71 protein-coding genes and 1 tRNA gene (1 of these 72 only partly in view) are annotated in these 54,192 nt (G+C 70.2%); 30 read left to right on the forward strand and 42 right to left on the reverse strand.

Features of this window, described 5'->3' with window-relative positions:
• The 8 genes from H0487_RS03620 to H0487_RS03655 all read left to right on the forward strand — a co-directional run.
• The coding region (locus H0487_RS03620) for a type II secretion system F family protein (protein WP_183092868.1) at positions 1-569 on the forward strand (569 nt) is incomplete at its 5' end.
• Position 570: 1 nt separating this feature from the next.
• Complete coding sequence (locus tag H0487_RS03625; protein WP_183092869.1) at positions 571-1,290, forward strand: type II secretion system F family protein; 720 nt, start codon at positions 571-573, stop codon at positions 1,288-1,290.
• Positions 1,291-1,378: 88 nt separating this feature from the next.
• Positions 1,379-1,516, forward strand: coding sequence for a hypothetical protein (locus H0487_RS03630; protein ID WP_183092870.1), 138 nt, complete (start codon positions 1,379-1,381; stop codon positions 1,514-1,516).
• Positions 1,517-1,673: 157 nt separating this feature from the next.
• Positions 1,674-1,868, forward strand: a complete 195-nt coding sequence (locus tag H0487_RS03635; protein WP_183092871.1) for a DUF4244 domain-containing protein — start codon at positions 1,674-1,676, stop codon at positions 1,866-1,868.
• A gap of 65 nt (positions 1,869-1,933) precedes the next feature.
• A complete protein-coding gene (locus H0487_RS23165) occupies positions 1,934-2,266 on the forward strand; it encodes a TadE family type IV pilus minor pilin (protein WP_312855809.1) in 333 nt (110 codons plus the stop codon).
• Positions 2,263-2,616: an Rv3654c family TadE-like protein gene (locus H0487_RS23170; protein ID WP_183092873.1), complete on the forward strand. Its 354-nt coding sequence runs from the start codon at positions 2,263-2,265 to the stop codon at positions 2,614-2,616. Before H0487_RS23165 ends, H0487_RS23170 begins: the two co-directional genes overlap by 4 nt.
• A 59-nt stretch (positions 2,617-2,675) precedes the next feature.
• A complete protein-coding gene (locus H0487_RS03650) occupies positions 2,676-3,209 on the forward strand; it encodes a hypothetical protein (protein ID WP_183092874.1) in 534 nt (177 codons plus the stop codon).
• A gap of 114 nt (positions 3,210-3,323) precedes the next feature.
• Positions 3,324-3,596: a hypothetical protein gene (locus H0487_RS03655; protein WP_183092875.1), complete on the forward strand. Its 273-nt coding sequence runs from the start codon at positions 3,324-3,326 to the stop codon at positions 3,594-3,596.
• Positions 3,597-3,602: 6 nt separating this feature from the next.
• Here the strand turns inward: H0487_RS03655 and H0487_RS03660 are convergent, their stop codons facing one another.
• Entirely contained in the window at positions 3,603-3,932 is a 330-nt protein-coding gene (locus tag H0487_RS03660) for a hypothetical protein (protein WP_183092876.1), read from the reverse strand.
• Positions 3,933-3,957: 25 nt separating this feature from the next.
• Entirely contained in the window at positions 3,958-6,300 is a 2,343-nt protein-coding gene (locus H0487_RS03665; RefSeq protein WP_183092877.1) for a DNA 3'-5' helicase SftH, read from the reverse strand.
• A gap of 111 nt (positions 6,301-6,411) precedes the next feature.
• Between H0487_RS03665 and H0487_RS03670 the strand changes: the two genes are divergently transcribed.
• The 13 genes from H0487_RS03670 to H0487_RS03730 all read left to right on the forward strand — a co-directional run bounded on the left by H0487_RS03670 (position 6,412) and on the right by H0487_RS03730 (position 21,114).
• A complete protein-coding gene (locus H0487_RS03670; RefSeq protein ID WP_220793055.1) occupies positions 6,412-6,753 on the forward strand; it encodes an STAS domain-containing protein in 342 nt (113 codons plus the stop codon).
• A 217-nt stretch (positions 6,754-6,970) separates the two neighbouring features.
• Entirely contained in the window at positions 6,971-9,256 is a 2,286-nt protein-coding gene (locus H0487_RS03675) for a sodium-translocating pyrophosphatase (RefSeq protein ID WP_183092879.1), read from the forward strand.
• A 138-nt stretch (positions 9,257-9,394) separates the two neighbouring features.
• Positions 9,395-10,690: a hypothetical protein gene (locus tag H0487_RS03680; protein ID WP_183092880.1), complete on the forward strand. Its 1,296-nt coding sequence runs from the start codon at positions 9,395-9,397 to the stop codon at positions 10,688-10,690.
• Between the two features lie 35 nt (positions 10,691-10,725).
• A complete protein-coding gene (locus H0487_RS03685) occupies positions 10,726-12,180 on the forward strand; it encodes a DUF7059 domain-containing protein (RefSeq protein ID WP_312855811.1) in 1,455 nt (484 codons plus the stop codon).
• A gap of 29 nt (positions 12,181-12,209) precedes the next feature.
• Complete coding sequence (locus H0487_RS03690; RefSeq protein WP_183092881.1) at positions 12,210-13,331, forward strand: DUF2510 domain-containing protein; 1,122 nt, start codon at positions 12,210-12,212, stop codon at positions 13,329-13,331.
• 120 nt (positions 13,332-13,451) lie between these two features.
• A complete protein-coding gene (gene topA / locus H0487_RS03695; RefSeq protein WP_183092882.1) occupies positions 13,452-16,163 on the forward strand; it encodes a type I DNA topoisomerase in 2,712 nt (903 codons plus the stop codon).
• Positions 16,164-16,170: 7 nt separating this feature from the next.
• Positions 16,171-16,917 carry an MBL fold metallo-hydrolase gene (locus H0487_RS03700; protein WP_183092883.1) on the forward strand — a complete coding sequence of 249 codons (747 nt, stop codon included), beginning with the start codon at positions 16,171-16,173 and terminating at the stop codon, positions 16,915-16,917.
• A 9-nt stretch (positions 16,918-16,926) separates the two neighbouring features.
• A complete protein-coding gene (gene tmk, locus H0487_RS03705; RefSeq protein ID WP_183092884.1) occupies positions 16,927-17,583 on the forward strand; it encodes a dTMP kinase in 657 nt (218 codons plus the stop codon).
• A complete protein-coding gene (locus H0487_RS03710; RefSeq protein ID WP_183092885.1) occupies positions 17,580-18,731 on the forward strand; it encodes a DNA polymerase III subunit delta' in 1,152 nt (383 codons plus the stop codon). Before tmk ends, H0487_RS03710 begins: the two co-directional genes overlap by 4 nt.
• 41 nt (positions 18,732-18,772) lie before the next feature.
• Positions 18,773-20,362, forward strand: a complete 1,590-nt coding sequence (locus H0487_RS03715; RefSeq protein WP_183092886.1) for an alpha/beta hydrolase — start codon at positions 18,773-18,775, stop codon at positions 20,360-20,362.
• 127 nt (positions 20,363-20,489) lie between these two features.
• Positions 20,490-20,562: transfer RNA gene (locus H0487_RS03720), tRNA-Thr, on the forward strand.
• 100 nt (positions 20,563-20,662) lie between these two features.
• Entirely contained in the window at positions 20,663-20,905 is a 243-nt protein-coding gene (locus H0487_RS03725) for a DUF3263 domain-containing protein (protein ID WP_183092887.1), read from the forward strand.
• Positions 20,902-21,114 (forward strand): hypothetical protein, encoded by a 213-nt coding sequence (locus tag H0487_RS03730; protein ID WP_183092888.1) that lies wholly within the window; start codon positions 20,902-20,904, stop codon positions 21,112-21,114. Before H0487_RS03725 ends, H0487_RS03730 begins: the two co-directional genes overlap by 4 nt.
• Before the next feature lie 199 nt (positions 21,115-21,313).
• On the opposite strand, the gene H0487_RS03735 is transcribed toward H0487_RS03730, so the two are convergent.
• On the reverse strand, positions 21,314-22,654 hold the full coding sequence (locus H0487_RS03735) for a recombinase family protein (protein WP_220793056.1): 1,341 nt from the start codon (positions 22,652-22,654) through the stop codon (positions 21,314-21,316).
• Positions 22,655-22,694: 40 nt separating this feature from the next.
• On the opposite strand from H0487_RS03735, the gene H0487_RS03740 reads away from it, so the two are divergent.
• The 3 genes from H0487_RS03740 (at position 22,695) to H0487_RS03750 (ending at position 23,791) form a co-directional block, all read left to right on the forward strand.
• Entirely contained in the window at positions 22,695-23,261 is a 567-nt protein-coding gene (locus H0487_RS03740) for a hypothetical protein (protein ID WP_183092890.1), read from the forward strand.
• A gap of 64 nt (positions 23,262-23,325) precedes the next feature.
• Positions 23,326-23,559 (forward strand): hypothetical protein, encoded by a 234-nt coding sequence (locus H0487_RS03745; RefSeq protein WP_183092891.1) that lies wholly within the window; start codon positions 23,326-23,328, stop codon positions 23,557-23,559.
• 4 nt (positions 23,560-23,563) lie between these two features.
• A complete protein-coding gene (locus tag H0487_RS03750; protein ID WP_183092892.1) occupies positions 23,564-23,791 on the forward strand; it encodes a hypothetical protein in 228 nt (75 codons plus the stop codon).
• Positions 23,792-23,873: 82 nt separating this feature from the next.
• On the opposite strand, the gene H0487_RS03755 is transcribed toward H0487_RS03750, so the two are convergent.
• Both H0487_RS03755 and H0487_RS03760 read right to left on the reverse strand, forming a co-directional pair.
• Positions 23,874-24,056 (reverse strand): hypothetical protein, encoded by a 183-nt coding sequence (locus H0487_RS03755; protein WP_183092893.1) that lies wholly within the window; start codon positions 24,054-24,056, stop codon positions 23,874-23,876.
• A gap of 89 nt (positions 24,057-24,145) precedes the next feature.
• Positions 24,146-24,430 carry a hypothetical protein gene (locus H0487_RS03760; RefSeq protein WP_183092894.1) on the reverse strand — a complete coding sequence of 95 codons (285 nt, stop codon included), beginning with the start codon at positions 24,428-24,430 and terminating at the stop codon, positions 24,146-24,148.
• Positions 24,431-24,477: 47 nt separating this feature from the next.
• Here H0487_RS03760 and H0487_RS03765 point away from each other — a divergent pair, with 47 nt between their 5' ends.
• On the forward strand, positions 24,478-24,624 hold the full coding sequence (locus H0487_RS03765; protein WP_183092895.1) for a hypothetical protein: 147 nt from the start codon (positions 24,478-24,480) through the stop codon (positions 24,622-24,624).
• On the opposite strand, the gene H0487_RS03770 is transcribed toward H0487_RS03765, so the two are convergent.
• The 25 genes from H0487_RS03770 to H0487_RS03890 form a co-directional block, all read right to left on the reverse strand.
• On the reverse strand, positions 24,621-25,295 hold the full coding sequence (locus H0487_RS03770; protein WP_183092896.1) for an endonuclease/exonuclease/phosphatase family protein: 675 nt from the start codon (positions 25,293-25,295) through the stop codon (positions 24,621-24,623). The two genes, H0487_RS03765 and H0487_RS03770, sit on opposite strands and share 4 nt — an antisense overlap.
• Positions 25,292-25,942 carry a hypothetical protein gene (locus H0487_RS03775; RefSeq protein ID WP_183092897.1) on the reverse strand — a complete coding sequence of 217 codons (651 nt, stop codon included), beginning with the start codon at positions 25,940-25,942 and terminating at the stop codon, positions 25,292-25,294. The genes H0487_RS03770 and H0487_RS03775 overlap by 4 nt, the downstream gene beginning before the upstream one ends.
• Positions 25,943-26,088: 146 nt before the next feature.
• On the reverse strand, positions 26,089-26,412 hold the full coding sequence (locus tag H0487_RS03780) for a hypothetical protein (protein WP_183092898.1): 324 nt from the start codon (positions 26,410-26,412) through the stop codon (positions 26,089-26,091).
• Complete coding sequence (locus H0487_RS03785) at positions 26,412-26,879, reverse strand: hypothetical protein (RefSeq protein WP_183092899.1); 468 nt, start codon at positions 26,877-26,879, stop codon at positions 26,412-26,414. Before H0487_RS03785 ends, H0487_RS03780 begins: the two co-directional genes overlap by 1 nt.
• A gap of 14 nt (positions 26,880-26,893) precedes the next feature.
• Positions 26,894-28,921: a hypothetical protein gene (locus tag H0487_RS03790; protein WP_183092900.1), complete on the reverse strand. Its 2,028-nt coding sequence runs from the start codon at positions 28,919-28,921 to the stop codon at positions 26,894-26,896.
• Positions 28,918-30,804 (reverse strand): phage tail protein, encoded by a 1,887-nt coding sequence (locus H0487_RS03795; RefSeq protein ID WP_183092901.1) that lies wholly within the window; start codon positions 30,802-30,804, stop codon positions 28,918-28,920. Before H0487_RS03795 ends, H0487_RS03790 begins: the two co-directional genes overlap by 4 nt.
• Positions 30,797-30,961, reverse strand: a complete 165-nt coding sequence (locus H0487_RS03800) for a hypothetical protein (protein ID WP_183092902.1) — start codon at positions 30,959-30,961, stop codon at positions 30,797-30,799. The genes H0487_RS03795 and H0487_RS03800 overlap by 8 nt, the downstream gene beginning before the upstream one ends.
• Before the next feature lie 5 nt (positions 30,962-30,966).
• Positions 30,967-31,347 (reverse strand): hypothetical protein, encoded by a 381-nt coding sequence (locus H0487_RS03805; protein WP_183092903.1) that lies wholly within the window; start codon positions 31,345-31,347, stop codon positions 30,967-30,969.
• Positions 31,347-31,811, reverse strand: coding sequence for a hypothetical protein (locus H0487_RS03810; RefSeq protein WP_183092904.1), 465 nt, complete (start codon positions 31,809-31,811; stop codon positions 31,347-31,349). Before H0487_RS03810 ends, H0487_RS03805 begins: the two co-directional genes overlap by 1 nt.
• Before the next feature lie 2 nt (positions 31,812-31,813).
• On the reverse strand, positions 31,814-32,857 hold the full coding sequence (locus tag H0487_RS03815; protein WP_183092905.1) for a phage tail tube protein: 1,044 nt from the start codon (positions 32,855-32,857) through the stop codon (positions 31,814-31,816).
• 3 nt (positions 32,858-32,860) lie between these two features.
• Entirely contained in the window at positions 32,861-33,205 is a 345-nt protein-coding gene (locus H0487_RS03820; protein ID WP_183092906.1) for a hypothetical protein, read from the reverse strand.
• A gap of 64 nt (positions 33,206-33,269) precedes the next feature.
• Positions 33,270-33,734 carry a hypothetical protein gene (locus H0487_RS03825; RefSeq protein ID WP_183092907.1) on the reverse strand — a complete coding sequence of 155 codons (465 nt, stop codon included), beginning with the start codon at positions 33,732-33,734 and terminating at the stop codon, positions 33,270-33,272.
• Between the two features lies 1 nt (position 33,735).
• Complete coding sequence (locus H0487_RS03830; protein ID WP_183092908.1) at positions 33,736-34,278, reverse strand: head-tail connector protein; 543 nt, start codon at positions 34,276-34,278, stop codon at positions 33,736-33,738.
• A 3-nt stretch (positions 34,279-34,281) separates the two neighbouring features.
• A complete protein-coding gene (locus tag H0487_RS03835; protein ID WP_183092909.1) occupies positions 34,282-34,647 on the reverse strand; it encodes a hypothetical protein in 366 nt (121 codons plus the stop codon).
• Positions 34,640-35,038, reverse strand: coding sequence for a hypothetical protein (locus H0487_RS03840; RefSeq protein WP_183092910.1), 399 nt, complete (start codon positions 35,036-35,038; stop codon positions 34,640-34,642). The genes H0487_RS03835 and H0487_RS03840 overlap by 8 nt, the downstream gene beginning before the upstream one ends.
• A gap of 83 nt (positions 35,039-35,121) precedes the next feature.
• Positions 35,122-36,345 carry a phage major capsid protein gene (locus H0487_RS03845; protein WP_183092911.1) on the reverse strand — a complete coding sequence of 408 codons (1,224 nt, stop codon included), beginning with the start codon at positions 36,343-36,345 and terminating at the stop codon, positions 35,122-35,124.
• A gap of 3 nt (positions 36,346-36,348) precedes the next feature.
• Positions 36,349-37,101 (reverse strand): HK97 family phage prohead protease, encoded by a 753-nt coding sequence (locus tag H0487_RS03850; protein WP_183092912.1) that lies wholly within the window; start codon positions 37,099-37,101, stop codon positions 36,349-36,351.
• Entirely contained in the window at positions 37,101-38,456 is a 1,356-nt protein-coding gene (locus H0487_RS03855; protein ID WP_183092913.1) for a phage portal protein, read from the reverse strand. Before H0487_RS03855 ends, H0487_RS03850 begins: the two co-directional genes overlap by 1 nt.
• Positions 38,456-38,629 (reverse strand): hypothetical protein, encoded by a 174-nt coding sequence (locus tag H0487_RS03860; RefSeq protein WP_183092914.1) that lies wholly within the window; start codon positions 38,627-38,629, stop codon positions 38,456-38,458. The genes H0487_RS03855 and H0487_RS03860 overlap by 1 nt, the downstream gene beginning before the upstream one ends.
• 26 nt (positions 38,630-38,655) lie before the next feature.
• Complete coding sequence (locus H0487_RS03865; RefSeq protein WP_183092915.1) at positions 38,656-40,203, reverse strand: terminase large subunit domain-containing protein; 1,548 nt, start codon at positions 40,201-40,203, stop codon at positions 38,656-38,658.
• Positions 40,193-40,666: a phage terminase small subunit gene (locus tag H0487_RS03870; protein WP_183092916.1), complete on the reverse strand. Its 474-nt coding sequence runs from the start codon at positions 40,664-40,666 to the stop codon at positions 40,193-40,195. Before H0487_RS03870 ends, H0487_RS03865 begins: the two co-directional genes overlap by 11 nt.
• A 466-nt stretch (positions 40,667-41,132) precedes the next feature.
• Positions 41,133-41,786, reverse strand: coding sequence for a helix-turn-helix domain-containing protein (locus H0487_RS03875; RefSeq protein WP_183092917.1), 654 nt, complete (start codon positions 41,784-41,786; stop codon positions 41,133-41,135).
• Between the two features lie 88 nt (positions 41,787-41,874).
• A complete protein-coding gene (locus H0487_RS03880) occupies positions 41,875-42,069 on the reverse strand; it encodes a hypothetical protein (RefSeq protein ID WP_183092942.1) in 195 nt (64 codons plus the stop codon).
• 81 nt (positions 42,070-42,150) lie between these two features.
• Positions 42,151-43,122, reverse strand: coding sequence for a hypothetical protein (locus H0487_RS03885; RefSeq protein WP_183092918.1), 972 nt, complete (start codon positions 43,120-43,122; stop codon positions 42,151-42,153).
• A gap of 175 nt (positions 43,123-43,297) precedes the next feature.
• Positions 43,298-45,049 carry a hypothetical protein gene (locus H0487_RS03890; protein WP_183092919.1) on the reverse strand — a complete coding sequence of 584 codons (1,752 nt, stop codon included), beginning with the start codon at positions 45,047-45,049 and terminating at the stop codon, positions 43,298-43,300.
• A gap of 17 nt (positions 45,050-45,066) precedes the next feature.
• On the opposite strand from H0487_RS03890, the gene H0487_RS03895 reads away from it, so the two are divergent.
• Complete coding sequence (locus tag H0487_RS03895) at positions 45,067-45,255, forward strand: hypothetical protein (protein ID WP_183092920.1); 189 nt, start codon at positions 45,067-45,069, stop codon at positions 45,253-45,255.
• A gap of 14 nt (positions 45,256-45,269) precedes the next feature.
• On the opposite strand, the gene H0487_RS03900 is transcribed toward H0487_RS03895, so the two are convergent.
• The 12 genes from H0487_RS03900 to H0487_RS03955 form a co-directional block, all read right to left on the reverse strand.
• Positions 45,270-47,090: a DNA cytosine methyltransferase gene (locus H0487_RS03900; RefSeq protein WP_312855810.1), complete on the reverse strand. Its 1,821-nt coding sequence runs from the start codon at positions 47,088-47,090 to the stop codon at positions 45,270-45,272.
• A gap of 8 nt (positions 47,091-47,098) precedes the next feature.
• A complete protein-coding gene (locus H0487_RS03905) occupies positions 47,099-47,482 on the reverse strand; it encodes a hypothetical protein (protein WP_183092922.1) in 384 nt (127 codons plus the stop codon).
• 88 nt (positions 47,483-47,570) lie between these two features.
• Positions 47,571-48,224, reverse strand: coding sequence for a bifunctional DNA primase/polymerase (locus H0487_RS03910; protein ID WP_183092923.1), 654 nt, complete (start codon positions 48,222-48,224; stop codon positions 47,571-47,573).
• Entirely contained in the window at positions 48,221-48,526 is a 306-nt protein-coding gene (locus H0487_RS03915; RefSeq protein WP_183092924.1) for a hypothetical protein, read from the reverse strand. Before H0487_RS03915 ends, H0487_RS03910 begins: the two co-directional genes overlap by 4 nt.
• Positions 48,527-48,635: 109 nt before the next feature.
• A complete protein-coding gene (locus H0487_RS03920) occupies positions 48,636-49,085 on the reverse strand; it encodes a hypothetical protein (RefSeq protein WP_183092925.1) in 450 nt (149 codons plus the stop codon).
• Positions 49,086-49,104: 19 nt separating this feature from the next.
• On the reverse strand, positions 49,105-49,401 hold the full coding sequence (locus tag H0487_RS03925; RefSeq protein ID WP_183092926.1) for a hypothetical protein: 297 nt from the start codon (positions 49,399-49,401) through the stop codon (positions 49,105-49,107).
• Entirely contained in the window at positions 49,398-50,441 is a 1,044-nt protein-coding gene (locus tag H0487_RS03930) for a PD-(D/E)XK nuclease family protein (RefSeq protein ID WP_183092927.1), read from the reverse strand. Before H0487_RS03930 ends, H0487_RS03925 begins: the two co-directional genes overlap by 4 nt.
• Positions 50,438-50,950, reverse strand: a complete 513-nt coding sequence (locus H0487_RS03935; RefSeq protein ID WP_183092928.1) for a hypothetical protein — start codon at positions 50,948-50,950, stop codon at positions 50,438-50,440. The genes H0487_RS03930 and H0487_RS03935 overlap by 4 nt, the downstream gene beginning before the upstream one ends.
• Entirely contained in the window at positions 50,947-51,354 is a 408-nt protein-coding gene (locus H0487_RS03940; RefSeq protein ID WP_183092929.1) for a RusA family crossover junction endodeoxyribonuclease, read from the reverse strand. Before H0487_RS03940 ends, H0487_RS03935 begins: the two co-directional genes overlap by 4 nt.
• An 88-nt stretch (positions 51,355-51,442) precedes the next feature.
• Positions 51,443-51,634 (reverse strand): hypothetical protein, encoded by a 192-nt coding sequence (locus H0487_RS03945; protein WP_183092930.1) that lies wholly within the window; start codon positions 51,632-51,634, stop codon positions 51,443-51,445.
• Between the two features lie 105 nt (positions 51,635-51,739).
• A complete protein-coding gene (locus tag H0487_RS03950; protein ID WP_183092931.1) occupies positions 51,740-51,949 on the reverse strand; it encodes a helix-turn-helix domain-containing protein in 210 nt (69 codons plus the stop codon).
• Positions 51,949-52,170, reverse strand: a complete 222-nt coding sequence (locus H0487_RS03955) for a hypothetical protein (protein ID WP_183092932.1) — start codon at positions 52,168-52,170, stop codon at positions 51,949-51,951. Before H0487_RS03955 ends, H0487_RS03950 begins: the two co-directional genes overlap by 1 nt.
• A gap of 121 nt (positions 52,171-52,291) precedes the next feature.
• On the opposite strand from H0487_RS03955, the gene H0487_RS03960 reads away from it, so the two are divergent.
• From H0487_RS03960 to H0487_RS03975, 4 genes are all read left to right on the forward strand, one after another.
• The gene (locus H0487_RS03960; protein WP_183092933.1) at positions 52,292-52,747 is read left to right on the forward strand and encodes a helix-turn-helix domain-containing protein; all 456 of its coding nucleotides are present in this window, start codon (positions 52,292-52,294) and stop codon (positions 52,745-52,747) included.
• A gap of 140 nt (positions 52,748-52,887) precedes the next feature.
• Positions 52,888-53,325: a sunset domain-containing protein gene (locus tag H0487_RS03965; RefSeq protein ID WP_183092934.1), complete on the forward strand. Its 438-nt coding sequence runs from the start codon at positions 52,888-52,890 to the stop codon at positions 53,323-53,325.
• Between the two features lie 110 nt (positions 53,326-53,435).
• On the forward strand, positions 53,436-53,855 hold the full coding sequence (locus H0487_RS03970) for an ImmA/IrrE family metallo-endopeptidase (protein WP_183092935.1): 420 nt from the start codon (positions 53,436-53,438) through the stop codon (positions 53,853-53,855).
• Positions 53,856-53,899: 44 nt separating this feature from the next.
• Positions 53,900-54,192: the beginning of a hypothetical protein gene (locus H0487_RS03975; RefSeq protein WP_183092936.1), read on the forward strand. 316 nt of this gene lie beyond the right edge of the window; only the first 293 of its 609 coding nucleotides appear in the window; the start codon lies at positions 53,900-53,902; the stop codon falls past the right edge of the window.

Here is a 54,192-nt window from a genome sequence, read left to right on the forward strand (position 1 = left end):
CGCGGATGGTCGCGCGGCACCGGTCCGACCGCGACGCCGCGCGGGCGCGTCGGCGGGTGCTCGAGGTGTGCGACGGGCTGCACGCCGAGCTGACCGCGGGGCAGCCGCCGACGGATGCCCTCGCCCGGATGGCTGTCGAGTGGCCGGTGCTGGCTCCGGTCAGCAGGACGGCGGTCGTGGGTGGCGACGTCCCCGCGGCGTTCCGCGACCTGGCGTCGTCGCCCGGCGCTGGGGACCTGCGGGTCGTCGGTGCCGCGTGGCAGGTCGCCCACCGCACCGGGCACGGGCTGGCCGATGCCCTGGCCCGGGTCGCCGCCGAGCTGCGCGAGTCCGACCAGGTCCGGCGGGTGGTCGCGGGCGAGCTCGCCTCGGCGCGCGCCACGGCCCGGCTGGTCGCCGGCCTGCCTCTGGTGGTGCTGGCGATGGGGAGCGGCGCCGGCGCCGACCCGTGGCGGTTCCTGCTCGGCGGGCCGTTCGGCCTCGCCTGCCTGGGCGGCGGCCTGGCCTGCGGTGTCGCGGGACTCGCGTGGATCGAGGCGCTCGCGCGCGACGTCGAGCGGGGCCGGTGAGGTGGGCGTCCTCGCTGCGCTGCTGGCAGGAGCAGCGCTCGCGCTCGCCGGTCGTCCGCGTGCCGCTGTCGTCGTCGCGTCCCGACGCGCGGACGGTGCCCTCCCGGGCCCCGCCGAGGGCCCGCTCCGACGATGGCGCCTCCTCTGGTCGCTGCTCGCCGGGGCGGGAGCCGCAGCCTTCGTCGGTGGGCCGGGCGCACCGCTCGTCGGCGGGGTGGTCGCGGTGACGGTCGGTGTCGTCGCGGCCCGCAGCGAGCCGCGCTCGGTCCGGCTCCGCCGGGAGGAGGTACGACGCGACCTCCCGCACGTCGTCGCCCTGCTCGGGGCGGCGCTGCGGTCCGGCGCGGCTCCGACCACGGCGCTCGACGTCGTCCGCCGCGCCCTGCCCGGGGCAGCGGCCGACGTGCTGGCTCCGGTCGCGGCGCGGCTCGCCCTCGGCACGGACCCGGCGGAGGTCTGGACCGTCGTCGCCCGCGACCCGGTGCTCGGTCCGCTGGGCGCCGCGCTGGCCCGGGCCCATCGGTCGGGCGCTCCCGTGGTGGACGCCGTCGAGCGGCTCTCGGTGGAGCTCGGGCGAGCGTCGCGGGCCGAGGTCGAGGACCGTGCGCGAGCGGTCGGCGTCCGTGCCGCGGTCCCGCTCGGGATCTGCCTCCTGCCGGCGTTCCTGCTGCTCGGCATCGTCCCGCTGGTGGCGGGTCTCGCCCGCTCCATCGCCGCGTGATTCCGCGTGATCGGCCGAGTGCACGACCAAGGTCGACGGTGACGACCGGCTCAACCCGGTCGGGATCGTCAACGAGCACAGTGGTGTGGTGGGCCTGCCGACGGTCATCGACCTGGTCAGCGTGTCCCCGGGCTCGCACACCGTGACGCTCGCCTGCAGGGAGAGTCCCTCCGACGTGCAGTTCGAGGACCTCCGCATCGGGGTGCTCGAGCTCGCCGGCGACTGACGCCCCCGGTGCCCTGCGGGCCGGCATCCGTCCCGGTCGGCCGCCGCCCGCCATCCTCTCCACAGGTCCGCGCCGGGCCGCCCGGATCGGTCGGTCCGGTCGCCCAGGCTCTCCTCGTCCCGGACCGCACCGGCGGTCCGACCGAGGAGGAGGCGACATGACCCCACCCACCACCCGACCAGCGCTGCGCTGCGTCGACGAGCAGGGCATCACCACGGCGGAGTACGCCGTCGGGACGGCGGCAGGTGCCGGCCTGGCCGGCCTGCTCTACAAGCTGCTGAGCGGAGGGTTCGGCGAAGGGATGCTGCGCCGGCTCTTCGACCACGTCTTCAGCCTGCTCGGCATCGGATGAGGCCGTCGGACCACCAGGCCCGCCGGTCTGGCCGGATCGAGGGCAGGCACGACATGAGGGGCGCGGTGACCGCCGAGCTGGCACTCGGGCTCCCGATCCTGCTCGCGGTCACCTCCGGGATGGTCTGGCTGCTGTCGGTCGGCGCGGCCCAGGTCCGCACCGTCGACGCGGCCCGGGAGGCAGCGCGCGCGGCGGCGCGCGGCGACGAGGTGGCGGTGGCGGGCGCCGTCGGCGAACGGGTCGCTCCCGACGGTGTCCGGGTCGAGGTCGCGCACGAGGCCGGCCGGGTGACGGCGCGGGCCGCCGGACACGTGCCGGGGCCGGGCGGCCTGTTCGACTTCCTGCCCGGTGCCGACGTACGGGCGGAGGCGGTCGCCGTGGTCGAGGAGGACGGGTGAGGGTGGCGGTCGACCGCGGCGCGGCGACGGTCGTGGTCGTCGCCTGCCTCGGCCTGGTGCTGCTCGTCGGCAGCGCGCTGGCGGTCGTCGCTGCGATGGTCACGGCGCACCGCTCCGCCCAGGCGGCCGCCGACCTGGCGGCGCTCGCGGGAGCGACGGCCGCGAGCGACGGCGCGGTGCCCTGCGCGGCCGCTGCCGACGTCGCGAGCGCCAACGGGGCGCGGTTGACCGACTGCGTCGTGGCGGACGGGGTCGTGACGGTGGCTGTCGAGGTGCCGGGTCCGCGGTGGCTCGGCCAGGACCACGACCTGTCGGCCCGGGCGCGGGCCGGTCCGGCCACGGCGATCTGACCAGCGCCGGGTTAGCCTCCCTCTCGCAGGGGGACCACCGCTCGGCACCGGGAGAACCAATGGGACGCGCACTCGGCACGATCGCCGCCACTGCAGCCGTGCTGCTGAGCCTGTCCGCCTGCAGTGGCTCCGACGGGGACGACGACTCGGGGTCCGGTGACGAGCCGTCGGCCGAGATCTCCTCGACCCTGTCGCCGCGGGAGGACAAGGCCGCGATCACCGCCGCCATCGCCGACTACGACAAGGCGCTCGTCGGTTTCAACGACGCGCAGGAGGTCACCGACGACCTCGCCGCCGTCACGACGGAGCAGTGGGCGGGGTCGTTGCTGACGAACTACGAGGACAACCTGTTCTCCAACGACCAGCAGATGATCGGCAGGTGGCGCACGATCGTCGGCGTCATCACCCTCGACGGCAACGAGGCCGAGGCCCGGGTCTGCAACGACGGCAGCAAGGTCTTCGTCGTCGATCGAGGGTCCGACAGCACCCGAGGCGCGCAGCCCCGTGGCCGCGCCCCCGGCACGGTCGCACTGGTCCTCGAGGAGGACGGCTGGAAGGTCGACGGCTACGCCGTCACCGACGGCCTCTGCTGACTCCCGCCGCCTCCCGCCGAAAATTCTTCGCGAAGTGGCGTAAGGAAACCGCGCTCCCATCCGTCTGCTGGGTGGGAGCCCTCGCGGGAGGGCGTGCAGAGGGGCGTGAGTCGGATGGCTGTTCTCGGGGAGCACGGCGGGGCGTGTGCGGAGGAACCGGAGGAGTGGGCGAGGCTCGAGGAGCGGCACCGGCAGGCTCACGGGCCGCTGGAGTCCGCGGCGGTCGTCGGGCTGGCTGAGCAGGGGTTCTGCGGGGCGTGCTCGGTCTGGCTGAGCTGCGCGGAGCGTGCCGAGCGCACGAGACACACCGGGTTGGCCGCCGGCGCGCCGTACGACGCAGGCCGGCGTCAGCCCCGGTTCTGGGTCAGGGCACTCACCCGGGCGTGACGCGCCTCAGGCGTTGTCGGTCTCCTCGCCCTCGTCGCCGCGGCGGCGCTCGGCCTTGTCGAGCTTCTCGGAGAGCTCCTCGAGGCGCTTCTGCTCCTTGCGGGCCTTCCAACCCTGCTTCGCGCCGTACTTGAGGAACCAGAGCCCGACGAACACCAGCGACGTGGCGACGACGGCGACGATGAACAGGGTGCTGGCGGACATCTCGATGCCGAGGAAGGTCGTGTGGACGTCGGTCTTGCCGTCGCTCGTGGTCGCTTCCTCGCCGGCCTTGAAGATGCCGAGCAGGATGCCGAGGGCGCCGATGGCGAGCAGGATGAGCCCGAAGATGACCATGCCCGGAGACTAGACCGCGAGCGCGTCAGCGGGCGAGCAACGCGTCGAGCAGCAGCACCGCACCCTGCTTGTCGAGGGGGTCGTTGCCGTTGCCGCACTTGGGGGACTGGATGCACGACGGGCAGCCGCTCACGCACTCGCAGGCGGCGATGGTCGCGCGGGTCGCGGTGAGCCACTCGCGGGCGACCGCGTAGCCGCGCTCGGCGAAGCCGGCTCCGCCCGGGTGGCCGTCGTGGACGAAGACGGTGAGGACGCCGGTGTCGGGGTGGCGTGCCGTCGAGACCCCGCCGATGTCCCACCGGTCGCAGGTCGCGAACAGCGGGAGCAGCCCGATCGAGCAGTGCTCGGCCGCATGAGCGGCCCCCGGCAGGTCGGTGCGCTCGAGCCCGCTCGCCTCGAGCACGTCGTCGGGCACCGTCCACCACACCGCACTGGTCCGCAGGGTGCGCTCCGGGAGGTCGAGCGGGGTCTCGTCGATCACCTCGCCGGTGCGGCTGCGCCGTCGGAGGTACGACGTCACCTGGTTGCTGACGTCGACGGACCCGAACGACACCCGGCACCGCCCCCACATCTCGTGGGAACGCTCCTCCACGATCGCGATGTCGGCGACGTCGCGAGCGGTCGTCGTCCAGTCGACGTCGGTGCGCCGGATCTCCGCGACGTGGGTCTCCAGGTCGAGGTGCTCGACCAGCCAGGTGTCGCCGCGGTGGACGTAGACCGCACCCGTGTGGGCCGTGGTGTGGGCCCGGCCTCCGTCGACCGTCCCGATCACGCGGCCGGTGTCGGCCTCGACGAGCTGGACCGCGGAGCCGCCGGTGGACCGGATGTCGGCGAGGTCGGCGGCGCGCCGCCGGTCGGTCCAGAACCAGCCCTGCGGCCGGCGCCGCAGGAGCCCGGCCGCGACCAGGTCGTCGAGCAGCCCGCGTGCGGTGGGCCCGAACAGGTCCAGGTCGGCCGGCGTGAGCGGCTGCTCCTGGGCGGCCGCGCACAGGTGCGGGCCGAGGACGTAGGGGTTGTCGGGGTCGAACACGGTGCCCTCGACGGGGCGGCCGAGCAGGGCCTCGGGATGGTGCACCAGGTAGGTGTCGAGCGGGTCGTCGCGCGCGATGAGCAGGCCCAGCGCCCCGCCGCCGGAGCGACCGGCCCGGCCGACCTGTTGCCAGAACGCCGCCCGGGTGCCGGGATAACCGGTGATGAGCACGGCGTCGAGCCCGCTGATGTCGATGCCGAGCTCGAGCGCGTTGGTGGCAGCCATCCCCATCAGACGGCCGCTGCGCAGTGCCTCCTCGAGCTCTCGCCGCTCCTCGGGCAGGTAGCCGCCCCGGTAGGAGTCGACCGTGCTGGCGAGGCCCGGTCCGATCTCGGCGAGCAGGTCGGACGCGCGTCGCGCGACCTGCTCGACCCCGCGCCGGGAGCGGACGAACGCGAGCGTCCGTACTCCCTCGACGACCAGGTCGGCCAACAGGTCGGCGGTCTCGGCTGCGGCGGGACGGCGGACCGGAGCACCCTGCTCCCCGGTGTAGGACGTCAGTGGCGGCTCCCAGAGCCCGAGCGCGACCTCACCCCGCGGCGAGGCGTCGTCGGTCACCGCCTCGACGGCCAGTCCGGTCAGCCGCTGCGCCGCGACCTCCGGCTCGGCCACGGTGGCGGACGCCAGGACGAAGGTCGGCGACGACCCGTGGAGCGCGCACACCCTGCGCAGCCGGCGCAGCACCTGGGCGACGTGGGCGCCGAACACGCCCCGGTAGTGGTGGCACTCGTCGACGACCACGTGGTCGACGGTCGCGAAGAACCGTGACCAGCGCTCGTGTTGGGGGAGCAGCGAGCGGTGGAGCATGTCGGGGTTGGTGAGGACGTACTCACCGTGGTCGCGGGTCCAGTCGCGCTGCTCCTGGCTGCTGTCGCCGTCGTGGGTGGCGACCCGGACGTCGAGCCCCAGGGCGTCGATGGCGGCCCGCTGGTCCTGGGCCAGCGCCTTGGTGGGCGCGAGGTAGAGCGTGCTCGACCCGCGCTGGCCGCGCGGCCCGCGCGCCGCCCGCGTGGCCGTGAGCGCCGGCAGCAGGTAGGCCAGGGACTTGCCGGACGCCGTGCCGGTCGCGAGCACGACGTGCTGCCGTTCGTGGGCGAGATCGGCGGCCCGCACCTGGTGGCGCCACGGGAGCTCGATCCCGCGGGTGGTGAACGCGGCGACGACCTCGGGGTCGGCCCAGGACGGCCAGGGCGCGGTCGCCGCCTGACGGGCAGGGATCCGCTCCAGGTGGGTCAGCCGGTCCTCCCGGGTCGACCCGGCCGCGAGCCGCCCGAGCAGCGCCACCGGGTCGGCGGCACCGGGCCCGAGCGGGGTCCGGGCGGTCACGGCGGCGGTCATGAGGCCATTGTCACCATCAGGTCCGACAAAAGGAGACGGCGGAGCCGACGGCAGTCGTGGTAGGACTGACGTGGTTTGATAACCGCGAGATATCGCGACTCTTTCTCTGGGATGGACATCGTGGACCTGACACTGTCGACGCGCGAGGTCGGTGGCCGCACCGTCGTCGCCGTGGGGGGCGAGATCGACGTCTACACCGCGCCCAAGCTGCGTGACGCGATCACGGAGCTGGTGGCCGCAGGCAGCTATGACCTCGTCATCGACATGGAGAAGGTCGAGTTCCTCGACTCCACCGGTCTCGGCGTGCTCGTCGGGGGCCTGAAGAAGGTCCGTGCCCACGAGGGCTCGCTCCAGCTGGTCTGCAACCAGGACCGGCTGCTGAAGATCTTCCGGATCACGGGTCTGGCCAAGGTGTTCACCATCCACGAGTCCACCGAAGCCGCCCTGGCCTGATCGCACGAGCGTGTCGCGGTCGAGGTCAGCGTGGGTAGCCGCTGTCCGGCGGCTTGAGGGCTCCAGCGGTAGGGACGACCCGTCCACCCCTTGAACTTGGCTGAGTGACCCCGGTCACACCCCTCGTGTGTTCTGCGCCACACCGTGCGTAGACTCCGGCGCGTTCCCCGACGTGCGCCGTCTCTCGGCGCACCCCCGAACCCCTTGGAGGAAACGCATGCCCGGGATTCTTCCCGCTGTCGTGGAGGTCGAAGGCGGTGACTTCGTGCTGGTCGCGGTGGTGGCTGCCATCGCGCTCGGATCACTCGCGATGGCCGTCATCTTCCGCCAGCAGGTGCTCGCCGCCGGCGAGGGCACCGAGAACATGCGCCGCATCGCGCAGGCCGTCCAGGAAGGCGCCAACGCCTACCTGACCCGCCAGTTCCGGACCCTCGCGGTCTTCGCGGCCATCGCCTTCTTCGCGCTCATGGCGCTGCCCGCCGACGACACGACCGTGCGGATCTTCCGCTCGGTGTTCTTCCTGGTCGGAGCCGGCTTCTCCGGCGCGATCGGCTACCTGGGCATGTCGCTGGCGGTGCGCGCCAACCTGCGGGTCGCCGCGGCCGCCAACGAGCAGGGTCGCGACCCGGCCATGAACATCGGCTTCCGCACCGGTGCGTTCGTCGGCATGGCGACCGTCGGGCTCGGCCTGCTCGGCGCCAGCGTCGTCGTGCTCGCGTTCCAGGACGACGCCCCGCACGTGCTCGAGGGCTTCGGCTTCGGTGCCGCGCTGCTCGCCATGTTCATGCGTGTCGGCGGAGGCATCTTCACCAAGGCTGCCGACGTCGGCGCCGACCTGGTCGGCAAGGTCGAGCAGAACATCCCCGAGGACGACCCGCGCAACGCGGCGACCATCGCCGACAACGTGGGCGACAACGTCGGCGACTGCGCCGGTATGGCGGCCGACCTGTTCGAGTCCTACGCCGTCACCCTCGTCGCCGCGCTGATCCTCGGCTCGCAGGCGTTCGGCGACCAGGGCCTGGTGTTCCCGCTCATCGTCCCCGCGATCGGTGCGCTCTCCGCGATCGCCGGTGTCTTCCTCACCAAGCCGCGGGCCGGCGAGCACGGTCTGAAGACGATCAACCGCGCGTTCTACCAGTCGGCCGCCGTCGGCGCCGTCGCCAGCGCGATCGCCGCCTTCGTCTACCTGCCCTCCGAGTGGAGCGAGTTCGGGACGGGTGTCGAGGCCGACCTCAGCCCGCCGGTCTTCGCCGCGGGCGCCGTGGTCATCGGCATCGTGCTCGCCGCTGCGATCCTCGCGCTGACCGGCTACTTCACCGGCACCGACCACCGCCCGGTCAAGGACGTCGCCGAGACGTCGCTCACCGGGCACGCGACCGTGATCCTGTCCGGCCTGTCGGTCGGTCTGGAGTCGGCGGTCTACACCGCGATCGTCATCGGCACGGCCGTGTTCGGCGCAGCGCTCCTCGCGGGCGGCTCGACCGGTCTGGCCCTCTTCGCGGTCGCGCTCGCCGGTTGCGGGCTGCTCACCACCGTCGGCGTCATCGTGGCCATGGACACCTTCGGTCCGGTCTCCGACAACGCCCAGGGCATCGCGGAGATGTCGGGTGACGTCAGCCCCGAGGGCGCGCAGATCCTCACCGAGCTCGACGCCGTCGGCAACACCACCAAGGCGATCACCAAGGGCATCGCGATCGCGACCGCCGTCCTCGCGGCGAGCGCGCTCTTCGCGTCCTACACCCAGAGCGCGTTCGAGGAGATCAGCCTGGCGGACGCAGACGCGCTCAGCGCGAGCTTCCTGGTGTACGACGCCAAGCTCATCGTGGGTGCCCTGCTGGGCGCCGGTGTGGTGTTCCTCTTCTCGGGCCTCGCCATCAACGCGGTCGGCCGTGCGGCCGGCGCCGTGGTGATGGAGGTGCGGCGCCAGTTCCGCGACATCCCCGGGATCATGGAGGGCACCGGTCGTCCGGAGTACGGCAAGGTCGTCGACATCGTCACCCGTGACTCGCTCCGTGAGCTGGCCACGCCCGGCATCCTCGCGATCCTCGCGCCGATCGCCGTCGGCTTCGGTCTCGGCGTCGGTCCGCTGGCGGGCTTCCTCGTCGGCGCGATCGCGTCCGGCACCCTGATGGCGGTGTTCCTCGCCAACGCGGGTGGCGCCTGGGACAACGCGAAGAAGCTGGTCGAGGACGGCCACCACGGTGGCAAGGGGTCCGAGGCGCACGCCGCCACGATCACCGGCGACACCGTCGGTGACCCGTTCAAGGACACCGCCGGCCCGGCGATCAACCCGCTGCTCAAGGTGATGAACCTGGTCTCGCTGCTCATCGTGGGCGCCATCGTCAGCCTCTCCTACGGCAAGGACGAGAACGACCTGGTGCGGATCCTCATCGCGCTCGCGGCTGCCTCCGGCATCGCGGTCGCGGTGTACATCTCCAAGCAGCGCCAGTCGACGATGGGTGACGACATCCCGGCCGCGGAGCCGGCCGCCGACACCGTCTGACCGTCGAGGACAGCAGCACCGGACCGGCCCGGTCTCCCGAAGGGGGGACCGGGCCGGTCCGCGTCCGGGTAACATCCCCGGCGAGGGGCGTTCCGCGCAGACGCGGGGTGCGGGATCGATTCGGGAGTGAATGACGTGATGGGACGCATGGGGGCGATCCGGGCTGTCGGCCTGGGCGCGGTAGCGATGACGGTGACGGGGCTCGGCGTGATCAGCGCGCCGACGGCGCAGGCGGCCGACCCGTCGTTCCCGGCGCCCAACAGCGGGCACTGGTCCGTGGTCTTCCAGACCAAGGAGGGCGTGGCCGGCCCGGCGACCGAGGACCGCGAGGACCTCAACGACGTCACCGCGGCCCACCTCAACCTGGTGCCCGTCGACAGCACGCTCAACCCGACGACCGGCAAGTCGACCAAGCCGGAGACGGCGTTCGTCTACGCCGACTTCGAGCACGTCTACTTCCGCTTCCACGTCGCGGCCCTCCCGGGCAACGCGGCGGGCGGCTACGTCGTCCAGTTCGACTCCGACGGCACGGCCGGCTGGGAGAAGGCGGTGCGGTACGACGACCAGACCGACACGATCACCCTCTGGAGCGGCGCCAACGAGAAGGTCAACGAGGACGGCGCCGTGGTCGCCACCATCCCCGCGACCGCGCTCAACGCGACGACGTACGCCGGTGCCGGTGGCGACGGCTACGTCGCCTGGGCCGTCTCCCGGGCCGACCTGACCACCGCGGGCCTGCCGCTCGCGACCGACCTGCGCACCGTCATGGGCAGCACCTCGTCGACCGGCGCGGGCCTCGACGCCAAGAAGGGCGGCCTGCTCGGCAGCGGCATCCCGACCGACGACGTGCTCGGCGCCGTGCCGTGGTCCGGCGGTCTGCTCGGCGGCGCCCCCGCGTGGGACACGCTGGCGACCAACTCGATCAACCTCGAGGCGACCGACGACGACGACGACGGCATCGTCGACGGCGTCGACAACTGCCCGGGGACGGCGAACCCGACCCAGGTCGACTACGACGACGACAGTCTCGGTGACGAGTGTGACCAGTTCCCGGCCGGGCCCGACCCCGACGGTGACGGCGTCGGCCTCCTCGACGACGACTGCCCGGAGCGACCCGGCCTGCTCGAGAACGGCTGCGTCGCCCGCTCCATCACCACCGCGACCCTGCGCTACAGCGCCCGCAAGAAGGCCTTCACCGGCCTGGTCCGCGCCGACTACGACCAGTGCCTGCCGCGCCGCGGCGTCGCCGTCTACAAGATCGTCTCCGGCCCCGACAAGCTCCAGGGCTCGGGCAAGACCGACGCGACCGGCAAGTTCGTCCTCGCCAAGCGCGGCACCAAGGGCAAGTACTACCTGCGGGTCGACCCGAGGAACATCTACGACAAGGGCGTGGCCTGCTTCGGCGTGAAGTCGCCGAAGATGGAGATTCGCTGACCGAGGTCGCGCTCGCGGGCCCGCTCCGCGACGCGCTGCTCGCCGCCGACTTCACCTACGACGCGATCGCCGACCGGCTCGGGCCGGAGGCGCACGCGGCGCTCTCCCGCAACGAGACGACCCCGGCGCTGCGGCGGACGACGGGCGGCGACCCGCTCGCGACGCTGGTCCGGCTGTTCCTGCTCCAGGGCAGCGTCCCGCTCGCCGACGCCGAGCGGGTCCTGCCGGGTCTCGTCGACCGGCTCTGCGCGTCCGGCGTGCTGGCCCAGTCGGTCGGGGAGGTCGCGGCGCGGCTCGACTGCCGTCCCTACGGGACCGACGACGGGACCGACCTCTGGGTCGTCAGCGACCTGACGCCCGGCCTCGACGGCGCACCCCAGCGGGTGACGTCGGACTACGTGCTCGGCATCAGCCCGGCGTCGACCTCGCTGGCCCAGCTGACCCTGCGGCACGACGTCACCAGCGCCCTCGACCTCGGCACCGGCTGCGGCGTCCAGGCGCTCCACCTGGCCGCCCACGCCGACCGGGTGGTGGCGACCGACGTCAACCGACGTGCGCTCGACCTGGCGCGGTTCAACGCCGAGCTCAACGAGGTGGGCGACCGCATCGAGGTGCGTGACGGCTCGTTCTTCGCACCGGTGGCGGGCGAGCGCTACGACCTGATCGCCACGAACCCCCCGTTCGTCATCTCCCCGGCCACCGGGGAGCGCCTCGTCTACCGCGACTCCGGGCTCCCCGGCGACCGGGTCGTCGAGCACATCGTCCGCTCGGCGCCCGACCACCTCACCGACGGCGGCTGGTGCCAGGTGCTCGCCAACTGGGCGGTGCACGCCGACCAGCCGTGGGACGAGCGGCTGGCGGGCTGGCTGCCCGACGACTGCGACGCGCTCGTGGTCCAGCGCGAGGTCCTCGCCCCGGCGTCGTACGTCGAGCTGTGGCTGAAGGACTCCGGCCACCACCCGTCGACGGGGAGGGGCTCGGCGGAGGAGGCCCGCGAGTACGTGCGCCGCTACGACACCTGGCTGGCGTGGCTGGAGGAGCAGCGGATCACCGGCATCGGCTTCGGCTGGATCAACCTGCACCGCACGGGCGGGTCCGCGCGCGAGCTGGTCGACTGGCCCTACGACGTCGAGCAGCCCATCGCTCCCGCGATCGGCGCGTGGGCCGCGGCGCAGGGCTCCGTCGTCGACCTCGGGTCGCACCTCGCCGTCCGTGCGGACGTCCAGCAGGAGACCGTCGGCGCCGCGGGCGCGGAGGACCCGGCGACGATCCTGCTGCGCCAGCAGCGCGGACTGCGCCGCGCCCGGCAGGTCGACACCGCCCTCGCCGCGGTCACCGGCGCCTGTGACGGCGACCTGCCGGTCGGGGCGATCCTCGACGCCGTCGCCCAGCTCCTCGACCTCGATCCCGAGGCGACCCGCGAGCAGTACCTCCCCGAGCTGACGGCGATGGTGCGCGAGGGCTACCTGGTGGTCGCAGGCGTCGAGTAGGGCGGTCCCCGTGGGGCAGACTGGCCCCCGTGACCCACGCCGGCTGGTACCCCGATCCCTCCGGTCAGCCTCAGACCTACCGCTACTGGGACGGCTCGTCCTGGAGCGAGCAGACGTCGGGCGACCCCTACGCGACCCCGCCGGTCGCGGACGCGCCGCCGGCACCGCCGCCGACCATGCCGACCACGATGGCGCCGACCCCGGCGCCACCCTCGGCTCCGGTTCCGCCGGCACCGCCGACCCCCTACGGGCAGCAGGCGGCGTATGGGCAGGTCCCACCTCCGCCGTCAGCCGGGGGCTACGGCCAGCCCGCGCCCGCGTTCCCGCCCTCGCCCAACGGGGGCAACGTGCGGAACCCGCGCCTCCTCATCGCCCTCGTGGTCGGTGTCCTGACGCTCTTCCTCGTCCTCGCCGCCGCCGGGTTCATCGTCTTCGCGACGACCGGCGACGACACGAAGGACGCCGACGACACGAGCGCGACCGACGGCACCAGCCCGGAGCCGCCCACCCCGCCGACCCCGCCGACGTCGCCGACCGCCCCCGACACCACCGCTCCGACCGACACGACGACGACCGACGGCACGGAGACGACCGCCCAGCAGTGCCTCGGCGGTCGGCCTCGGCCCGCGGTCGACCCGGCCGCGGACGCACAGCAGATCAGCACCAGCGGCCTCACCATCCCGGTGCCCGACGGCTACGCCCCGGAGACGGCGTACGCGCCGGCGTTCACGTTCGCCAACGCGTTCATCCCGCTCCAGATGGCCATCGAGGAGGGCAGCGAGTACGGCTGGGTCTCCATCTACGGCATCGGCGGCGTCGAGAAGGCCAACGGCTTCACCGACCCCGCGCAGGCGGCGGAGGTCGTGATGACCTGCATGGCCGCCTCGCCCGAGCTCTACCGCGGGTTCAGCGGCCGGACCGACCTGAGCTCGGGGCCGGTGACGATCGATGGCACCCCGGGCTTCCAGGTCACCGCCGAGCTGCGCGTCGACGACCCCAACATCACGCTCGAGGGAGACGTCGCGCAGGTGGTCGTCGTGGACACCGGCGACGCCGAGACCTTCGGTCTCTACATCACCGTGGTGCCGATCGGGGACGACGCCCTCATCGCCCAGCAGGCGGCCTTCCTCGACCGGATCACGGTCGACTGAGCTGGCCCTGCCAGGCACCCCCGACGGTCCCATCCGCCGCTCGGAGGGTGGAGGAGTGGACAGCACGCGCTACCGTCATGCGTCGTACGACCCATGTCTGAGCAGTGAAGAAGGTCCCGAGTGGCACACAAGTTGGTGATCGTCGAGTCACCGGCCAAGGCCCGCACGATCGGCGGGTACCTCGGCGACGGTTATGTCGTCGAGTCCTCGATCGGTCACATCCGTGACCTCCCGAACAACGCCGCCGACACCCCCGCGAAGATCAAGGACAAGCCGTGGGGACGGCTGGCGATCGACGTCGAGAACGGCTTCGAGCCGTACTACGTCGTGCCGCGCGACAAGAAGAGCCACATCTCCAAGCTCAAGGGCCTGCTCAAGGACGCCGACGAGCTCTACCTCGCCACCGATGAGGACCGCGAGGGAGAGGCGATCGCCTGGCACCTGCTCGACGAGCTGAAGCCGAAGAACATCCCCGTGAAGCGGATGGTCTTCCACGAGATCACCAAGGCGGCCATCCAGGAGGCGGCCGCCAACCCGCGCGAGCTCGACATGGACCTCGTTCAGGCGCAGGAGACCCGCCGTCTCCTCGACCGCCTCTACGGCTACGAGGTCTCACCGGTCCTGTGGCGCAAGGTCATGTCGGGCCTGTCCGCCGGCCGGGTGCAGTCCGTCGCCACCCGGCTGGTCGTCGACCGCGAGAAGGAGCGGATGGCGTTCCGCGTCGCGTCGTACTGGGACCTCGAGGGGACCTTCGACGCCGGCTCGAAGCACGACCAGCGGATGTTCCCCGCCAAGCTGCACTCGATCGACGGCACCCGGGTCGCCTCAGGCAGCAACTTCGGACCCGACGGACTGCTCAAGGAACGGGCCGACGTCGTCCACGTCGACCGGGCCCGGGCCGAGGCGCTCGTCAGCGCCCTGGCGGACTCCTCGTACGACGTGCGCTCGGTCGAGTCCAAGCCCTACCGCCGCTCGCCGTACCCGCCGTTCCGGACGACCACCCTCCAGCAGGAGGCCAGCCGCAAGCTCGGGATGAGCGCCAGCGTCACCATGTCGGTCGCGCAGCGCCTCTACGAGAACGGCTACATCACCTACATGCGTACCGACTCCACGACGCTGTCGGGGAGCGCCATCGGGGCGGCGCGGTCACAGGTGAGCGAGCTCTACGGCAGCGAGTACCTGCCGGACGCGCCGCGGACCTACACGAGCAAGGTCAAGAACGCCCAGGAGGCGCACGAGGCCATCCGTCCTGCGGGTGAGTCGTTCCGCACCCCGGCGCAGACCGGCCTCACCGGCGACCAGTTCCGCCTCTACGAGCTGATCTGGATGCGGACCGTCGCCTCCCAGATGAAGGACGCCGTCGGCCAGTCGGTCTCGGTGCGGATCGGCGGCGCGTCCTCGGCCGGCGAGGACGTGGTCTTCTCCGCGTCGGGTCGCGTCATCACCTTCCACGGCTTCCTCAAGGCCTACGTCGAGGGCACCGACGAGGGCGGGGCCAAGGACGACCAGGAGACCCGGCTGCCCGCGCTCGTCGAGGGCGACGCGGTGTCGGCGGCCTCGCTCACTGCCAACGGCCACGAGACCAAGCCGCCGTCGCGCTTCACCGAGGCCACGCTGATCAAGGAGCTCGAGGACCGCCAGATCGGCCGGCCGTCGACGTACGCCTCGATCATCGGCACCATCCTCAACCGCGGCTACGTCTACAAGAAGGGCACCGCGCTGGTGCCCGCGTGGATCGCGTTCTCCGTCGTACGCCTCCTCGAGGAGCACTTCACACGGCTCATCGACTACGACTTCACCGCGCTGATGGAGACCGTCCTCGACGACATCGCCAACGGCGAGAAGGACCGGACCACCGAGCTCACCGAGTTCTACTACGGGTCGGACAAGCTGGCCGGCGTCAAGGCGCTGGTCGACGGTCTCGGCGACATCGACGCGAAGGCGCTGGCGACGTTCCCGGTCGGCGACCCGGCGGAGGGCATCGACCTCCGCGTCGGCAAGTACGGCCCCTACCTCGAGGGACCGGGCGACGATGGTGCGCCCGCGGCCAAGCGGGCCAACGTGCCCGACGACCTCCCGCCCGACGAGCTGACCGTCGCCAAGGCCAAGGAGCTGCTGGCCAACCCGGCGGGCGAGGAGATCGAGCTCGGCAACCACCCCGAGACCGGCCTGCGCGTCGTGGCGAAGAACGGCCGGTTCGGCCCCTACGTCACCGAGGACCTCCCCGAGGACGCCCCCAAGTCGGCCAAGGCCCGCACCGGGTCGCTCTTCAAGTCGATGTCCCTCGACACCGTGACCCTCGCCGACGCCATGAAGCTCCTCGAGCTGCCGCGCGTCGTCGGTGAGGACCCGGAGTCCAAGGAGGAGATCACCGCCCAGAACGGCCGCTACGGGCCGTACCTGAAGAAGGGCACCGACTCCCGGTCGCTGACGACCGAGGACCAGATCTTCGCGATCACGCTCGACGAGGCGCTGGCGATCTACGCGCAGCCCAAGCAGCGCGGTCGGGCGGCCGCGGCGCCGCCGCTCAAGGAGCTCGGCAACGACCCGGTCTCCGGTCAGCCGATCGTCGTGAAGGCCGGCCGCTTCGGGGAGTACGTCACCGACGGCGAGTTCAACGCGACCTTGCGCAAGGACGACTCGGTCGAGGCGATCACCCTCGAGCGGGCCGCCGAGCTGCTGGCGGAGCGCCGCGCGAAGGGCCCGGCCAAGAAGACCGCCAAGCGCGGGGCCAAGAAGGCGCCGGCGAAGAAGACGGCGGCTAAGAAGACCACCAAGAAGGCGCCGGCGAAGAAGGCCGCCGCCAAGAAGTCGGCGGCCAAGAAGAGCTGAGCCGACGGTGGGGCTCACCCGGATCGACGACCACGTCACGATGGTCACCGGGACCAACGTCAACTGGGCGCTGGTCACCGAGGGTGACGACGTGACGCTGGTCGACGCCGGCTACCCGGGCGATGCCCAGGCGCTGCTCGGCTCGTTGGCGGCCATCGGCCGGCGGGTCGAGGACGTCCGGGCGGTCCTGCTCACCCACGCGCACCTCGACCACATGGGCGGCATCCCCGCCCTGCGCTCGCGGGTGCAGGTGCCGGTCCTCACCGGCGAGGAGGAGGCCCGGCACGCACGCCGGGAGTACCTCGAGCAGATCACGCCCCTCCAGATGCTGCGCCAGTGCACGCACCACGCGGGACGGCGCTGGGTCCGGCAGACGCTGTCCGTGGTGCTGCCCCACACATCGATGTCGCTCGACGACGTCACCGCCGTCCCGTACGACGTGCCGCTCGACGTCCCCGGCGGGCTGGTGCCGGTCGCGACACCCGGCCACACGAGCGGCCACACCGCCTGGCTGGCCCCGGGCGAGGGCGTGCTGTTCACCGGCGACGCGGTGGTCACCGCCCACCCGCTGTCGCGGCTCGGGGAGCGGCCGCAGCTTCTCCCCGGCGTGTTCAACGAGGACGAGGAGCTCATGGTGGCGAGCCTGGAGGGCCTCACCGGCCTGGACGCCGACACGATCGTGCCGGGTCACGGGCCCCACGTCCGCGGCGACCTCCCGACCCTCCTCGCGCGAGCCGTCGGCACCTCCCCGTAGGTTCTCCCCATGGGATGGACCGGTCGCTACACCGACACCGGCGTCTTCGTCTGCTTCGAGGGCGGCGAGGGCTCGGGCAAGTCCACCCAGTCCCGGCTGCTCGCCGAGGTCCTGACCGCCGACGGCTACCAGGTCCGGCTCACCTTCGAGCCCGGCGACACCGCCGTCGGCAAGGAGATGCGGCGGATCGTGCTCAGCCCCGAGACCGGTGAGCTCGACGACCGGACCGAGGCGCTGCTCTATGCCGCCGACAAGGCGGAGCACGTCGCGACCGTCGTCCTCCCCGCCCTCGAGCGGGGCGAGGTGGTCATCACCGACCGCTACGTCGACTCGACCCTGGCCTACCAGGGGGCGGGGCGGTCGCTCGATCCCGCCGAGCTCGAGCACGTGGCCCGGTGGGCCACCGGAGACCTGCGGCCGCACCTCACCGTCGTGCTCGACCTGGCGCCGGAGGCCGGCCTCGGTCGCTTCGACGAGCGCGACCGGATCGAGGGCGAGTCCCTGGAGTTCCACCAGCGGGTGCGCCAGGCGTTCCTCGACCTGGCCGCGGCCAACCCCGACCACTACCTGGTGCTCGACGCGCGGGCGAGCGTCGAGGAGATCGCGTCCGCGATCGCCGACCGGGTCGGGCTGCTGCTCGGCCAGGCCCGCCGGGAGACTCAGTGACGGTCTGGGACAGCCTCGTCGGCCAGCGCCCGACCATCGAGGCGCTCCGCACGGCCGCGTCCGGGCACGGGATGAGCCACGCCTGGCTGTTCACCGGTCCGCCGGGCAGCGGCCGCTCCAACACCGCCGTCGCCTTCGCGGCCGCGCTGCAGTGCGAGCAGGGCGGCGAGGGGCCGAGCTGTCCCGACGGCTGCCACGACTGCCACACCGTCCTCGCCGGCAGCCACGCCGACGTGTCGGTCGTCCGCACCGAGAAGCTGACGATCGGCGTCAAGGAGGTGCGCGACCTCGTCCGGCGGGCGTCCCTGAGCGCGATGGGCAAGCGGTGGCAGATCCTCATCGTCGAGGACGCCGACCGGCTCACCGAGCAGGCGTGCAACGCGCTGCTCAAGGCGATCGAGGAGCCCAATGCCCGCACGGTCTGGATGCTCTGCGCGCCGACCGTCGACGACGTGCTGCCCACGATCCGCTCGCGCTGTCGCCTGGTCGCGCTGAGCACGCCGACGACTGCGGAGGTCGCCGGGTTCCTGCGTTCCCTGGGGTGCGACGAGGCGCGGGCGTCGTACGCCGCGCGCGCCAGCCAGGGCCACATCGGACGTGCTCGGGCGCTGGCCTTCGACGACGGGGTCCGTGACCGACGCCAGGACGTGGTCGCCATCCCCGCGCGGCTGACGACCCTCAAGGCCTGTCTCAGCTCCGCGACCCGGCTCGCCGAGGGGGCCAGGGCGGAGGCCGACGAGATCACCGCGGTCCTCGACGCGCGGGAGAAGGCCGACCTCGACACGGCCTACGGCGTCGTCGAGCGCGGTCGGCGACCGCGGGAGTACGCGCCGGCGCTGCGCGACCTCGAGCAGGCCCAGAAGACCCGCGCCAAGCGCCGCCAGCTCGACGTGGTCGACCGGGGGCTCGTCGACCTGGTGTCGATCTATCGCGACGCGATCGCGCTGGCCTCCGGTGCATCGGGCGAGCTCGTCAACGAGGACGTCCGGTCCGACGTCGAGGAGATCGCCGCGTCGTCGTCGCCGGAGCTCAACCTCCAACGCATCGGATGGATCTTCGAGGCGCGCGAGCAGATGCTGGAGTTCAACGTGCCCGTCGCGCTTGCCCTGGAGTCGATGATGGTGGCACTCCGTGTGCCGGAGCGTTGACCGGTGCGACCAGCGCCGGTGAAGTGGACTGAGGAGACCTGGTGAAGAAGCTGATCATCGCGATCATCGTCGTGTGGACGCTGGTGATCGCGTCGGCAGTCGTCGTCGGGGTCGTCCTGCTGACCCGTGACGACGACAGCACCGACGCCGACGACGACGGCGCGCCCAGTCCCTCGCCGACGACGCCGACCGACGTGTCGTCCTCGCCGACGTCGCCGACCGGTCCGGCCGGACCGGTCCCGGCCGGCCTGGAGGAGTTCTACAGCCAGCAGATCACCTGGGAGCCCTGCGGCGAGAACGAGTGCGGCACCCTCACCGTCCCGCTCGACTACGCCGACCCGACCGGCGACACGATCGACATCGCCCTCGAGCTCGCCGCGGCGACCGGTGAGCGGATCGGGTCGCTGGTGGTCAACCCCGGCGGTCCGGGCGCGCCGGGCACCAACATGGCGCGGGACAACGACTTCTACTTCGCCCCTGAGCTGCGCGCGGCCTACGACATCGTCGGCTTCGACCCCCGCGGCACCGGTGAGTCCAGCCCGGTCGACTGCCTCGACGACGCCGAGCTCGACACCTACCTCGCCTCCGACCCCTCACCCGACGACCGGGCCGAGGTGCGGTCGTTCAACGAGGACGGCGCCGAGTTCTGGGCGGGGTGCGAGGAGCTGTCCGGCGCCCTCGGGTCGCACGTGAGCACGATCGAGGTGGCGCGCGACATGGACGTGCTCCGCGGTGTGCTCGGCGAGGTCAAGCTGCCCTATCTCGGTTTCTCCTACGGCACCCGCCTCGGGGCGACGTACGCCGAGCTGTTCCCGGAGAACGTCGGACGGTTCGTCCTCGACGGCGCCGTCGACCCGAGCCTGCCTGCCCTCGAGGGCTCGCTCAGCCAGGCCAAGGGCTTCGAGACCGCCCTGCGCGCCTACGTCCAGAACTGCGTCGACACCGGTGACTGCTTCCTCGGTGACAGCGTCGACGAGGGTGTCGGGACCATCAGCGACCTGGTCGACTCGATCGAGGACGAGCCGTTGCCGACCAACGACCCCGGTGGCCGCGACCTCACCGTCGGGCTCGCGTTCTACGGGATCATCACGCCGCTGTACGCCGAGGACTACTGGACCTACCTCGACCTCGCGCTGGAGGAGGCGCTCGACGGGTCGGGCGACACGCTGCTGCTGCTCGCCGACTCCTACGCCTCCCGCGAGAACGGCGCCTTCACGGACAACAGCGTCGAGGCGATCGGCGTCATCAACTGTCTCGACGACCCGTTCGCGATCTCGACCGACGAGGTCCCGGACTACTTCGACGACTTCGCCGAGGCGTCCCCGACGTTCGGCGAGGTGTTCGCGTGGGGCCTCACCTACTGCGAGGACACCCCGTTCCGGACGACCGAGCCCGAGATCGAGATCGACGGCTCCGGCGCCGACCCGATCGTCGTCATCGGCACGACCCGCGACCCGGCGACGCCGTACCAGGAGGCGGTGGCGATGGCCGAGCAGCTCGAGTCCGGCGTCCTGCTCAGCCGCGACGGTGACGGCCACACGGCCTACAACCGCGGCAACGCCTGTATCGACGCCGCGGTCCACGCCTACCTGATCGACGGGGTGGTTCCCGCCGACGGCACCGACTGCTGAGGAGTGGGTCGTCCGACTCAGCGTGACCTATGGGCCACGCTCACTCGGACGACCCGCCGGTTTCGCCCCCCTGGGCGCCCGCCGGTATGCTTCCGCAGGTTGTTGCCACGCCTCGGTGCGGTAGCACGCCGCCTTAGCTCAGTCGGTAGAGCGATTCACTCGTAATGACTAGGTCGTCGGTTCGATTCCGACAGGCGGCTCCGCGTGAAACCCGGTCCCTGAAGGGGCCGGGTTTCGTCGTATGTAGCCATCACTGTAGCCAATCTGGATTCGTCGGGCCCGCGCAGTACGGTCCCCGCCATGGAGACCACCCCCGCACTGACGGACCTTGAGCTAGCCGTGCTCGAGTTCGAGCGCGCCAGGTGGAAGTACTCCGGCGCGAAAGACGCAGCCATCCTCAGCATGTTCGGATGGAGCCCCACCCGCTACTACCAGTTCCTGAACCGGCTGATCGACCGCCCGGAGGCGCTGGTAGCCGACCCGCAGCTGGTGAATCGGTTGCAGCGTCTCCGGGACGTGCGGCGGCGGGCGCGAGCGTCGTGAGTAGGTTCACCGATGACCTGGTGTTCCGCCGACGGGGCGAGCCGCCGCCGATCCACTTCGACGGCATCCTGCGTCGGCACCTGGGCGTCCTCCACGCGCCACACGCCGTGGCGCTCGACGCCATTCGTGAGTGGCTCGCCAGCAACGAGCCCTCACCGACGCTGCGACGTTCGCTTGAGGAAAGTGACTTCGCCGCGGCACTGCAATGACCGACCAGCGCCATGTCTTCGTTCGCCGAGAGCACGATCCGCGGGAGTACCCCGGGCTGCTCCTTGAGTGGAGACGCGACGCCGAGGGCCAGTGGGAGGCGCGGGTGACGTACATCGAGGAGAAGCTCGGGCGCAGCGTCACGGAGTGGGCGCCGGCGGTGTGGCTGCGCCCGATCGAGCCGCAGGCGCCCCGGCCTGCTCAAGGCTGAGTCGCCAGCGAGAGTCGGGACGGATCGAACCTTGGCGGGCTGGTCTTGTCGGCGGGTGCGACTGCCCAGCCCGTGAATCCTCGGCCTACGAGCAGTGCCCGGACGAGCTCACGCTTCTCCACCGGCTGCAGACGCTCCCACGCTGTTGCCGGCGCCTGTGACCTGACGACTCGCCGCGCTGCCCGCGGGATGGCAGGGGCAGGCGAGCCGGCCGCAACTAGACGGAGCGCGTCGGGACGGGCCAGGGCTTCGAGCGACCAACTCGCGACGACGGTCTCGACGTGCGGCCCTGAGACGAACGTGTGTCCGCACCCTCGTTCCCGCCGCTGGGTCGAGCACCAGTAGTTGTGCGTGCGCCGGTTGCCGTACTGGTAGCAGATCCCGACCATGGGCGCCCCGCAGCGCCCGCACCAGAGGAGACGTCCGCACCAGTAGCGCAGGTTCGGGACCTTGAGCCGAACCGTTCCCTGCGCGAGCTTCGCCAGAAGCGCATCACGCTGGGTCGTCGTGATGATGCCGGGCCAGGTCGCCGGGCCAACGATCTCCCCTCGATGGGTGCGCAGGCCGGCGATCCGCCCGGACCGCAGGAGCTGATGAAGTGTTCCCGGTGACCACTGCTCGGCGCGGACCGGTCGGATCTTTCGTCGGTTCAGGTCCTCACAGACGGACAGGACCGTTTCGCCTGTGAGCACGCGTGCGGCGGCATCTCGGATGACGTCGGCTTCCGACTGACGGATGGTGACGTGGTCTGCTTCGTACCCGAACGGCCGCCCGCCGCCGCCTGGTCGACCAGCCGCTGCGATCTCGTCCATCTTCCGCTTGATGCGGCGGCTCGCGTCGCGGCTGGCCTTGTTGGCGATGGCGACCATGACTCGCGCCATCGTGACGTCAGCGTCGTTGTCGAGGCGCAGCGAGCCGGTCACAGAGCGAACGGCGACGCGCGGCTCGGTGTGCTCGACGACGTCGATCAGGTCCTCGAGGTCACGCGGGTCCCGGGCTGCTCTGTCGAGGTCGTAGGCGATGAGCGCGTCGGCCTCGCCGTTCTCGAGCATGTCGAGGACGTGGCGGAATCCCGGCCGGACCGTTCGGAGTTGCTGCCGACCGCCTGGCGTCCTGATCTTGCGGCGGGCGAACGCTGAGGTGTCGTTCTCGACGATGACCTCGATCGGGTCGGGCCACCTCAGGAGTTGGGCGAGTGTGCGGACATCTTCCTCTTGGCGGGCGACGCCGAGGGCGTCTCCCGTCCTGTCGTCACTGATCCGGACAAGGCCGACCGGGCGGCTGGGGACAAGGTCTTCCACCGACCGACGGTAGGCCGTCTTCTTGCTCAAGGCGCCGCAAACCGATCGCAGGCGGGGCTAGCCTTCGGCCATGCGCCGCGCCCTCGCCGTCTTGCTAACCACCTGGCTGCTGGCGATCTTTCCCCACGCGGCCGCCGTCGACGGCACGTTGACCCGCACCGAGTTCCGCCAGGTGAAGCGCGGAGACACGCTCGCCGACGTCCGCCGCACCTGGGACGTTGGCCACGGGCGGTGCTGGTACTTCAATGGCGAGTGGGGCCTGGCGTGGAAGATCCGCGGCCGATCGACCTGGGTGACCGCCGAGTTCCACTACCGGCGCGGCGCCTGGCGCTTGATGTCGAAGGACTGGAACACGCTGTTCGTGGACTTCGGTGGCTGCCGAGACCAGCCCGCCCGGTCGGTGGCCGACACGCCCGGCTGCGCCAGCGCGACCGAGATCGAACGGGTCGGCGACACAGACCTCTCCATCGCGCAGATCCGTCGGGTGTTCGATGTCCGCGGACGCCAGGTCGACCGCGGACCGGGGACGCGGGATCGCATCTATCCGGGCTGTGGTCGCGTGATCCAGGTGTGGATCTACTACCAGTGGCGCGATGGCGCGTTCCGCTGGAACGGAAGCAGCCACACGACACGGTGACCGACCAGCGCCACGTCGACGCGCGTCGCATAGAAGTCCGGCGGCTCGTGCGTACCCTCCCCTCATGGCATCAGCGAAGAGTGATCCCGGCGACTCGCCGTTCGCATACATCCTGTGTGGCCTGGTCCTCCAGGCGTTCGGTGGCGCGGTGTTCGGAGCAGCGTGGAGCGAGGACGAGACCCTGATCGCCTTGGTCGGAGCTGGCATCGCCTCGATCGGGGGACTCCTCGCGCTTGTCGGCGTGATCGGGGCGGGCGTCGCGCTGGGGCTGCGGATGCACGCCCGTCAGTCGGACTGAGCGCGTGGCAACGACGCGCAGCGGCACCTCGGACCTCTGGCTGTTCTTCCTCCTCGGCCTAGCCGCCCAGGGCATCGGCCTCGCGTGCGCCCTGTTCGGCGCGGCGAGCGCGGAGGGTGGCGCGCTGGAGGTGGTCGGCTGGGTGCTGCTCGGGGTCGGCGGCGTGCTGACGTTCGTGGCCGCCGTCGGCTTCGCGGTGCTGCTCGGCCTGCGCGCCCACGACGACGCTTGAAAACGACGAAAGCCCCCGCCCTCCCGGAGAAGAGCGGGGGCGACAAGTGAGAACAGCGGCGTCGCTATTCTCACTTAGCCGTTCAGTCGTAGGCCCTATACCCGCGCCAGACGTGCACAGCGAGATAGGTCGTTACCGCAGCCCACAGCGCGGCGAACGCGGCCCGGGGCAGCACGCGCCGGGTGACCGAGCAGATGGTGGCGCGTCCTCGTCGGTGCTGGAGGTAGTTGACGGCCAAGGACGCGAGGAGCGGGATCCAGGCCATCAGTCGTCGTCCTCACTGAGGTCGACGTCGAACAGGTCGTCGGGGATCAGCCGCCCGAGCAGCTCGCCCAGCCAGGCGAGCACAGCTGACTACCGCACGATCAGGACGTAGAGCAGGAGCGCCAGCCCGACGCCAGCCGCGACGCACAGGACCAGTCGCGCCTCGCCGGCGCCACGGTCGGGCGGCTGGACGCTCCCGCCCTGGTGACGTCCGGTGGGGTCGAGGTTCGGCACGAGGTAGACGCCGACCGCGGTGAGGAACGCGGAGACGATCGCGCCCCACTTCTGGACGTCGGGGTCGTCGGGGAAGGCGATCAGGACGGCGGTCAGCGTCGCGCCGATGACGGCAATGACGGCCTTGGCGTAGTGCTTCATGACTGCTCCTTGCATCGGAAGGCGGGCGTACAGTGGCGGTTGTGCGAATGCGGCTTGCAGTGGACCCGGATCTCGGTGTTGTCGCGGCTGCGATCGATGACCAGGGGCGGATCGTCGCGACGGAAGCCGCCGTGGTTCGCGACGGCCTGGACTCTGTCCTCGAGGGAGTGGGCCTGTTCGATCCGCTCGACTAGCGAGTCGTCATGATCGGTACGCGGTGGTCGCTTGGGAAGCTCACGACCTCGACCCGCCCGGAGACACCGAGCGTCCAGACGTGGTCGATGGTGCGGCGCCCGTGGGTCGGCTGGTGGGTGCGCTGCTTCATCCCGAAGCGGCGCAGCGGCTTGAGGACGAGCGCGTTGGGCCGAGCGTTCATGTCGCCGACCACGACGACGTCGATGCGGTCCTCGCGGCGCTCGACCATGTCGGCCAGGTCGGCGATCTGCTTCTTCGCCAGGGCGCGGCGACGCGGGAGGTAGAGGCTGGCGGGGAGGTGGCCGTTGATGAGGACGAAGGGATCCTCGCCGGGTGCGTGGACGCGGGCGTGGTTCCAGACCTTCGCCTTGACGACGTCGGGCCCGGCGCCGAGGCGGCCGGTGTTGGTGGCCTCGGTCGCGGGTCGCGTTCCCTGGCGGCTGACCTCGACGGCCTTGGGGTTCCATAGGACCGGCGTCGACGCGGAGCCTTCCTCGTCGCCCGTCCAGCACTCCCAGCCGGTCGCGGTGCAGAACCGCCCGAGGATCTTGAGGCGGTCGCCGCACTCCTGGAGGCCGAACACGTCGGCCCGGAGTGCGAGCGAGTGCAGGCCAGCGAGGACGGCGGCGTCGGGGCGGTTGCCGAGGTTGGCAGTAGCGACGCCGGTCACGGCTCGAGGTGCCCCAGGATCTCGTCGAGCTCGGCGTCGGTGCTGCCGAACCGTTCCTTGAGGATGACGCGGAGGTTGGCGAACAGGCGTCGCTCGCGGTCCTTGTCGGCCTTGTCGCGCTCGACCTCAGCGGCGGCGAGGTCAGCCACCTTCTTCTCGATGCGGTCCAGCTGCTCGGCGTAGTCGGCCATCGGGTCCTCCTCGGGTGGTTCGGTGACGATCGGGTCGGGGCGCCAGTGGTAGTCGGCTGCGTTGCCGGCGAGGCCGTCACGGCTGTCGAGGTACGCCTGCCACTGCCGCAGAGCGCCGGGCGAGGGGTGCGCCCAGGGTCCGGGCACGAGGTGGGCGTGCAGGTCGAAGCCCTGGGACTCGTATCGCTCCCAATAGGCGAAGCCATGCGATCGCAGGGTGCGGACCATCTGCCGCCGCTCGTCCTCGGTGCGGTCCCATAGGCGCAAGTCGAGGGCGTCGCCGTCGTGGGTGTCTGCCGATGCGCTCGCGCCGCCGTCGCCGACCCAGCCGCCCTGCACGATCGTCGGGGTGAACCCGAGCGCCTCGCAGGCGTCGTCCCAGGCCGTCCAGAACGCTACGGAGGCCTTGATGGCGCGGCCCGAGGAGTCGAAGCCACGCTGGATCACGGTGGGCATGTCAGCCTCCAAGGGCGGTGTCGATCCCGGGCGCGAAGTCGCTGGCGCACAGGCACCAGTCGCACGGGAGGATGTGGTGCGGATGGGGGCAGGAGTGGCACGCCGGGTCGCGGGGGATGGGCGGCACGAACTCGCCGCCCATCGGATCAGCCCGTGACCGCGATGATCAGGGAGACCATCAGCCCGACGCCTGAGCATCCGAGCGCGGCGATGACCCACCATTGCGGCGAGGAGTTCTTCAAGTCCTGCCGGATCCCGCCGAGGTCGGTTCGCATCGCCGCGAGCCCCTCAGCCAGCGCCGCCTTGATGTCGCGGACCTCGCGGTCGTTGCTCAGTCGCCACGCCTCGAACTCACCACGAGTGACGAACACGGTGGACTGGCTCTTGACGTCGTTCTTGATCTCGCGGATGTCGAGCTCGATTCGCTCCACGGCTCGCCCGAGCTCGGGCGGGGAGTAGGGCTCGGACATCAGGCGGCCTCGTAGGTTCCGGTGATGACGATCTCGTCGCCAGTGGCCCAGGTGAACGGCGCGGTGGAGGAGAGGACCGCGGAAGCATCGTCGCGGAGCACGACGGTGGTCGTGGTGTTGTTGAACGCCCAGCCGCCCTTGAAGGTGTTCGCCGAGGTGTCGTACATCAGCAGCTGGGCGTTGATCGTGCGGGTCGCGGTCGCGGTCGCGGGGAGCGTGAATGTCGGCGCTCCGGTGATGGCCGACGTCGAGCCGAGGGTGAACTTGATCCGGAAGAACGTCATCTTTCCGACCGACACGTAGGCCGCCGACAGCGTGCCGTTGCCGAGGGTGATGTTCGTCGTCGTCGGCGTGTAGGAGGTCCACGCGTCACCGAGCGCCTTGAAGTTGTCCCGCAGGTACGCGTTGAGCTCGGCGGCGGTGAGCGTGTTCCCGGCCGTGAAGGTCGGGGGAGTGGAGTAGGCCACGGGTGGTGCTCCTGTCAGCCGATGACGTAGGCGCTGTTGAGGTCGCCGCGGGTGGTGTCGTCGAGGAGGAAGGTCGCGGCCTCGGCCGACGCGTCAGAGACGTAGAGGGTCACCTCGCAGGTCCCGGGTCCATAGACCTCGGTCATGCCCTCGAGGTAGCAGGACGTCGGAACACCGTTGATCGCAGTCGGGATGTTCGACAGCGTCACGAGCGACCCGGGCTCGAACGACTCCGACAGCAGCTGTGCCTGCTTTCCGGACGACAGCGAGGTGACCGACACGGTGATCGCGGGCATCCGGGGGACCGGGTTGCCGAACTTGTAGAGCAGCCAGTCGGCGCGTTCGCGCAGGTGCGGCTGGGACGCAGTGATGAGGGTGTGCTCTTGGGCGTTGTAGCCGATCAGGGCGATCGAGGCCGCGTCCTCACGGACGACCGTCTCGGACTCGTCAGCGGCCTTCACGGTCACCTGGTTGACGACCTCGCTGGTGTCCGCGGTCACGGCGAGGTTGCCCGGCTCTGACACCGAGGCGTCGAGGGCGATCGACGCCGTACTCGCGGTCGTGCGGACCAGCGGACCGAGGTAGCGGATGTTGCCGTTGCGGCGGTCGAACAGGAACCCACCGTCGGTGGTCGCGACGTCCTGCATCAGGGCGAGCGCGGTGCCGACCGGAGGCTGCGGCAGAAGCGGGGTGTCGCCCGGCGAGGTGATCGTGATCTGGCTGGTGGGATACCCCGCGTACTCGGCCCACCGCTGCAACCGCTGGGTGACGGTGTCGCCCTCGCCGTCCTGGTTGACGATGTCGTCGTAGAGGCTTGCGACCTGACTGTCGGTCAGGCGGGTGCCGTTCCAGATGGCGAGCCGGCCGAACTCGTGCTTGAGGTCGACCGGCTTGCCGTCGACGTCGAAGTAGGTGCTCTCGCCGACGCCGATCTGCCGGAGGGTGAAGCCGCCGCTGGCGACCGAGAGCGTGGCAACCAGCTCGTCGTCGTAGTAGGCCCGCAGGGTCGGAGTCGCGCCACCGCCTGAGGTCAGCGTGAACAGGTGCCACTCGGTGTCGCGGATGCCGGGCGCAGCGACCTGGACGATGTCGGTGGAGCCGCCGTTGATCGCGTAGATCTCCCACTCGGCGTTCTTCTGGTAGGCGTTCCAGGCGAACACGTAGCGGGGGTTCCCGTTGAACTGGAAGTCGGCGTCGCTGTGCAGGGTGAACGGCAAGAACTCGGCGGATTCGGTGCGCTCCGTGCGGCCGAGTCGCGCAATCATCGTCACCGACCACGCGGCCGTCGAGGAGATGACCGGCATCTTGCGGACCTGGGCCGACAGGTGAGAGTCCCCAGCGGGGACGGGCTTGAACGCAGCGACCTTGAGCCCGTCCGGAGACGCGCCCCACTCCTCGTTCGGGGTCTTCGCGAACGCGCCCTTGGTCGCCTTGTCTTCGCCAGAGGCACGGACCCAGATCCGAGGCTGGTCGTCGAACTCGTGCCACGGCGGCGACGACTTCACCGTACCGTCGTTCGACTCGGTCGACTCGGTCATCGGCCAGTACGACGTCGCCCCCAGGGCGAGGATCGCCGCCGACGTCCGGTCCTGCAGCGACTTCGCCCGACCCATCCATGCCAGCCGGGACGACGCCCGCACCTGGATCCGCAGGCCCGTGTCGAGGTTCCCCGACGGCCACACCGGAGTGATTGACTCGATGTAGCCGACGAACCGGTTACGTACCGCTTGGCCGTTCGGCTGCGCCCGGACCCGCAGCGGCACCCCTACCCCGATCAGGGCGTTCGAGGGAGTGATCTTCGCGTAGGGCCCCGACGCGTCGACCTTGAACTCCGAGGCCGCGAACGTCAGGGTGCACACGTTCGGGTCGGCCTGCGAGATCTCGTTCTGGCGACCGAAGTCGATCTGGATGGCGTCCTGCACCTCGACGTCGTCGTTGGCGCTGATCCACGTGATCGACGCGGTTGTCGTCAGCGGCGTGTCCGTCCCGCGGGTGCCAACGTCGACCGTGGGCGACGGGAAGTTGGAGTAGTCGCCGCTCACGCCGCCGGCCCCAACGTCTTCACCTGCAGCGGACGGCCCGTGGTGCGCTGGTGCTCGATCAGGATCTGCTCGATCACCCGTCCGTTGGGCAGCACCAGCTGCACGACAAGCGGCTGCCCCGACCCGCCCCCGAGCCCCGCGGCCATCGCCCGGGTAGCTGCCGCCGTGTGGACCTGCGACCCGCGGGGGAGGTTGACCAGCTCGGGGCCCTCCTCGCCGACGACCGTCAGGCCGCCGCGCCAGTGGTTCGTGCCCCTCGCCAGGTGCCCGATATCCGGGGCGTTGACCGAGATCCCGATGCCCTTGACCTTGAAGTCGAACTCGAGCAGGTTGTTGAGCTGGTCGATGCCGCTGTTGATAGCCCCCTTCACGGCCGACCAGATCTGACCGGCGAAGTCGGAGGCGAACCCGGCGGCGTTCTGGATGCCCTTGGCGATGCCGCCGATCAGTGCGCCTCCGGCCTCCTTGAACTTGTCGACCAGGCCCCGGATCTTGCCCGGGATCTCGCGGATCTTGTCCACAATGAAGTCGGCGCCGTCGCGAGCCTTGTCCTTCACGACGTCCCACAGCTTCGACATGATCGACGAGCCGGCGTCGCGGAACTTCCCGGCCAAGGCCTTGATGGCGCCAGGCAGCTCGCGGATCTTGTCGCGCAGCCAGTCGGCGCCCTTCTTGGCGAGGATCTTGATGCCCTCCCACATCACCGACCACGTCTTCTTCAGGATCACCCCGGCGTTCTTGAACGCGAACTTGACGAGGTTGAAGAGCTGCCGCACGAGGCCGACGACGATCTTCCCGGCGCCACGGACGATGAGTTTGATGCCGTCCCAGGCCTTCTTCCAGTCGCCCTTGAGGAGCGCGGAGACGGTCTTGAACCCGCCCTTGATGACGTCGAATGCCCCCGAGAGGACGGTCTTGACGTTGGCGAAGGTCGACTTCAGGAACCGGACGATGTTGTCGCCGAACAGCCGCCAGAGGTTCTGCAGGATCGCGATGCCGTCGGAGAAGATGCCCTTCACGTCAGCGACGAACCCGGCCAGCTTGCCTGATCCGTCGCCGCTGAACTTGTCGATCACGCCGCGGATGCGGTCGAAGATCGGGGGGACCTTCTCGCCGAGGTAGCGACCAAACGCCTCGATGGCCGGGAGGCCCTTCTTCAGGAACCAGTCGGCCATCTTGGTGACGACGGGGATCAGCTTCGCGCCGATCTCCTCACCGGCCTCGGCGAGCATCACCTTGAGCCGCTGCATCTTGCCCGACAGGGTGTTGGCGTTCTTCTCGGCCTGGCCCTTGAACGTGCGCGCGAGGCGCTTCTGAGCCTCCTCGAACGAGATCGTCTCGCCGGCGGCGTTCTTGGTCTTGATCCCGAACTTCGCTAGCCCCGCGACGTTGCCGTTGTACGCCTTCGTGAGCGCCTTGCTCACCGAGTCCATGGAGGCGCCGGACCCCGCGGCGACGTCCATCGACAGCGCGGTGAGCTTCTGAGCCTCGTCGACGTCCTTGGTCGCCTGGGCGAGGCGTCCGAGCGCGGGCCGCAGCTCGTCGTCGGTGATCCCGAGCGCCTTGCCCTGCGCCGAGATCCAGTCCTCGACGGCGGCGACCTGCGTCTTGGTCGCGCCCGTGTTGTTCTTCAGCGCGGTCGCGAGCTTGGTCTGTGCCGCCTGGTCCTCGATCGCGCCCTTCGTCATGTCGAACAGGGCCTTGCCAGCGATGATCGACCCAGCTGCGATCGCGAGGACGCCCGTCTTGGCCGCGGTCTTAGCGACGCCGCCGAGCTTCGACAGCTTGCTGTTCGACCGGTCGGCGCTGTTGCCGAGTCGGTCGAACTTGTCGGAGGCCCGGTCGCGGGCGAGGATGTCGAAGACGACCGAGGTGCTAGCCATGCTCGACCTCCTCGTAGTTGCGGCTCATCTGCCGCTCGTAGTCCTTCGCGAACGCGAGTCGTGCGCGGACTTCCTGCGTGGACATGCGCTCAAGGCGCCACGGATACCAACCGCCGAGGTGCTCGAGCAGCGGTCCGTAGACGCGGACCTGCTGCACGAGCGTCAGGCTTCCGGGTCGACGTCAGTCCCCTCGACCGCGTTGTCTTCCTTCGCCGGCGCCGGGCACTCGTGGTCGTCGTCGTCCTCGGTGCTGGCCCACTGCTTGCAGTCCGAGCACTGGACCGAGTACGTCACCTCTCCCGAGTCGGGCATGACGGCCTCGAGCTGCAGCTTCGGCTCGTCCCGCTTCCGGAGCACCCACAGGAGCGCGGCCTCAGCCTTCCCCGACTCCTTCATCAGCCGGGAGCGGAACTCGGCCCACGGCCAGTCGGTGACCTCCTCGGTCTTCGACCGGACGTCCCAGGCCGGGTTCTCGATGTCGACCGTCCACTCGCGCGGCGAACCGCCGTCGGGCTTGTAGGTGATCTGCAGGATCGCAGCCATCAGATGTTCGTTACCTCTCGTGCGATGTCCTCGAGCACGCCGCGGATGGCGCGCTGAACGTCGGGGAGTTGCTTGTCGAACTCGCCCGTGAAGACCGCCGGTTCGACGCCCGCGGTCTGGTCGAACCAGTGGCCGCGGTGACCGAACAGCGGGTGGCGGAGCCTCTTCCCGGTGAGGGTCCGGAGGTCGTGGCCGCGCGCCGAAAACCGCATCGAGACGCCCGCGTAGCGGCCTGCCTTCGCTGAAGTCGACGCCCGAGTCGCCCCGGCGACCTGCTCCGCGAGCCCGCCGCGACGCGGCAGCGCGGCGGGGATGACCTCGATCATCTGCCCGCGGATGTCCTTCGTCACGCTGTTCAGGCCCCGGAACAGCTCCCGCCGCAAGCCCTTCGCGTCGGCGTGCGTGCGGATCTTGCGGACGAGGTTCTCGACGTCCTCCGACCGGATCTCGAAGTCGTCGACCATGATCAGATCGCGACCGAGTCCTGGCTGATCAGCAGCACCTGGAACGGGTTGTTCGTGGCGTTGGCGTACACCTCGAGCTCGACCTGGGCCTTGACGACCTCGGGACCGGACACCTGCGGGGTGACCTTCTTGATCCGCGCCACGGGGACGATGAACTCGATGGTGTTCTTGTAGGTCGTCTCGATGGTCGAGGCCTCGAACCGGCACAGCAGCGAGGTCGCGGTCCCAGCCTTGAACGGCGTGTAGAACTCGGCCTGGTTGTACTCGGCGTCGAGGGTGATCGTGATGACCGGGACGCCGCCCTCGAGCTGCTCCTTCTTCAGGCCAGCGTTGCCGAGCCCGTACCGCTCGACGTCGAGGGCGTTGTCGCCCTTGATCGTGATGCCCTTGACGATCGTCGCGACCGCGGTGCCACCGGTGTAGGTGAGCTCGGTCGTGCCGCCGATGGTGCCGCCCAGCGAGAATGCCGAGCAGTGGGTGAAGTTGAACTCGCCGTTCGTCGAGTCCGACACGAACGACGCCGCCGCGAGGGCGGTCGCGGTCGTCTCGTCCCAGCCGTCGAGGCCGAGCACCAGCTTGGCCCCTGCGGAGTCCGAGCAGGAGAACTCCCAGTCGGTGACCTTGGCGCCGCGGATGGTGTGCGGCCGGATGGCCTGGGAGCCGTGCGCCTCGGGCCGGCCGACCTGGACGGTGAGCGACTTGCCGAGCAGGTCTCCGGACTGGTGGACCTGCTTGTACGCGGCCGCCGGGCCGACGAGCGTGGGCGTGGTGACCGACGAGCCGATGGCGGCCTTCCACAAGCCGCCCATCGTGCGGAAGGCGTAGGGCACGTCGATCGGGCCCGCGACCTTCTTGAGCGACTGCGCGAGGCGCGTGTTGTTCTTGAACTTCTGACCCGTGCGGATGCCGGTCGGCTCGAGCCACGTCGGGTCGAAGTCCAGGCCCTCACTGTTGAACTCGAGGAACTTGTTCGGCGTGACCTCGGTGCCGACGGTCGTCTCGAGCCGGTAGCCGAGCTGGGCGTCGATTCCGGTTCCAGTGGTCATGGGTCAGTCCTCCGGGGTGTCGTCGGTGTCGTCGGTGTCGACCTCGTCGCCCTGCGGCGGGTCGGGGATCACGGGCTCGCCCTCGTCGAAGGGGGCGGGGACCGGGGTGGGGATCACCTCGGGCTCGGGGACCTCGTCCTCGGGGAGGTAGAGGGTGGCGTCGTCGAGCGGCACCGAGACGACGCCGTCGACGGCCGGCGGGACGACGATCTCCCATGTGTCGGAGGACCAGGCGAGGCCGACGAACTTCTCGTCGGAGATCTCGACCTCGTCGCCCGGGTAGACCGGGGGCGCGCCCGTGTTGAACAGGGACAGGGCGTCCGGAGTGATGTTCTTGATGACGGCCACGGGGTGCTCCTTCGGGGCGCGGCGAACAGCCCGCCGTGTGGTGGCGGGCTGGCGGGTGGGTAGGTCAGATGCGGGCCTTGAACGCGATCTCGAACACCAGTTGCGCGACCGCGCCGCGGTCGGAGAGCCACTGCTTCAGGTCGGAGCGGGTGCCGTAGCCGACCCACTGCAGGCCGGTGACGACGTTGCCGAGACTCGGGTCCGAACGTAGGTCCGCCTCGATCAGGTCGGTGATCTGCTTCGCCGCGGCGCGGGCGGTCGTGATGTCGTTACCGCCGTCACAGCAGATGAGGAGGCAGGTCAGCGTGCCTTCCTCCTCGCGGGTCTGGGCGCCGAGTCCGTGCCATGCCTGGCGCGCTTCGGCGCTGTTGCCGCGGTCGTTGTCGGGGTCGTCCCAGCCGACCATGAGGAAGTTGTCGCCGCTGTCGTCGAGGCCGTCGCCGTCGAAAACGGTCACCGTGTCCTCGAGTAGAGCGGTCCATCGCTCGTAGAGGGTGTCGATCAGGTCGTAGACGACAGTGGTGCCCACGTCAGCCGACCAACTGGGGCATGTGCGGGGCGATCAGCTGCGACACCCGAAACGGGAACATAAACGCGGCACCAGGCACGGTGTTCGACATCTCGTTCGAGGCTGTCGATCCCGGGCGCCGGGCGGGTCCGGTCTGGGTCGCCCAGAGGTGCCGGACCATCTCCTTGACGGCGAGGACCAGGTCGGCCGGGCACGGGTCGTATCCGTGCATGTAGGTCACGTCGTACCAGCGGCTCGTGAAGGCACTGCCGTCGAGGTAGTAGGCGAGCCCGGAGGCCGCGTCGACGCGGAGATCGGCGACCGCAACGGCGGAGCCGTCGGCGTCGACGACCGCGGTGAACGCGGCCGCGGGCGAGGGAACCCGCAGGGTGCGCGGGTACGGGGTGATCCGCACCGTCCGCTCGACGGCCGCCAAGGGTCCGACCCGCTCACCGATGGCCGACTCGGCGGCGTCGATGAAGACCTGCAGCTCGGTGTCGTGCGTGAGTTTGTCGGCCGGGATGTTGAGGTGGACCTTGACGGCGTCGAGCGAGACGGTGCTCATGGATCAGGCCTTCCGCTTGCGCGGCGTGGTCGTGGTCGTCTTCGGAGTGACCTCGTCGACGACCTTCTCCGCGTCAGCGTCAGCGTCCGCCGCGGGCAGCTGCTCGCCGTCGCCCTCGATCTCGGGGAGCGGCTCACCGGCCGGAGTGACCTCGCCGGTCTCTGCGTTCACGGCCTCGCCCGCGCCGGCGAGGGGCTCGTCGGCGACGAGCACGCCCTCGATCTCGACCGCGCCGAGGTCGCGGACGTTGTCGGCGTCCTCGGGCTTCAGCGGGTCACCAGTGCCGTAGGCGAGCGTCTCCGCGTCCGGGTGCTCGTCGGGCACCAGGTCGCCGTCAGCGGTGCGCCAGAGGCGGTATCCGTCAGGCATGGTCAGCCCCCCACTTGTAGAAGAGGACGACGCGGAACTTGCCGGCCGTGAACGCCGCGGTGGCGATCACGATCTTCACGTTCCGCTCGGCAGTGGTCTTGACCGTCGTCGCGCCGGTACCGGCGGGGATGACGGACTTGCGGCCGGCGGTGAGCGCGGCCTCGAGCGAGGTGGCGAGGATGTCGCCAGCGGCCTCGGCCTGGACGGCGATAGTGCCGGTGGCCGACGCGCACGACGTCTCGATGTCGATGTAGCCGCCGGTGATGACCGACCCCGAGGGGATCGAGTTGTCACCCCGCAGCGTGATCGTGCCGACAGCGCCGCCATCGACCGCGAAGTCGTACAGCGCCTCGACGGTCTTGACGCGGGTGGTTCCTTCGATCTTGCCCATGGAGTCTCTCCTTCGGGGTGGGGGTTGGCACCCAGGGGCGCCCCGACCAGTGGCCGGGACGCCCCCGAGGCTTGGTCCGTCGGTCAGATGCCGGTGACCGTGCAGAACGCGGCGCCGCGGTACCAGACCATCGCGGCCCGGATGTTGGCGCGGATGGCCTGCTTGCCGTTGACGAAGAAGTCCGAGTGCGCGTCGGTCACCTTCACCTCGACACCGCGACGGATCGCGAGCTCGGAGAAGTTCGCGAAGTCACCGACGACGCCGGTGTTCTCCGTGAGCGCGTCGGACTGGACGACCTGCAGGCCCCAGATCCGCTCCGGGCCGGCCTCCGAGGGCGAGCCCCAGATGTAGATGCCGTCCGCGGTGCGGAGCAGGCGGACGTCCTGCCAGTCGTTCGGGTGCGTGATGTACGCCCCGGGCAGCGCCCGGCCGGTGACCCGGACCTTGGTCATGGCCTTGTAGACCGCGTCCGGCACCGGGTCGGCGCCCTTGGCCTGGGTCTGCAGGCCGCTGGCGTTCAGCACGCCGCGCAGGTTCGGGGTCGAACCGTCGCCGACGAGGACCTGGCCGTCGAGGCGCTGACGCACCATGAACGGCAGACGGTTGTTGACGTAGGCCTGGGCCCGCGCCTCGTCCTCGAGCTGCTCGTCGGTGACCGGCAGCCACACGCCGATCGACTCGACGATCGCGGTGCGCTCGGTGAGGACCAGCGCGGCCTCACCGTAGGCGCCGCCCTCGGCGCGCTCCGCGGCGTTGTTCGTGAAGGTGGTCTCCTCCATGTACTTCACCGCGGCCTGGCTGGTCGGCGTGGTCGGGATCAGGTCGAGAACCTGGATCGGACGCACGGCCTTGTCGACCACCTTGCCGGTCCGGGTGACCTCCGGGTCCCAGCCGGCGTCGGTGGTCATCAGGGTCTTCAGGTCGATGTCGAGTTCGCTCTCGCGGCCCTTCATCTTCCGCGCCTCGGACTCGGTGAAGAGCTGGCCGAAGGACTTCACGGTCCCGCCGCCCAGGTCGGTCGAGCCCTGCTCGACGCCCTTCTCGGCGCGGCCGGCGTTGGCCTCGGCCGCCTTGTGGATCGCGACCAGATTCTCGACCTCCTTCGCGAGGTCGGTGCACGCGCCGTTCAGCTCGAGCACGTAGTCGGCGACGGCCTTGCTGTCGGCCGCGCCGGACACGCTCTTGACCTTGGAGAAGTCGAGGTCGGGCCCCGCCTCCTTGAAGATCGAGCCCAGCTCGTCCTGCTTGGCCTCGAGCTTGCCGCGGGCCTCCTTGAGGGCCGGGAACTCCGGAATCGTTGCGGTCATGGGTCACGCCTCCTTGGCGAGATTGGGAGCGCACTCGTTGCGCAGCCACGCGGCGAACGCGTCCTGAGCCTTAGCGAGCGTCTCCTCGGGGATGTCCTCCTCGGCGGGTGCCGAGTCGGCGGTGAGCAGGTCGCGCGCCTTGACCAGCAGCTCCTCGAGGTCCTCGATGTGGGACTTCGACTCGTCGCTGAGGGTGCGACCCTTCGCGCCACGGAGGGCCATGACCTCGCCCGCGCGATCGAGGTAGGACTTGACGACGGCCACGACCGCGTCGCCTTCCTCGTTGAACTTGAGGCCCTTGGCGACGAGCGTGCGCGTGTTCACGCCTGCGCCCATCAGGACCGGAGAGACCTCCTTGATAAGGCCGATGTCCTCGATCACCCAGTACCGCTGACCGTCCTGCTCGACGCTCTTGCGGGTGACGTTGTTCAGCGAGTACGACCACTCCTGGAGGTCGGACTCACTCAGGCTCTTGACGACCTTGAACGCGTCCGCGCCGTGGGTGGTGTCCATGAAGAACTCGCCCTCGAGGATCGCCTCGGTCTTCGTGGTCCGGATGACGCCCTTGCCGACCGGCAGCGCGCCGTAGTGCGACTGGTGGCCGTAGGCCGAGATCACGACCTCGGTGCCGTCCTTGATCGCACCGGGCAGCGTGAGGTCGCCGTCCTTGTCGATGACGTTGAACGTCGAGAACACCGCGGACACCTGGCCCTTGTCGGCGTCCTTGATGGTGACCCCGCTGATGGTCTTGTGCATCACGCCTCCTCGGGTGACGGGTCGGGCGCAGGCGGAAGTTCGCCGGCGCCGGGCTTCTGCAGCTGGACGGAGTACAGGCCGGAGTGCTTCAGGACGGTGAGGCTGCCGGTGTCGAGGAACTCGATGACCGACTCCGGGGTGAACCCGCCGTCGAGCAGCGACTTCGCGGTCGAAGCCTGCTGGGCCTGGATCTCGGCGACGTCCTTGGAGTTGTCCCGCAGGAACGCGACGTCGCGGTCGTCGTACCAGAGCGACACGCCCTTGCCCGGCGGCGGCTTGAGGAGCCGCTCGAGACTGCCCGACGCGTTGCGCCACAGGGGGCGGATGGTCTTGTCGGCGGTGAACCGGATCGCGGCCTCGAAGTTGCCCGCGTTGAGCGACGAACCCTGCAGCCCCTCCGACAGTCCGACGACCACGGGGTGCACGCCGCCGGCCGACGCGATCCGCGTCTCGCCCGCACCCTGGGTCGCCTTGAAGTCGAGTTCCTTCATCGACGACCCGTTGAGCGTGACGTCGGCGCCGCCGCCCAGGTAGAGCGTCCGGTAGGCGTTGTCGACGCCCTCGGTCTGCGCCCGCATCTTCGCGACGAACGCCTCGAACTTCTCCGGGGTGATCTCCTTGTCGAGCGACACGACCGTCGAGATCGTCGCGCCCTGCTCGAAGAACTTGAGCTTGTGCTTCGACGCGGCCTTGTCGGCCTTGATCTCGCGGAGCACCGGGGTCAGCCACGACATGCCGCGGAACCGCGCCTCGGGGTCCGGGATGGGGGAGAAGTGCGACACCTCGTTCGGGAGGAGGAGCACCTTCTCGGCCTCCGGCGGCGCGTAGAGGTAGCCGAGCGGGCGGGTGTCGAGGTCGCGCAGGTTGCCCGACCGCGACCCGAGGATGATCGACACCCAGTCCGGCCGCATCCGCGCGATGCGCCGCGACGGCCCGGCAGCGGACGCCCCGAACCGACCGTGATCGTCGACCATCGTGTGGTAGGCGTTGCCCGCCAGGTCGGCGTCCTGGATCATCCTGCCGAGCAGGTCGCCCGTCGTACCGCCGGGCCACGGCCGCTCGAGGATCCCGAGCTCTTCGTTCGTGAACAGCGACTTGGCCTGCCCGTTGACGAACTGCCGCCAGGCGAACCGCGCCTCGGTGAACAGCGCCATCCGCGCGAGCATGATGCTGAAGACGACGCCGTTGTCCTTGAAGGCCGACTGGATGTAGCCCTCGAAGTCGTTGGCGATCCGCTCGCGGTCGTACATCGGCCCGTTGAACAGCGCGGTCGACGCCGACTGCGCGTCCGAGGACCAGAACGCCGGCTGGCTGAACGACTTCCGCCGGACCAGGACCCGCTGCGAGCGGCGCATCAGGCGTCGTCCGCCTCAGTCGTCTCGACCTCGGTCAGGAACAGGAACCCGATCCCGGCCACGCCGACCCCGGCCACGACAAAGGAGAGCGGCACAGACAGCAGCGCGAGGCCGGTCACGACCAGGCCCAGCGCCGCCACCAGCACCAGGGCGAGCAGGAGCTCACGCAACATCGGACCTCCTGAGGATCGTGGGGGCGTCAGCCGAAGGCGCCGAGGGGTTCCCGCTCGACGGGCGCGTTCAGCGCGCCGTGCGTGGCTGCGCACGCGGCTTCCAACATGTCGATGTCACCGGCAGACGCGCGGCGACCAGGCACCTTGCGGCCATCGCCGATCTCGCGGAGTTTCGCGGCGAGCACGGCCTCGTCGAGCAGCTCGTTGGCCTGATGGGTGACCCGCGCTTCGCGGACACGGTTCGTGATCTCCGACCAGGCGGCGACGTACCCGTCGATCTTCATCACGGTCACCTCGACACCGGCCGCCTCGAGCGCCGGGAGCAGGGTCGCGTCCGGGCACTTCTCGTCGACCACCACGCGGCAGCCGTGCTCGGACTGGATCCGCTTCGCCTCGCCGACCAGCCACGCCGAGCCACGGCGCCGCTCCTGCCCGTCGAGGTTGAGCATGTCGTCGCCGTACCGGTCGGCCTGAGCGATCGAGCCCCACTCGCCGCCGATCGACACCGCCAGCCCGATCGCCGCGAGCGGAGAGCCGGGGTGGTCGGCCAAGAGGTTCGGCCAGCCGGGCAGCACCGAGAGCGTCGGCTTCTCGATCGGCACAGGCTGGTTCAGGAAGAACCGACGGAAGTCCGCCTCCGACGCCTGCGGGTCGTCCCAGTAGTCGGCGATCGCGTCGAGGTCCATCCACGCCGCTGCCGGCCCGTAGGCCTCGCGGAGCGCCTTCAGTCGCTCGGACCTCTTGGAGAGGTTCCACTTCTCCGACGCCTGCACGTGGTCGAACAGCAGCTTGCCGTCAGCCTGACCGGCGGTCGCGAGGGCCTTGGCGTACTGGTGCGTTCCCTCCGCGACCGAGCCCTCGCCCTCGCCGTACATCGTCGACGTCTCGAGCATCCAGCCCGACGCGATCTTCCGCTTGAGCAGGTTCCGCACCATCGTCTGGTGCATCTTCCCGAGCTTGAACTTTCCCGACCGGGGCGGGATCCACAGGTGCGTCTCGTCGGCGACGATGTACGTCGACTTGCCGCCGTCCTTCGACTCGTTCGACGCCGTGACCGGCTCGATGAACCCGCGGCTGTTCGGCAGGTTGATCCTGGTCAGCCCGACGTCGAGGTGGCCGTAGTCCTCGAGCAGCGCGTCCGAGCACGTGTCCGCGTGGAGCACGTAATAGACGGCGTCGTAGGTGTTGCCCGCCTGACCTTCCTCGGTCGCGACGTTGAGGATCTCGACGTACTCGAGCGGCTTGCCGACCGGCTCGCCGGGCTCGTACTCGTAGCCCCAGGCCGACACCTCGCCCGACTCGGCCCAGTGGTCGAACCGGCACGGGCCCAGCGCCTCGAACGCCTCGATGAATGCCGCGAGCCCAGACTTACTCCGGCCCTTCGCCCGCGAGAGGAACGCGCGGCGCACGACCCGGGCGCCGGTCTTCGGGTTGACCCGGTACGCCTTCACGATGAAGGCGGCGAACTCGTCATCGAGCTCGATCGGCTGGCCCTGAACATCGCCCGGCCCGTGAACGAGGTAGTGCTCGATCCAGCTGATCGCCGCCCAGCCGAGCGACGGGCTACTCGTCATCGCCCACCGCTCGCAGCACACGCTGCTTCCGCGCCTTCGACGCGCTCGACGGCCGGGACGGTGCCGGCGACCCGGGCGCCGGGGTGAACTCGATCTTCAGACGCGCCCGGTCCTCGGGCGTCGCGCCGAACTTCGCGACCCGGAGCCGCAGCTCGGGCGCCTGCGAAGTGTCGCCCTGCCAGAACCGAGCGTGGATCAACGCCGTGTCCAGCAGGAAGTCCCAGTCGGTCGAGCCGTAGTTCTCCGTCAGCGGGGACTCGCCCCACATCCGCCACCAGTCCCGCGTCCGCTCCGGCCACGCGAACGGCTCGACCGTCATCGCGTCACCCTTCTTGGTGACCACGTTGAACTCCGGCAGGTCCGGCTGAGCCGCCGGCCGCGCCTCGATCGACGTCGACCCGCCGCCAGCGTTCCGCCGCCGCCGCTCGTTCGGATCCTTCGGAGCCGGGCCGCGACCTGCCATGCCTCAGCCCTCCCTCAGATCCCCCAGACCCGTACACACCGCGACACACCCAGGTGCTGGGGTCCTCGCGGTGTGGTCCTTACGTGGTTGGCCCGCCCCCGGGGTCAGAGGGTTCGTCGCACGGGTGTGGGGGGGCGGTGTCGGCGTCGGCCGCCGTCTGCGCGGTTGCACCGCTGGTGTTCGGGTCCGTGGTAGGCGGTGCGGTCGTCGGTGTGGCCGAGGTCCCAGTTGTCGCCGTGGTGGATGGGCTGGCCGCACCTGGCGCAGGGGAGTGAGCCGACCTTCTTGAGCTCGCGTGCCCAGTCGTCTCGGAGTGCGCGGTGTTCGGGTCCGTAGCCGCGGTCGGTGGTGGTGCCGGGCTTGGGCATCGGCGTTCACCCCCGGACATGCAGCGACCCGGGCCAGCAGATATCTGGTCCGGGTCGGCTGGGGGGCAGAGTGCACCGCCCCTTCGTTGCTGACGATATCAGGTTGTTCGATGCTCGTCGGGGACGATGGCGTTCATCGTTGCGAGGGTCTTGCTGATCTTCTTGAGCGCTTCGAGGAACTCGGCGTTCGCCTGGGGGCGAGCCTTGGCGAGGGCCAGAGACGCGTTGATTTCGCGCAAGGCCTTGAGATTCTCGGCGGTGCCGACCTGCGGCTGGCGCTCGGCGAGGTTGCGGATTGCGGTCTGCAGCGTGGCGAATCCGTCGGCCTTGGAGGTGAGGGCGGCGCGGGGGATCGTGTAGCCCTTGCCGACCTTCTCGGCGGGGAGGGTGTGCCGGCTGATCCGGTCGAGTACCGCCTGACGGGAGACGCCGAGGATCTCGGCGGCCTGGCTGACAGACACGAGGTCTGACGGGCTGTCCTCCCATCCTTCGCGGGCGTCGGCCTCGGCCTCGGTCATCGAGGTGACCGCGACGGTGGGATGTCCTGCGGCCTGCTCGATCGCTGCGACTGCGAGGGTGACGGCCTGCCCGACGTGCTCGGCAGGCAGGGTCACGGTGACCTCGAGCCAGCCGCGGGCCGAGGTGCCGATCGCGGGGTGCAGTGTGCTGAGGTTGGTCATCAGCTGGTCGAGCTGATCGTCGGTGAGCTGGTCGCGTGTTGCGAGCTCGACGGTGGTGGTGTGCATCTTCATGTTCCGGTCCTCGGTTCTCATCCGATGTGGTGAGGGTCCCGAGGACCGGGAGCAATATCTGTGCTCCCGGTCCTCTTCGTCCGTTGGCCTAGGGCCAGCGGAACCCTGCGCGCCTTGCCTGTGCAATCGCGTTCCTGATTGCGCGGTGGTCGCTGGCGGTGCCGGACATCGTGGTCACGAGTCGTCCGTCGAGCGTCACGATGATGTGCTGCTTCTTGGAGATTCGGACCTCGAAGCCCTGCTCTTCCAGTGCCTCGACGACCTTCTTGGTCTGCTTGTCCATTGTGGGCTACCTCCTTTCTTGTAGACAAGTCCATCTTAGCACGTCCCCTTGTCAAATGACAAGGGGCAGAAGGCTTGACACTCAGGCCGACCGGGCAGCCCGGCGATGGTCCCCGCCCGCGTCCCGGATCGCTACGGCGTCGGCCACCCGGTAGACCTTCCGGTTGCCACCGTCCCGGCCGCACGACCGGATCAGCGGCGCGAGCTCGACCGCCTGCTCGCCCTTCCGCTGCACGCGCATGACGCTCGCCCACGACCGGATCGTCGAGGCAGGGACGCCGATCCGCTGGGCGAGGTCGTCGGCGTTGAGGCGGTCGGCGTGCTTGATGTGCGCCGCCTTCACAGCGAGGTGGTACTGGTTCTCGGTGAGGTCGTCGTGGCACCGGGTGCAGCGGTAGCCGCGCTCGGCCTTGACCAGGTGGGTGCCGCACTTCACGCACGGTGCAGCGCGCTCGACCTGCTCGTCGGCGCGGAGCACCGTCTCGAGGTGGGTCTTGCACTGGGCGATCTCGCCGGCGAACGCGGGGAAGTCGATCAGGGGGTCCTGGGCGAGGTCGCTGAGGTTGCGCTTGATGTAGTCGGCCGCCGTCGTCACAGTGACGTTGGCCGTGCGGATGTGGCCGTAGTGCTCGGTGATCATCAGGTCCCAGACGCCGAGGACCCAGAGCGGGTGGTCCAGGCCGACGACGTCGTCGCGGTGGTTGCGGTAGCCGTGCTTGCGTCGCTGCTGCCACTGCTTGACGTGGGCGGTGGGCCCGAGGAGGTGGGCGGCCTCTGATCGGTTGCCGCGCGTCAGGAGCTCGTCGACGAGGGGGAGGCCGGTCAGTTCGACGATGCGCTCGATGTTGGTACGGATCTCGCTGATGCAGTTGGGGCAGGTGAGGTCGGTGACGTGCTCGCGGTCGCAGGTGCTGCAGTGGGGTCGGGTGCAGGGCTGGCAGCCGTCGCAGTCCCAGGCGAGAGGCGGATGCCAGCCGACCATCGGGCAGGCCACGGGGTCGTGGCGGTTGCGAACCAGACGGGGTTGGTCGCGCGCGATCCGGTAGCAGCTCAAGGTCGTCCCTCCTGGGGGTGGACAGGGGTGGACATGTCCACCCCTGGGGTGCGTCGGCCTTGCACCTGCGGATGAGAAAATTCAGTTCTGACCTGGGCTTTTGCATTCGGTGCCCATGAAGGAGGCCGTTGCCAGGGGTGGACATGTCCACCCCTGTCCACCCCTGTGTTCGGGGTCACGAGTCGGCCCTCAGGCGGTACTTGCCGGTCGTGTTGCCGTGCCCGGTCGCTGCGGCGTCGTGCTCGATCTGTCCGGCTTCGATAAGCCGGTCGAGGGCGGGGTCGAAGTGTTCTCGGTCGCGGCCAGGCAGCGCGCCGCGCAGCGTCTTCCGTGATGTCCAGTCGCCTTCGCGGCGGAGCTTGCGGGTGATCCCGCGGCAGGCCCGTTGTACGGCGGCGTCGGCGAGCCGTTCGTCGACGTGCACGGCGCGGGCGGCTTCGGCGTCGGCGCGGGCGGTGTTGGCGGCGGTGGTCTTCTGCTGGAGGGTGGCGACGACGCGTGCTCGGGTGGCGTCGGACTTGGCCTGGACGATCCCGGCGAGGTCCCAGTCGGTGCCGGTGATGTCGAGGCGTTGGTCGGCGAGGGCGAGGGCGGCGGCGGTCTTGAGGCGGGCGAGGAGGGCGTGTCCGTCGAGGGCTTCGCCGTGGCCGCGGAGGCGGGCGAGGCGGGCCTCTACGACGGTGTCCTTGGCGGTGTCGCAGACCCCGATGCGGATCCCTCCGTGGCCGGCGCGGTCGCTGACGTAGGGGGCGTTCCAGGTCCAGGGCTTGGGTTCGTCGGGTGCGTCGGTGGGTGCGTCGGGGTCGGTGGCGGGCATCCAGAGGAACCGTTGGGGTGTGCCGCCGTCGGCGTCGTCGAGGAGGCACGCGGCGCGCCCGGGTTGGATGCCGGCGACGAGGCACATGCGGTACTGGTGGGCTTCGACGATGATCCGCTTGGTGGGGTCGGCGTACCCGAACCCGAGCTGTTCGCCTGTCCATCCGGAGCGAAGTTGGGGCATGAGGGTCGCGCCGCGCCGGTCGCCTTGGGCGGCGAGGGAATCGATTTCGGGGACGGAGAAGAGGACGGCGTGGCGGTCGTCGAGCCATTCGAGGTCGCCCTTGACGCGGCGCTTGTAGCCGTGGGCGATCCCTTCTCCGCTGCCGACGTTGTGGCTGGTGATGTAGCCGACGTGGAGGGCGTCGGCTGCGACAGCTTCGGCTGCGCCCTTGCCGGCGCCGGAGGGGCCGACGAGTCCGATGAAGAGGTTGAGGGAGGCGCGGCCGCCGACGATCGGGGGGATGCAGACCTGGTGGGGGGTGGCGGTGATGATGCGGGCGAGTGCGACGCCGAGGACGGCCCAGGGGGAGACGCGGCGGGCGCGGGCGAAGGTGTGGAGGTGGGTGAGGATCGGTCGGGCGCCCCAGAACGCGTCTTCGTCAACGGCGGGGGAGGTGAGGTCGGTGGGGTTGACGATGGTGACCTGGGGGTCGTAGGTCAGGGTCGGGGTGCGGGGGTGTTGGGCGCCGGCGCGCATGGCGGAGGTGTCGTCGTCGCGGAGGACGGTGTCGATCTCGTGTTGGGGCAGTCCGGCTTTGCGGGCGGCGTCGGCGAGGGTGGTGCGGACGAGGTCTTGGGTGATGGTTCCGGCTCCGATGTGTCGGCCCATGTTGAACCAGGCCTTGTTGAGGGCGTGGTTCCTAGTGCCTTCGGGGGCGGTGGCGACGAGTTCGGTTTCGCCGCGGAGTGCAGCGAGGGCGTAGGGCGCGGCGTCGTGGTCGCCGTTGATGATCGTGAACTTCGGCGGGTCGGCGACGGTGGGGGCCGGGGGCTTGAGGCTGTCGAAGTACCCGATGACTAGCTCACCCTTTCGCTTGGAGCGACGCCGTTGTTGCGTCGGACGGTCGGCGTACGGTCGAGATCGAGAGGCGGCACCAGGTCGCCGCACACGGAAGGGGTCCTGCCATGCCAGGTCCGCACGGCGACGCCCACAAGGCGTTGCTCATGGAAATCACCCGTCAGGTCGAGGCCATCAAGAGCCACGACTTCGGCCCGATTCACGAGGCCGAGCTGGTCCGGGATCTCGCTCTGGCGTTCCGCTACACCTCCGGCGGGCCGCAGCCTGGGACGCCGGTCGCTCCGAGCAGCGACTAGCCTCACTGCGCCTTTCACGCTGCACCGACCAGGGACTCAGCGACGGCGGCGATCAGGTCGCGCGCGGCTGGCGGCGTGACGGCGTTGCCGGCGAGCTTGACGCGCTCGCGGCGGGTGCCTGCCCACAGGTAGTCGGCGGGGAACGCCATCCCGGCGGCGACCTCGTGGGGCTCGAGCATCCGGAACATGCAGTCGTCGACCTGCGCCTCGGCGGCGGCGATCTCGCCGGGGGTGACGAGGGACTGGTGGCCGCTGGTGGTGAGGGTGCGGAGGTACTCGGCTGCGGGGGTGAGCATCTCGCCGCCGTCGCCCTTGCTGCTGTTGTGCCGCTGGATGAGCGCGTAGCGGTCGACCGTGGTGAGGGTGCCGACCGGCTTGTCGACGGGCTGGGAGCCCTCGGCGTTGCCGTAGTACGGCGTCAGCATCGCCGACGTCTCCCGGGTCGTCATGGTCCGGTGCGGCTCGTCGGTGGACCGGGCGTCGTCGTTCCACGTCCCGCCGGCAGGCACCACGAGGCCGTGGTGGTTCCCGGACGCGGTGATCGTCGAGAGCGGGTGTGATGCGGGCCGGGCGTCCGACCCGCCACCCCGGAGCTCAGCGATGAAGGACGGCTTGGGGTCGGGGCCATGGAGGTGATCGGGCCACGAGTAGCCGTGCGGGTTGGGCTTGCCGCACGTCGGGCAGATCCAGACCTCGTCAGTTCCGCCGTCGACGGAGACGAGCGCATCGAGGTGGCGTGAGGTCTGGGTGCGGAGCGGCTGGCTGGCGCTGTTCACCCGGTCGCCTGCCCGTCCCTCGAGGGGCACGACGAGCCCCTTCGACTCGATCGTGTGCAGCACCTTGAGCGGCTCGGACATGGGCCACGCCCGGTAGTAGGCGTTCGGGTCGCCGAAGCTCTTGTGCTTCGGGTCGGCGGCGTCGTACTGGTTGCCGGACGCCTCGATGTGGAACGCGCCCCAGTACTTCGCGATCCCGGCCGCGATCCGGCGGCGGGTCTTCTCGGCGAGGTCCTTCGTCCGGTCGCCGATCCGGGAGCCCCGGAGCGACCAGTCGATCGCGGCGGCGGCCGGAAGGTAGCCGGGCTCGACCGTGGTCCCGCACCCGGCGTGGAGGTAGACGTACTGCGACCGGTACTTCCCGACCGTGCGGCCGTTCTTGAAGACCTGCTGCGACTCGACGACGGCCGAGCACTCCGGGCACCACGCGAGCGGCCGCATGACGGCGTCGATGTTCGGCGCACGGTTGCCCTTGAGCCAGAACACGATGTAGAGCCGGTCGCGGGACTGCGGCGCCGGGTCGCCGTGCGCCTGGGCGTGCATGCTGTTGAGCGACACGACCCGGAACTCGTAGCCGAGGTTGATCAGGCCCTTGCGCCACAGCGCCCACTCGGGGGCGTACTTCCGGTTGGTCGCGATGTCGACGACGTTCTCGATCACCCCGGCCCGGTAGCGGTGGTGCTCGACGAACCGGAGGACGTCGAACATCAGCAGCCGGGAGCGGCGGACGATCGCCGTCTCGGGGTCCTCGTCGACGAGGTCGGGGTTCAGCAGCTCGAGGAGGTCCCCGTCGAGCGACGTCGAGATCGACGAGTACTTCGCGCCGGACGCCTGAGACCACTTGGTGCACTCGGGGGAGGCCCACAGGATGTCGGTGCGGGGGAAGTAGCGGGGGTCTTCCTCGTGGAGGTCGACGGCGGCGTGGTCGGCGTCGGGGTGGTTGCTGTTGTGGACCTCGACGGCGAGGTCCCAGTGGTTGGCGGCCATGCGGACCTGAATGCCGGGCACGGCGATCATGCCGGTGCTCGATCCGCCACCGCCGCAAAACAGATCGGTCACGGTGAGGGTCATGCTGCTCCTCCGAGCTGCTGGTGGGCGGTGGCGTAGGCCTCGACGACAGCGCCCTTGATCCGGCCGCGGCGGACCTGGTCGAGGAGGCCGACGGAGACGGCCCAGACCTTGACGTCGTGGCTGGTGACGCCGAGCTGCTGCAGACGCTTGGTGACGCGGTCCTCGGCCTTCTTCCGTCGGGTCCTCGGGGCACCGGTGCGCTTCGGGAGCGGCCGACCACCCTCGCCGCGGATCGCGTCAGTGATCTTCTGCTCGAGGGTGAGGAGCCGGGCGAGCTCGCGGCGGTTCCCGGCGCGGGTGGCGCTGTCGATCTCGTGGCGCACCCGTCGCTCGAGGGTCTGGAGCTGTTCGAGGCGGGTGCGGGACTCGACGGCCCTCATGCTGCGTCCTGGTCGTGTTCGGGGCAGCCGGGGTCGTAGCCTCCGGAGTCCTGGTGGCGGGGGTCGCAGGTGCACGTGTCCGGCGCCATCACGCCGCCCCGTCCGTGAGGTCGAGGTTGGGGGTGCCGAGGAACTCGTAGTGGCCGGGGTGGTGGTTGTCGTACTTCCGCGCCGCCTCCTCTGTGATCACCGATGGCGGCGCGACGACGTACCCGCCCTTGCCGCGGTAGTCGACGCCCGGGACGATGCCGGCGCGGTTCCCGTCACCGGTCGCGGGAACGTAGATGTGCATCCCGCCCGGACGGGGGGTGAGGACCTTGGCGAGCTGGTCGGCGTCGACCTTCGCGAACACCTCGTCCCAGTGCCGGGCACGGCTGGTCTGTCCGGGGAGGCCGTCGATGTCAACGACGTCGACGCGATGTCCGGTGGCGAGTCCGATGTTGGCGTCGGGCTCGGCGTTCCACCAGCCGTTGACGACGTCGGGGTTGGAGGATCCGTCGAGGCAGCCATTGGAGCCCTTGAAGGGGATCTTGGTGCCCGGGATGAGAGGGAAGACGCGGAACCCGCGGGCGGCGTACCAGAGCGCGACCGAGTGGAGGGTCGCGGCCTTGCGGCGTTCACGAGCGAGGCGGTCGAGCTCGTCGACGACCTTCTCGGCCGCAGCGGCTCGGGTGTCGTCGCCGGCGCGCCAGGCTTCGATGAGCTCGGCCTCGGCCTCCTCGAGCGTCTGCGGGCCGCTCATCGGAGGGCCTGACGCAGTTGGTGAACGAGGAACTCGGGCTCGATGTCGGGGTCGTCGCCGTAGGCGGCCAGGATGCCCTCGACCATGCCGATGCGTTGGAGCAGCGCGAGCACTCGCCGTCCCTGGATGGCGCCGCCGTTCTTCGTGTCCGCGGGGTAGTTGAGGTCCCAGTCGATCGCGTCGTCGCGCCAGGCGACGTACGCCGACCCGTCGAAGTCCGGAAGGACGTGAACGGGGTGGAACCCTCGCGCGGCCTCCTCGGCCTTGCGTTTGCGGGCTTCGCTGTTCGGGGCGCCGATCACTTCGTCACCTTCTTCATCGGGTCAGGCCTTCTCTCGGTCCGCGGGTTCGAGGTGTCTTCGGCACGTCCCACCCGGCTTCCCCTGCGCGGATGGGACGCACCGGAGGCACCTAGAACGGGGCCTCCTCCTTCACCGGCTCCGACGAGCTGGCGGAGGCCGCCGGGGCCTTCGCGGAGGCGCTGGCGCCGGCGCCGCGGGCGACCTTGATGCCGAACTCCTTGACCGTGCCCTTCTCGGTCTTCACGAGGTTCTGCAGCTCGATCTTCACCAGGTCCCCGACGTCGAGCGCCGCCGCGCGGACCGCGCGCTTGAGGGACACCTGCCCGCAGTTGAGGACCACGAGGTCACCGGCCGGGTAGTCGGTGCGGTCGCCGTCCTTGTTGAACGACGCCGCGGGGTCGGTGAGCTCGACCTGCAACTGCGGGCAGGGGTCGCCGGCGAAGTCGGTGCCGCCGCGCTCGTCGTACGCGAGGACCTTCCCGGTGACGTGCTGCCCGACCTTGCTGCCCCAGCCGATGAACGCCCCACGGGGGACGTCGATCTCTTCCCAGTTCGTCATGTCCTTCTCCTTGCTCTTCTCAGTGGTCCCGGGCGCCGGTGTTGGCGGCCGGGGGCTTGTTGATCCGCTCGAAGCGGTTGATCCACGCGCGGGCCGGGCGCAGACGCTCCCCGGTGGTCTCGCAGACCAGACCCCGCGGTGTGGTGAGGACGCGGCGCAGGCAGTCGTCGCAGGACAGGCCGTGCCCGACGTGGACCTCGCACCGGTGGTTGGTCCAGACGATCCACTCGGCCGGCTTCTCGCAGCTGTGCCAGCCGCAGGGGAGGTCGATCTCTTCGCCGACGATGTCGGCGACGTCGAGCTGCTCGGCGGTCATGACGCCTCCCGCCCGAGGCTTTTGATGTGGGTCTTCGCGACCGCGGTCAGGGTGTCGGTCCACGCCACGGCGTTGTTCGCCCACAGGTCGCGGACCATGTCCGCGGTGTCGCAGGCGCGGATCATCCGGTCGAGCTTCTGCTGCTCGTTCTCGACCTGCTGGGTGACCTTCGCCTGGTCCGCCTTCTCCCGGCGCAGTGACGGCCGTGGTGGGGGCCCGAACGGTTCGGTGAGGAGGTCGAACTGGTGCTTGCAGGACGACACGTTCCGGCCGGCGCAGTCGGCGCAGAGCCGGGCGCCCCACACGTCGCGGGCGACGAGGACGGACTCCCACCCGGCCTCGAGGTCGACCCACACGAGTTCAGCGGTGCCCGCGCCGGCGGGCATGTGGTAGATGATCCCGCGGCTGGTGGAGCAGCCGTGGGGGGTGCGTTCGGCGGTCTCGACGTCGTAGAGGTAGGACCGGGAGTAGACCGCGAGCTGCATCGCGATCTTCCGGACGCCGAACTCGATGCTCCCGGTCTTGGTGTCGGCGATGTACCGCTCGCCCTTGTACTCCACGATCCGGTCGGGGGTCCCGGCGATGCGGAGCGTGTCGAGGACGGTGGGGTGCTCGATGTGGATGACTTTGAGGTCCGCGGTGGCCTCCTTGTAGGCGCGCAGCGACGCGACGACGTCGTCGGGGAGCGTCTCGGGGAGGTCCTGGCCGCGGTCGACGAGGTCGGTGAGGGCGTGGAGGGCGGTGCCCTTCGTCGCGGCGCTGCTGGCCTTGGCGGCCTCGGTGGCCTGGTCGACGAGGGTGTTGAGCCGGTTCTTGTCGTCCTTGTGGGCGAGGACGGCGAGGCGGAGGTCGTCACGCTCGGCGATCCCGAGCGCGGTCATGCGCTGCTTCCAGAGCTCGAGGTTGTAGCGGTTGTCGAGGACGTCGACGTACGACGTGCACCGCTTGTAGGGGACCGGGCGGCCGCCGTCGGTGGGCGTGATCTTGGGGCGCTTCCACTGGTCGCGCTTGAACTCGGGGTGGACGACGAGCGCGCTCACGACGACGCCACCTCCCCGGCGCCCGTGGCGAGGAGTTCGCCGTCGGTGGTGCAGGGGCAGCGGGGGACGTCCTCGAGGACGGGGTGGCGGCACGGGGTGTAGATGCAGGCCACGCCGTCGCGGCGGCCGTGGTTAATCGACCGGGACCCGAACGACTGGCCGCAATGGTCGCAGAACAACACCTCGACCTGGCCGCGGATGATGACGTCCCGCGGGGTGGCCTCGACGCCGGCGAGGAGGGTCCGGTTGGGCTGGCGGGCTGTGTAGAAGGCGCGCTGCAGCTCGCGGAGGTGCTCGGCGGCGTCGGAGTCGACGGCGGGCTCGACCGACGCGACGGTGAGCTTCACGCCGCGGGTGTCGCCGGAGTCCTCGGACCGCTCGTCGACGATGAGCTCGACGATCGCGATGTGGCGGGACCCGAGCTTGGCCCACATCTTCGCGGCGAGGTCGGGGGTGACGCCGGTGTCCTTGCAGGACGCGGCGGCGATCTTGGCGGTGGTGGTGCTCACTGGATCTCCTGGGTGTGGGCGCGGTCGAGGTCGTGGATGTCGATGAGGACGCGGCAGGGTCCGCGGTCGGGGTCTCTGCGGAGGTCGGGTCCGATGAGGTGGTGGTCGTTGTCGTCGGGAATGACGCGGGCGTCGACGAGCCCGTCGACGATGGGCTTGGCGACGTAGGGGTAGAGGTTGGAGACGTCGCGGCGGCGGAGGTCGGGGAACCGGAAGGTGAGGACGATCCGGATGCGTTGGTGCCAGGCCTGGCCGATGTCGGCGTGGCCGTAGGCGTCGAGGGCGGCGCGGTTGGCGAGGTCGCGCCAGTAGGCGCAGACCTCGGCGCGCTTGTAGTAGTGGATCCGCCGGTTCCCGGTGACGAGGTGCCGGGTGTCGATCGTGTCGATGGTGATCGGGATCATCGGACGACGCCCCAGCACAGGAGGAGCCACGTCGCGGCGAGGCCGAGGGTGAGGCCAACGACGGTGAGGGTGATCTGGTCGGGCCGGTTCATCGAACGACTGCCTTGTGCTTGGCCGCCTCGCGTCCGTAGGTCACGGGGAAGTGGGCGGGGCACGGCCCGACGTCGGGCCCGGCGCAGGTCGCGCGGCTGCCCTCGACGGTGTGCCCGCCGGGGCCGCCGAGGTGGATGAGAGTCGGCTCGCCGCGGTGGTTGGGGACGAGCGTGAGGATGCGGTTCACGGGTAGACTCGCTTTCGTTGGTGGGGTCCGGTCGCTGCCAGGCGATGAGCCGGACCCCGCTGGCTTTTCAGGAGGCGACGCAGGTCTTCTGAGCGGTGGGGTCGCTCACGCGTCCTCCAGCTCGGAGAACCACTGCTCGAGCTCGGCGACGCTGTAGAGCTCCTTGGTGACTTGGCCGTCGGAGCGGTGGCTCACGGCCTTCGGGTGGAGTCGGCCTTCGTCGCGGGCGCGCTTGACGACGTCGATGGAGACGCCGAGCATCTGCGCGGCCTCCTTGCGGGTCACCGCGATCCGAGGGAGGGCGGAGACGACCATCAGGCGGCGCCCCGGATCCCGGCGATGCGCTCCGCTGCCGCCACAAGCTCGGAGACGGGGCGCTTGGTCACCCGTGCGACCGCGACGATCTCGTTCCACTGAAACGCGATGTGCCCGTTCATCCGGCGAGAGAAGGAGTTGTCCGCGAGTCCGATCTGGCTCGCGCACTGGCTGATGGTCAGTCCGGCCTCGACGATCGCAGCGCGGATAGCCTGCTGCATCGCTACGTCATGAGGTTCGTTATGTGCCACATATGGAACTTAACCTTCCATCTGCAGCCGATTCAAGTTCAATACGTGCCAGATATGGCATTTCTTGACCAGTCGGGACAGAATCAGACACATGGAAGCCGACGACGAGTGGACTGAGCGCCTTCTTGTCGCGCTCGGGCACGAGATCAAGGCGATGCGCGTGAAGCGCGGACTGTCGCGCGACGAAGTGGCTGAGCTCGCGCGCATCACCGCGCGCCAGGTCGGGAAGATTGAGCGCGGCGAACGAGGGCAGTTCAGCGAGGTCTGGAACGTCGCCCAGGCTCTTGATGTCGCCCTATCTTGGCTCGTCTCGGAGGCCGAGGTCGCCGAAGATGGCCGCACAGGCGATGCCACCGTGATCCATACGCCCGACGGCCAGACCTACCTGATGCCCCCCGAGGCCCGGGTTAGATGGGGCTTCACACGCAGCGCGTCTGCGCGAGGCTTCCAGCCAACACCTGAGCACGCGGCCGACCACGATCTTGCGGCTGACGACCAGGATGTCGACCCGTACGACGAAGCCGAGGAGACCGAACGCAGCACCTGAGGGCCAGCGAGAAATCGAGTTTCGGTGGGACAGGCTGATCTGGTCCGTGCAAAGGTGATTGGGTGTTCAGGGCCGTCTCGCGTGTGGTTGCGACTGGGTTCGTCGTGGGGGTGCTCGCATCGTGCTCAGCGGAGACTGGTGTGAGTCCTTCTGACAAAGACGAAGCCGCTGCACTGGAGCGAAAGCTTGAGAACGAGGAGCTCCGAGAAGAGGAGCGTGAACAGCGTCGTGAGGCTCGCTACTGGCGAGACCGCGAGGTATCGGATCGCCTGAGGGATCGGGCGCTGGACCTGGAAGCGCGGGCGCACTACTTTCCGTCGCCAATCAATGAGCGGCGCGCAGCTCTGGCTAAGGCGAGGGCGGACATCTGGGATGACCACTCTTACCGGTCGAACGGCTACGACTGCCCGCCGCAGGCGCCCATCAAGGGGAACTGGTCGTTCACCAGCCGCCGAACTGCTCGCATCTATCACTTGCCGACCTGGCTCTACTACGGCGCAACGATCCCTGAGGAGTGCTTCAAGAGCGAAGAGCAGGCGCGACGCCGCGGCTTCCGCCCTTCGAGGATCCGCCGATGAACGTGCTCTGTCGGAACCGCCTGCCAGGATCCGTGCCCTGACAGCGGCCGCCATCCGGGTGCGGCTGGTCGGCGGAGAACCGGGAGAACGCCAGAGGCCATGACGCGCAGGTGAGCCGAGACCGCCTCGACCTGGTCTTCCAGCACTGCGCCGACCTCGGCATCGAAGTCGAGTGGGCCGACCTCGGCGACCGCCGCCGCGGCGAGTACCACTGGATCGACGACCGCATCGTCCTCAGCCTCCGCCTGACCCGGGCCCAGGCAACAGCCACCCTCGCTCACGAGCTCGGCCACCAGAAGTTCGGCGACCGCTGCTCCTCCCGCCGGGCCGAACGCCGCGCATGGGAGTACGGCGCCGCCTTCCTCATTACCCCGGCGCAGTACGCCACCGCCGAAGACCTGGCCGGCCACCACCTGTCCGCGCTCGCGGTCGAGCTCGGCGTCACCCCGAAGTTGATCGAGGCGTGGCGACGGTGGTGGGAGACTCGCGGAAGGCAGCTTCACGAGAGACACCAGAAGCGTGACGCTTGACCATTTGCCTGCGGCCCTCGTCTCGCCGACCTAGCCTGACCGCCATGTCACCCCGCGGCTTTCTCCCGGCGCTGTCCCTTCCTCTAGCTCTTCTCGCAGGGTGCGGCGAGGATTCGACTGGCGACGCAAAGCCCGTCGAGACCGTCACCGCGACCGCGACGGTCACCGTGACGCCGGAGACCTTCGAGTCCGACTCGGCGGCACCAACGACATCGCCCGCCGAGGATCCATTCGCACCGAACGTAGGGGAGCGTGCGCTCAAAGTCGGACAGACCCGGGTCGGTCAGTCGATCGAGACCACGCTCGAAGAGGTGAAGATCCCGTACCCGCCGGCTCA

The organism is Nocardioides stalactiti (assembly GCF_014180715.1).
Lineage (GTDB): Bacteria > Actinomycetota > Actinomycetes > Propionibacteriales > Nocardioidaceae > Nocardioides > Nocardioides stalactiti.

Bases quoted from the DNA above. Each gene is read 5' to 3' on its own strand.
- H0487_RS03880 (WP_183092942.1), bottom strand. From the start codon at position 42,069: ATGGACAAGCAGACCAAGAAGGTCGTCGAGGCACTGGAAGAGCAGGGC.
- H0487_RS03740 (WP_183092890.1), top strand. From the start codon at position 22,695: ATGCGCCGCGCCCTCGCCGTCTTGCTAACCACCTGGCTGCTGGCGATC.
- H0487_RS03870 (WP_183092916.1), bottom strand. From the start codon at position 40,666: ATGGCAGGTCGCGGCCCGGCTCCGAAGGATCCGAACGAGCGGCGGCGG.
- H0487_RS03850 (WP_183092912.1), bottom strand. From the start codon at position 37,101: ATGCACAAGACCATCAGCGGGGTCACCATCAAGGACGCCGACAAGGGC.
- H0487_RS03955 (WP_183092932.1), bottom strand. From the start codon at position 52,170: ATGCAGCAGGCTATCCGCGCTGCGATCGTCGAGGCCGGACTGACCATC.
- H0487_RS03805 (WP_183092903.1), bottom strand. From the start codon at position 31,347: ATGGCTGCGATCCTGCAGATCACCTACAAGCCCGACGGCGGTTCGCCG.
- H0487_RS03875 (WP_183092917.1), bottom strand. From the start codon at position 41,786: ATGAAGATGCACACCACCACCGTCGAGCTCGCAACACGCGACCAGCTC.
- H0487_RS03765 (WP_183092895.1), top strand. From the start codon at position 24,478: ATGCGGCTTGCAGTGGACCCGGATCTCGGTGTTGTCGCGGCTGCGATC.
- H0487_RS03855 (WP_183092913.1), bottom strand. From the start codon at position 38,456: ATGCGCCGCTCGCAGCGGGTCCTGGTCCGGCGGAAGTCGTTCAGCCAG.
- H0487_RS03650 (WP_183092874.1), top strand. From the start codon at position 2,676: ATGGGACGCGCACTCGGCACGATCGCCGCCACTGCAGCCGTGCTGCTG.
- H0487_RS03675 (WP_183092879.1), top strand. From the start codon at position 6,971: ATGCCCGGGATTCTTCCCGCTGTCGTGGAGGTCGAAGGCGGTGACTTC.
- H0487_RS03845 (WP_183092911.1), bottom strand. From the start codon at position 36,345: ATGACCGCAACGATTCCGGAGTTCCCGGCCCTCAAGGAGGCCCGCGGC.
- H0487_RS03795 (WP_183092901.1), bottom strand. From the start codon at position 30,804: ATGGCTAGCACCTCGGTCGTCTTCGACATCCTCGCCCGCGACCGGGCC.
- H0487_RS03655 (WP_183092875.1), top strand. From the start codon at position 3,324: ATGGCTGTTCTCGGGGAGCACGGCGGGGCGTGTGCGGAGGAACCGGAG.
- H0487_RS03940 (WP_183092929.1), bottom strand. From the start codon at position 51,354: ATGATCCCGATCACCATCGACACGATCGACACCCGGCACCTCGTCACC.
- H0487_RS03755 (WP_183092893.1), bottom strand. From the start codon at position 24,056: ATGGCCTGGATCCCGCTCCTCGCGTCCTTGGCCGTCAACTACCTCCAG.
- H0487_RS03835 (WP_183092909.1), bottom strand. From the start codon at position 34,647: ATGCCTGACGGATACCGCCTCTGGCGCACCGCTGACGGCGACCTGGTG.
- H0487_RS03680 (WP_183092880.1), top strand. From the start codon at position 9,395: ATGGGACGCATGGGGGCGATCCGGGCTGTCGGCCTGGGCGCGGTAGCG.
- H0487_RS03760 (WP_183092894.1), bottom strand. From the start codon at position 24,430: ATGAAGCACTACGCCAAGGCCGTCATTGCCGTCATCGGCGCGACGCTG.
- H0487_RS03895 (WP_183092920.1), top strand. From the start codon at position 45,067: ATGCCAGGTCCGCACGGCGACGCCCACAAGGCGTTGCTCATGGAAATC.
- H0487_RS03780 (WP_183092898.1), bottom strand. From the start codon at position 26,412: ATGTCCGAGCCCTACTCCCCGCCCGAGCTCGGGCGAGCCGTGGAGCGA.
- H0487_RS03910 (WP_183092923.1), bottom strand. From the start codon at position 48,224: ATGAGCGGCCCGCAGACGCTCGAGGAGGCCGAGGCCGAGCTCATCGAA.
- H0487_RS03660 (WP_183092876.1), bottom strand. From the start codon at position 3,932: ATGGTCATCTTCGGGCTCATCCTGCTCGCCATCGGCGCCCTCGGCATC.
- H0487_RS03745 (WP_183092891.1), top strand. From the start codon at position 23,326: ATGGCATCAGCGAAGAGTGATCCCGGCGACTCGCCGTTCGCATACATC.
- H0487_RS03865 (WP_183092915.1), bottom strand. From the start codon at position 40,203: ATGACGAGTAGCCCGTCGCTCGGCTGGGCGGCGATCAGCTGGATCGAG.
- H0487_RS03905 (WP_183092922.1), bottom strand. From the start codon at position 47,482: ATGAGGGCCGTCGAGTCCCGCACCCGCCTCGAACAGCTCCAGACCCTC.
- H0487_RS03950 (WP_183092931.1), bottom strand. From the start codon at position 51,949: ATGGTCGTCTCCGCCCTCCCTCGGATCGCGGTGACCCGCAAGGAGGCC.
- H0487_RS03725 (WP_183092887.1), top strand. From the start codon at position 20,663: ATGGAGACCACCCCCGCACTGACGGACCTTGAGCTAGCCGTGCTCGAG.
- H0487_RS03775 (WP_183092897.1), bottom strand. From the start codon at position 25,942: ATGCCCACCGTGATCCAGCGTGGCTTCGACTCCTCGGGCCGCGCCATC.
- H0487_RS03925 (WP_183092926.1), bottom strand. From the start codon at position 49,401: ATGACCGCCGAGCAGCTCGACGTCGCCGACATCGTCGGCGAAGAGATC.
- H0487_RS03860 (WP_183092914.1), bottom strand. From the start codon at position 38,629: ATGTTGCGTGAGCTCCTGCTCGCCCTGGTGCTGGTGGCGGCGCTGGGC.
- H0487_RS03810 (WP_183092904.1), bottom strand. From the start codon at position 31,811: ATGGTCGACGACTTCGAGATCCGGTCGGAGGACGTCGAGAACCTCGTC.
- H0487_RS03920 (WP_183092925.1), bottom strand. From the start codon at position 49,085: ATGACGAACTGGGAAGAGATCGACGTCCCCCGTGGGGCGTTCATCGGC.
- tmk (WP_183092884.1), top strand. From the start codon at position 16,927: ATGGGATGGACCGGTCGCTACACCGACACCGGCGTCTTCGTCTGCTTC.
- H0487_RS03960 (WP_183092933.1), top strand. From the start codon at position 52,292: ATGGAAGCCGACGACGAGTGGACTGAGCGCCTTCTTGTCGCGCTCGGG.
- H0487_RS03815 (WP_183092905.1), bottom strand. From the start codon at position 32,857: ATGACCACTGGAACCGGAATCGACGCCCAGCTCGGCTACCGGCTCGAG.
- H0487_RS03830 (WP_183092908.1), bottom strand. From the start codon at position 34,278: ATGAGCACCGTCTCGCTCGACGCCGTCAAGGTCCACCTCAACATCCCG.
- H0487_RS03670 (WP_220793055.1), top strand. From the start codon at position 6,412: ATGGACATCGTGGACCTGACACTGTCGACGCGCGAGGTCGGTGGCCGC.
- H0487_RS03840 (WP_183092910.1), bottom strand. From the start codon at position 35,038: ATGGGCAAGATCGAAGGAACCACCCGCGTCAAGACCGTCGAGGCGCTG.
- H0487_RS03635 (WP_183092871.1), top strand. From the start codon at position 1,674: ATGACCCCACCCACCACCCGACCAGCGCTGCGCTGCGTCGACGAGCAG.
- H0487_RS03665 (WP_183092877.1), bottom strand. From the start codon at position 6,300: ATGACCGCCGCCGTGACCGCCCGGACCCCGCTCGGGCCCGGTGCCGCC.